The organism is Oceanicola sp. 22II-s10i, from assembly GCF_002210105.1.
Taxonomy (GTDB): Bacteria; Pseudomonadota; Alphaproteobacteria; order Rhodobacterales; family Rhodobacteraceae; genus Pseudooceanicola.
In genome coordinates this window covers 1-55,606 of record NZ_AQQU01000011.1, presented here as the reverse complement: position 1 = coordinate 55,606, position 55,606 = coordinate 1, and the positions used below count along the sequence as shown (strand labels likewise).

General features: G+C 66.2%; 55 protein-coding genes and 1 pseudogene (1 of these 56 cut by a window edge). 27 read left to right on the top strand and 29 right to left on the bottom strand.

Annotated elements, in window-relative coordinates; genetic code table 11:
• Positions 1-484, top strand: the 3' portion of a protein-coding gene (locus tag ATO6_RS20840) for a TRAP transporter small permease subunit (protein WP_088625982.1). 41 nt of this gene lie to the left of the window's left edge; the window shows 484 of its 525 coding nt (coding positions 42-525); its start codon lies off the left edge, out of view; it ends in the stop codon at positions 482-484.
• A gap of 13 nt (positions 485-497) precedes the next feature.
• Positions 498-1,799 carry a TRAP transporter large permease gene (locus tag ATO6_RS20835; protein ID WP_088625981.1) on the top strand — a complete coding sequence of 434 codons (1,302 nt, stop codon included), beginning with the start codon at positions 498-500 and terminating at the stop codon, positions 1,797-1,799.
• Positions 1,800-1,903: 104 nt separating this feature from the next.
• Here ATO6_RS20835 and ATO6_RS20830 read toward each other — a convergent pair whose 3' ends face one another.
• The 6 genes from ATO6_RS20830 to ATO6_RS20805 form a co-directional block, all read right to left on the bottom strand.
• A complete protein-coding gene (locus tag ATO6_RS20830; RefSeq protein WP_088625980.1) occupies positions 1,904-2,905 on the bottom strand; it encodes an alpha-ketoacid dehydrogenase subunit beta in 1,002 nt (333 codons plus the stop codon).
• Between the two features lie 9 nt (positions 2,906-2,914).
• Positions 2,915-3,880 (bottom strand): thiamine pyrophosphate-dependent dehydrogenase E1 component subunit alpha, encoded by a 966-nt coding sequence (locus ATO6_RS20825; RefSeq protein WP_088625979.1) that lies wholly within the window; start codon positions 3,878-3,880, stop codon positions 2,915-2,917.
• 9 nt (positions 3,881-3,889) lie between these two features.
• Positions 3,890-4,990, bottom strand: coding sequence for an acetoin dehydrogenase dihydrolipoyllysine-residue acetyltransferase subunit (locus tag ATO6_RS20820; RefSeq protein WP_217899042.1), 1,101 nt, complete (start codon positions 4,988-4,990; stop codon positions 3,890-3,892).
• Between the two features lie 10 nt (positions 4,991-5,000).
• Entirely contained in the window at positions 5,001-5,525 is a 525-nt protein-coding gene (locus ATO6_RS20815; RefSeq protein WP_176441045.1) for a VOC family protein, read from the bottom strand.
• Between the two features lie 109 nt (positions 5,526-5,634).
• Complete coding sequence (locus tag ATO6_RS20810) at positions 5,635-6,399, bottom strand: SDR family NAD(P)-dependent oxidoreductase (RefSeq protein ID WP_088625976.1); 765 nt, start codon at positions 6,397-6,399, stop codon at positions 5,635-5,637.
• A gap of 26 nt (positions 6,400-6,425) precedes the next feature.
• The gene (locus ATO6_RS20805) at positions 6,426-7,334 is read right to left on the bottom strand and encodes a LysR family transcriptional regulator (protein ID WP_088625975.1); all 909 of its coding nucleotides are present in this window, start codon (positions 7,332-7,334) and stop codon (positions 6,426-6,428) included.
• A gap of 245 nt (positions 7,335-7,579) precedes the next feature.
• Here ATO6_RS20805 and ATO6_RS20800 point away from each other — a divergent pair, with 245 nt between their 5' ends.
• From ATO6_RS20800 to ATO6_RS20790, 3 genes are read left to right on the top strand one after another with little or no spacing between them, the layout of a single operon-like run.
• Positions 7,580-8,185 (top strand): carboxymuconolactone decarboxylase family protein, encoded by a 606-nt coding sequence (locus ATO6_RS20800; protein ID WP_088625974.1) that lies wholly within the window; start codon positions 7,580-7,582, stop codon positions 8,183-8,185.
• Positions 8,186-8,191: 6 nt separating this feature from the next.
• Positions 8,192-9,226 carry a LacI family DNA-binding transcriptional regulator gene (locus ATO6_RS20795; RefSeq protein ID WP_088625973.1) on the top strand — a complete coding sequence of 345 codons (1,035 nt, stop codon included), beginning with the start codon at positions 8,192-8,194 and terminating at the stop codon, positions 9,224-9,226.
• 25 nt (positions 9,227-9,251) lie between these two features.
• The gene (locus ATO6_RS20790; protein ID WP_088625972.1) at positions 9,252-10,034 is read left to right on the top strand and encodes an SDR family NAD(P)-dependent oxidoreductase; all 783 of its coding nucleotides are present in this window, start codon (positions 9,252-9,254) and stop codon (positions 10,032-10,034) included.
• Positions 10,035-10,063: 29 nt separating this feature from the next.
• Here the strand turns inward: ATO6_RS20790 and ATO6_RS20785 are convergent, their stop codons facing one another.
• The 3 genes from ATO6_RS20785 to ATO6_RS20775 are packed head-to-tail and all read right to left on the bottom strand — an operon-like array spanning position 10,064 to position 11,902.
• Complete coding sequence (locus tag ATO6_RS20785; protein ID WP_088625971.1) at positions 10,064-10,657, bottom strand: energy-coupling factor transporter transmembrane protein EcfT; 594 nt, start codon at positions 10,655-10,657, stop codon at positions 10,064-10,066.
• Positions 10,651-11,325, bottom strand: a complete 675-nt coding sequence (locus tag ATO6_RS20780) for an energy-coupling factor ABC transporter ATP-binding protein (protein ID WP_088625970.1) — start codon at positions 11,323-11,325, stop codon at positions 10,651-10,653. Before ATO6_RS20780 ends, ATO6_RS20785 begins: the two co-directional genes overlap by 7 nt.
• Positions 11,326-11,341: 16 nt before the next feature.
• A complete protein-coding gene (locus ATO6_RS20775; protein ID WP_088625969.1) occupies positions 11,342-11,902 on the bottom strand; it encodes a biotin transporter BioY in 561 nt (186 codons plus the stop codon).
• 190 nt (positions 11,903-12,092) lie between these two features.
• Here ATO6_RS20775 and ATO6_RS20770 point away from each other — a divergent pair, with 190 nt between their 5' ends.
• A complete protein-coding gene (locus ATO6_RS20770; protein ID WP_088625968.1) occupies positions 12,093-13,712 on the top strand; it encodes a thiamine pyrophosphate-binding protein in 1,620 nt (539 codons plus the stop codon).
• A 72-nt stretch (positions 13,713-13,784) separates the two neighbouring features.
• Complete coding sequence (locus tag ATO6_RS20765; RefSeq protein ID WP_088625967.1) at positions 13,785-15,134, top strand: MFS transporter; 1,350 nt, start codon at positions 13,785-13,787, stop codon at positions 15,132-15,134.
• Positions 15,135-15,158: 24 nt separating this feature from the next.
• Here ATO6_RS20765 and ATO6_RS20760 read toward each other — a convergent pair whose 3' ends face one another.
• From ATO6_RS20760 to ATO6_RS20750, 3 genes are all read right to left on the bottom strand, one after another.
• Positions 15,159-15,728 (bottom strand): thiamine pyrophosphate-dependent enzyme, encoded by a 570-nt coding sequence (locus ATO6_RS20760; protein WP_088626024.1) that lies wholly within the window; start codon positions 15,726-15,728, stop codon positions 15,159-15,161.
• Between the two features lie 5 nt (positions 15,729-15,733).
• Positions 15,734-16,273 (bottom strand): thiamine pyrophosphate-binding protein, encoded by a 540-nt coding sequence (locus ATO6_RS20755; RefSeq protein ID WP_088625966.1) that lies wholly within the window; start codon positions 16,271-16,273, stop codon positions 15,734-15,736.
• Between the two features lie 111 nt (positions 16,274-16,384).
• Positions 16,385-17,311: a LysR family transcriptional regulator gene (locus ATO6_RS20750; protein ID WP_176441044.1), complete on the bottom strand. Its 927-nt coding sequence runs from the start codon at positions 17,309-17,311 to the stop codon at positions 16,385-16,387.
• 183 nt (positions 17,312-17,494) lie between these two features.
• On the opposite strand from ATO6_RS20750, the gene ATO6_RS25170 reads away from it, so the two are divergent.
• Positions 17,495-17,686: a hypothetical protein gene (locus ATO6_RS25170; protein ID WP_176441043.1), complete on the top strand. Its 192-nt coding sequence runs from the start codon at positions 17,495-17,497 to the stop codon at positions 17,684-17,686.
• Positions 17,687-17,759: 73 nt separating this feature from the next.
• Complete coding sequence (locus ATO6_RS20745) at positions 17,760-19,127, top strand: FAD-binding oxidoreductase (protein ID WP_217899041.1); 1,368 nt, start codon at positions 17,760-17,762, stop codon at positions 19,125-19,127.
• Positions 19,128-19,231: 104 nt separating this feature from the next.
• On the opposite strand, the gene ATO6_RS20740 is transcribed toward ATO6_RS20745, so the two are convergent.
• The 3 genes from ATO6_RS20740 to ATO6_RS20730 form a co-directional block, all read right to left on the bottom strand.
• Positions 19,232-19,735, bottom strand: coding sequence for a MaoC family dehydratase (locus tag ATO6_RS20740; protein ID WP_176441042.1), 504 nt, complete (start codon positions 19,733-19,735; stop codon positions 19,232-19,234).
• A gap of 105 nt (positions 19,736-19,840) precedes the next feature.
• Positions 19,841-20,152, bottom strand: coding sequence for a hypothetical protein (locus tag ATO6_RS20735; RefSeq protein WP_088625963.1), 312 nt, complete (start codon positions 20,150-20,152; stop codon positions 19,841-19,843).
• Complete coding sequence (locus tag ATO6_RS20730) at positions 20,139-21,479, bottom strand: acyclic terpene utilization AtuA family protein (protein ID WP_088625962.1); 1,341 nt, start codon at positions 21,477-21,479, stop codon at positions 20,139-20,141. The genes ATO6_RS20735 and ATO6_RS20730 overlap by 14 nt, the downstream gene beginning before the upstream one ends.
• 901 nt (positions 21,480-22,380) lie before the next feature.
• On the opposite strand from ATO6_RS20730, the gene repA reads away from it, so the two are divergent.
• From repA to ATO6_RS20710, 4 genes are all read left to right on the top strand, one after another.
• On the top strand, positions 22,381-23,583 hold the full coding sequence (gene repA / locus ATO6_RS20725) for a plasmid partitioning protein RepA (protein WP_088625961.1): 1,203 nt from the start codon (positions 22,381-22,383) through the stop codon (positions 23,581-23,583).
• Complete coding sequence (repB, locus tag ATO6_RS20720; RefSeq protein ID WP_088625960.1) at positions 23,573-24,517, top strand: plasmid partitioning protein RepB; 945 nt, start codon at positions 23,573-23,575, stop codon at positions 24,515-24,517. The genes repA and repB overlap by 11 nt, the downstream gene beginning before the upstream one ends.
• Positions 24,518-24,772: 255 nt before the next feature.
• Positions 24,773-25,888: a helix-turn-helix domain-containing protein gene (locus tag ATO6_RS20715; RefSeq protein WP_088625959.1), complete on the top strand. Its 1,116-nt coding sequence runs from the start codon at positions 24,773-24,775 to the stop codon at positions 25,886-25,888.
• 310 nt (positions 25,889-26,198) lie between these two features.
• Positions 26,199-27,371: an ATP-binding protein gene (locus tag ATO6_RS20710; RefSeq protein ID WP_254919227.1), complete on the top strand. Its 1,173-nt coding sequence runs from the start codon at positions 26,199-26,201 to the stop codon at positions 27,369-27,371.
• Positions 27,372-27,412: 41 nt separating this feature from the next.
• On the opposite strand, the gene ATO6_RS20705 is transcribed toward ATO6_RS20710, so the two are convergent.
• The 8 genes from ATO6_RS20705 to ATO6_RS20670 form a co-directional block, all read right to left on the bottom strand.
• Entirely contained in the window at positions 27,413-27,811 is a 399-nt protein-coding gene (locus ATO6_RS20705) for a carboxymuconolactone decarboxylase family protein (protein ID WP_176441041.1), read from the bottom strand.
• Between the two features lie 70 nt (positions 27,812-27,881).
• The gene (locus tag ATO6_RS20700; RefSeq protein ID WP_088625956.1) at positions 27,882-29,402 is read right to left on the bottom strand and encodes a class I adenylate-forming enzyme family protein; all 1,521 of its coding nucleotides are present in this window, start codon (positions 29,400-29,402) and stop codon (positions 27,882-27,884) included.
• Between the two features lie 39 nt (positions 29,403-29,441).
• Positions 29,442-30,473, bottom strand: coding sequence for a LacI family DNA-binding transcriptional regulator (locus ATO6_RS20695; RefSeq protein WP_217899040.1), 1,032 nt, complete (start codon positions 30,471-30,473; stop codon positions 29,442-29,444).
• 69 nt (positions 30,474-30,542) lie between these two features.
• Positions 30,543-31,856 carry a phosphopyruvate hydratase gene (gene eno / locus ATO6_RS20690; RefSeq protein WP_088626021.1) on the bottom strand — a complete coding sequence of 438 codons (1,314 nt, stop codon included), beginning with the start codon at positions 31,854-31,856 and terminating at the stop codon, positions 30,543-30,545.
• Positions 31,849-32,868 (bottom strand): phosphotransferase family protein, encoded by a 1,020-nt coding sequence (locus tag ATO6_RS20685; RefSeq protein ID WP_217899039.1) that lies wholly within the window; start codon positions 32,866-32,868, stop codon positions 31,849-31,851. The genes eno and ATO6_RS20685 overlap by 8 nt, the downstream gene beginning before the upstream one ends.
• The gene (locus ATO6_RS20680) at positions 32,868-34,211 is read right to left on the bottom strand and encodes a TRAP transporter large permease (RefSeq protein ID WP_088625955.1); all 1,344 of its coding nucleotides are present in this window, start codon (positions 34,209-34,211) and stop codon (positions 32,868-32,870) included. The genes ATO6_RS20685 and ATO6_RS20680 overlap by 1 nt, the downstream gene beginning before the upstream one ends.
• 24 nt (positions 34,212-34,235) lie before the next feature.
• Positions 34,236-34,811 (bottom strand): TRAP transporter small permease, encoded by a 576-nt coding sequence (locus tag ATO6_RS20675; protein ID WP_088625954.1) that lies wholly within the window; start codon positions 34,809-34,811, stop codon positions 34,236-34,238.
• 8 nt (positions 34,812-34,819) lie between these two features.
• Complete coding sequence (locus tag ATO6_RS20670) at positions 34,820-35,899, bottom strand: C4-dicarboxylate TRAP transporter substrate-binding protein (protein ID WP_176441040.1); 1,080 nt, start codon at positions 35,897-35,899, stop codon at positions 34,820-34,822.
• Positions 35,900-36,081: 182 nt separating this feature from the next.
• On the opposite strand from ATO6_RS20670, the gene ATO6_RS20665 reads away from it, so the two are divergent.
• Genes ATO6_RS20665 through ATO6_RS20655 form a run of 3 tightly spaced genes read left to right on the top strand, consistent with a single transcriptional unit; the run spans position 36,082 to position 38,821 of the window.
• Positions 36,082-36,993: a fumarylacetoacetate hydrolase family protein gene (locus ATO6_RS20665; protein ID WP_176441039.1), complete on the top strand. Its 912-nt coding sequence runs from the start codon at positions 36,082-36,084 to the stop codon at positions 36,991-36,993.
• A 24-nt stretch (positions 36,994-37,017) separates the two neighbouring features.
• The gene (locus ATO6_RS20660; protein ID WP_088625951.1) at positions 37,018-37,842 is read left to right on the top strand and encodes a polysaccharide deacetylase family protein; all 825 of its coding nucleotides are present in this window, start codon (positions 37,018-37,020) and stop codon (positions 37,840-37,842) included.
• A 31-nt stretch (positions 37,843-37,873) separates the two neighbouring features.
• Positions 37,874-38,821, top strand: a complete 948-nt coding sequence (locus tag ATO6_RS20655) for a C-terminal binding protein (RefSeq protein WP_088625950.1) — start codon at positions 37,874-37,876, stop codon at positions 38,819-38,821.
• Positions 38,822-38,840: 19 nt separating this feature from the next.
• Here the strand turns inward: ATO6_RS20655 and ATO6_RS20650 are convergent, their stop codons facing one another.
• Positions 38,841-39,533: a GntR family transcriptional regulator gene (locus tag ATO6_RS20650; RefSeq protein WP_088625949.1), complete on the bottom strand. Its 693-nt coding sequence runs from the start codon at positions 39,531-39,533 to the stop codon at positions 38,841-38,843.
• Positions 39,534-39,627: 94 nt separating this feature from the next.
• Here ATO6_RS20650 and dctP point away from each other — a divergent pair, with 94 nt between their 5' ends.
• Genes dctP through ATO6_RS20625 form a run of 5 tightly spaced genes read left to right on the top strand, consistent with a single transcriptional unit; the run spans position 39,628 to position 45,245 of the window.
• Complete coding sequence (gene dctP / locus ATO6_RS20645; protein ID WP_088625948.1) at positions 39,628-40,605, top strand: TRAP transporter substrate-binding protein DctP; 978 nt, start codon at positions 39,628-39,630, stop codon at positions 40,603-40,605.
• Positions 40,602-41,174, top strand: a complete 573-nt coding sequence (locus ATO6_RS20640; protein WP_088625947.1) for a TRAP transporter small permease — start codon at positions 40,602-40,604, stop codon at positions 41,172-41,174. The genes dctP and ATO6_RS20640 overlap by 4 nt, the downstream gene beginning before the upstream one ends.
• On the top strand, positions 41,174-42,493 hold the full coding sequence (locus ATO6_RS20635) for a TRAP transporter large permease (RefSeq protein WP_088625946.1): 1,320 nt from the start codon (positions 41,174-41,176) through the stop codon (positions 42,491-42,493). The genes ATO6_RS20640 and ATO6_RS20635 overlap by 1 nt, the downstream gene beginning before the upstream one ends.
• Positions 42,490-43,728, top strand: coding sequence for a malonyl-CoA decarboxylase (locus ATO6_RS20630; protein WP_088625945.1), 1,239 nt, complete (start codon positions 42,490-42,492; stop codon positions 43,726-43,728). The genes ATO6_RS20635 and ATO6_RS20630 overlap by 4 nt, the downstream gene beginning before the upstream one ends.
• Before the next feature lie 11 nt (positions 43,729-43,739).
• On the top strand, positions 43,740-45,245 hold the full coding sequence (locus ATO6_RS20625; RefSeq protein WP_088625944.1) for a malonyl-CoA synthase: 1,506 nt from the start codon (positions 43,740-43,742) through the stop codon (positions 45,243-45,245).
• A gap of 2 nt (positions 45,246-45,247) precedes the next feature.
• Here the strand turns inward: ATO6_RS20625 and ATO6_RS20620 are convergent, their stop codons facing one another.
• Complete coding sequence (locus ATO6_RS20620) at positions 45,248-46,261, bottom strand: LacI family DNA-binding transcriptional regulator (protein WP_088625943.1); 1,014 nt, start codon at positions 46,259-46,261, stop codon at positions 45,248-45,250.
• Between the two features lie 128 nt (positions 46,262-46,389).
• On the opposite strand from ATO6_RS20620, the gene ATO6_RS20615 reads away from it, so the two are divergent.
• From ATO6_RS20615 to ATO6_RS20590, 6 genes are all read left to right on the top strand, one after another.
• A complete protein-coding gene (locus ATO6_RS20615) occupies positions 46,390-47,445 on the top strand; it encodes a sugar phosphate isomerase/epimerase (RefSeq protein WP_088625942.1) in 1,056 nt (351 codons plus the stop codon).
• Positions 47,442-48,599 (top strand): Gfo/Idh/MocA family protein, encoded by a 1,158-nt coding sequence (locus tag ATO6_RS20610; protein ID WP_088625941.1) that lies wholly within the window; start codon positions 47,442-47,444, stop codon positions 48,597-48,599. Before ATO6_RS20615 ends, ATO6_RS20610 begins: the two co-directional genes overlap by 4 nt.
• Positions 48,596-50,095, top strand: a complete 1,500-nt coding sequence (locus ATO6_RS20605; protein ID WP_088625940.1) for a sugar ABC transporter ATP-binding protein — start codon at positions 48,596-48,598, stop codon at positions 50,093-50,095. The genes ATO6_RS20610 and ATO6_RS20605 overlap by 4 nt, the downstream gene beginning before the upstream one ends.
• A gap of 14 nt (positions 50,096-50,109) precedes the next feature.
• Positions 50,110-51,096, top strand: a complete 987-nt coding sequence (locus ATO6_RS20600) for an ABC transporter permease (protein ID WP_088626019.1) — start codon at positions 50,110-50,112, stop codon at positions 51,094-51,096.
• A gap of 28 nt (positions 51,097-51,124) precedes the next feature.
• Complete coding sequence (locus ATO6_RS20595) at positions 51,125-52,075, top strand: ABC transporter substrate-binding protein (RefSeq protein WP_088625939.1); 951 nt, start codon at positions 51,125-51,127, stop codon at positions 52,073-52,075.
• Between the two features lie 86 nt (positions 52,076-52,161).
• Positions 52,162-53,079 (top strand): glucokinase, encoded by a 918-nt coding sequence (locus ATO6_RS20590; RefSeq protein ID WP_088625938.1) that lies wholly within the window; start codon positions 52,162-52,164, stop codon positions 53,077-53,079.
• 100 nt (positions 53,080-53,179) lie between these two features.
• On the opposite strand, the gene ATO6_RS20585 is transcribed toward ATO6_RS20590, so the two are convergent.
• From ATO6_RS20585 to ATO6_RS20570, 4 genes and pseudogenes are all read right to left on the bottom strand, one after another.
• Entirely contained in the window at positions 53,180-53,596 is a 417-nt protein-coding gene (locus ATO6_RS20585) for a RidA family protein (protein ID WP_088625937.1), read from the bottom strand.
• Positions 53,593-54,042 (bottom strand): thioesterase family protein, encoded by a 450-nt coding sequence (locus ATO6_RS20580; RefSeq protein WP_088625936.1) that lies wholly within the window; start codon positions 54,040-54,042, stop codon positions 53,593-53,595. Before ATO6_RS20580 ends, ATO6_RS20585 begins: the two co-directional genes overlap by 4 nt.
• Positions 54,039-54,782 (bottom strand): SDR family NAD(P)-dependent oxidoreductase, encoded by a 744-nt coding sequence (locus ATO6_RS20575; RefSeq protein ID WP_088625935.1) that lies wholly within the window; start codon positions 54,780-54,782, stop codon positions 54,039-54,041. Before ATO6_RS20575 ends, ATO6_RS20580 begins: the two co-directional genes overlap by 4 nt.
• A pseudogene (locus tag ATO6_RS20570) lies at positions 54,779-55,606 on the bottom strand (bifunctional salicylyl-CoA 5-hydroxylase/oxidoreductase); the annotation flags it as partial. The pseudogene ATO6_RS20570 and the gene ATO6_RS20575, both read right to left, overlap by 4 nt.

Here is a 55,606-nt window from a genome sequence, read left to right as displayed (position 1 = left end):
CGGTTCGCTCAGCGGTCTTGCGACCGGGGCGATGATGGTGGTCATCATCACCGACGTGGTCGGCCGCGCCTTCTTTGCCGCGCCGCTGCCGCTGGCGACCGAGATCAGCGTGATGCTGCTGATCATCAAGGTCTTCCTCGGCATGGCCGGTGCGCAGGCGACGGATTCCAACTTCCAGGTGACCGTGCTGGTCGACCTGATGCCCCCGCGTATGAAGCGCGCGCAGCGGGTTCTTTCGCTGCTGATCGCGGTCGTTGGCATCGGCATCATAGCCTGGCTGACGGCAGGCTATGCCGTGACCGCAACCGACCGCGGCGAAATCTCGTTCGGCGTCCACGCCTGGCCGATCTGGCCGGAGCGGATCATCCTCGCCATCGGGCTCGCCCTGCTGACCCTGCAGATCCTGAGCGATCTGATCGGCACCGTGATCTGGGGCCATGACCGGATGAAATCCGGTCTGCCGGATCACAGCGGCTCACTCTGAGACGGACGACACAATGCAATCCATCGACCTCGGACTGGGCTTCGGCCTGCTTGGCGGCATGCTCGTGCTGCTCTTCATCGGCGTGCCGATCGCCTATTCGCTGCTGACCGCCGGCCTGATCGGGCTGATGCTGACGCGGCCCTGGATCGCGACGGAATTCCTCGTCTCGACCTTCCCCTACTCGGCCTCGGCAAACCTCGCCTACGTGGTGCTGCCGCTGTTCCTTTTCATGGGTCACATGAGTTTCTCGGCGGGCATCGCGCACAGGGCCTTCGACAGCGCACGGGTCTGGGTCGGCGCCCTGCCCGGCGGCATGGCCATTTCGACCGTCTTCGCCTGCGCGGGCTTCGCCGCCGTCTCGGGCTCCAGCCTCGCCACCTCGGCGACGGTGGCGCAGGTCGCGGTGCCGCGCATGCTGAAGGAAGGCTATTCGCAGGCGATCAGCGCGGGCAGCGTCGCGGCGGCCGGCACGCTCGGCGTGCTGATCCCGCCGTCGGGCCTGCTCATCGTCTACGCCATCGCGACCGAAACCTCGGTCCCCGACCTGTTCCTCGCCGGCATCGTGCCGGGGCTGCTGACCGCCGCGCTCTACGCGATCCTGCTGTTCGGCTGGGTCAAACTGGTGCCGGGCGCCGGTCCCAACCTGAAGGGGCAGCGCTATTCGGTGGCCGAGAAGGTCCGGGCGACCTTCGACTGCTGGGAAGTGATCTTTCTCTTCCTCGTCGTCATGGGCACGATCTACCTCGGGATCGGAACGGCGACCGAGGCGGCGGCCTTCGGCGCGGCGGGCGCGGTGCTGATCGTCCTGCTCAGGGGCGGCAACCGCCGGGCGATCATCTGGCGCGGGCTGGTGGACACCGGCGTGACCACCTCCAGCGTGTTCCTGCTGATCATCGGCGCGGGGTTCTTCGGGCTGGCCCTGACGACGACGCAGGTGCCGCAGCAACTGACGCTCTGGCTGACGCAGTTCGATCTGCCGGTGTGGCAGCTGACGCTGCTGTTGCTGGTGCCCTACCTGTTCCTCGGCTTCTTCGTCGATGCGATCACGATGATGCTGCTGACCCTGCCGATCATCTTTCCGGTGGTGCTGGATGCGGGGATCGACCCGATCCTGTTCGGCATCCTGGTGACCAAGTGCGCCGAGATCGGGGCGATCACCCCGCCGGTCGGGCTGAACATCTTCGTGGTCAAGAACACGGTGCCCGAGATCGACATCATGCAGGCGTTCCGGGGCGCGATCCCCTTCGTTCTGGTAGAGCTGGTGATCATCGCCCTGCTGGTCGCGTTCAACGACATCGCGCTGGTGCTGATCTAGCGCCGGGCAATTTCCCCCGGCCCGGTCCGCGATGGCCAGATGAAAACCCCGCCGAGGCAGAACCTCGGCGGGGTTTTCCGTCCGCCTGCGGGAGGACAGGCGGATCAGAGCGTGGCCTGCACCGCCGCGACGATCCGTTCGACGCTGGGCATATAGGCGTCCTCGAGGTTCGGCGCGAAGGGCACCGGGGTGTGGGGGCATGTGACCATGCCGACCGGTGCCTTCAGCGCACCGAAGGCCCGGCTGGCGGCCAGCGCGGCCACGTCGGCCGCGAGCGAACAGCGCGGCGGGCTTTCATCGACGACGATCAGGCGGCCGGTGTCCTCGACGCTTTCGAGGATGGCGTCCTCGTCCAACGGCGAGGTCGTGCGCGGGTCGAGCACGGTAACGCGGACCCCGTCCTTTGCCAGCGCATCCGCCGCCTGCATCGCGCGCGGCACCATGGCCCCGAAGGCGACAATGGTCGCGTCCGGCCCTTCGCGCAGCCAGTTCGCCTCGCCGAAGGGGATCTCGTAGGCCTCTTCGGGCACCTCGCCCTTCATGTCGTAGAGCGCCTTTGATTCGAGGAACACGACGGGATCGTCGTCCCGGATCGCCCGGATCAGCAGTCCCTTGGCGTCGTAGGGGCTGGAGGGCATCACGACCTTGAGCCCCGGTATCATCGTCAGGATCGGATGCAGCATTTGGCTGTGCTGCGCCCCCGCCCGCATCCCGGCCCCGCCCATGGTGCGGATCACCAGCGGCGTACGGGCCTTGCCGCCGAACATGTAGCGGAACTTGGCCGCCTGGTTGTAAATCTGGTCGAGGCAGACGCCGAGGAAGTCGACGAACATCAACTCGGCCACCGGGCGCATGCCGGTGACGGCAGCCCCCGCCGCCGCGCCGATGATCGCGCTTTCCGAGATTGGCGTGTCGATCACGCGATCCGGGCCGAACCTGGGATAGAGCCCCTTCGTCACGCCCATCACCCCGCCGACCGAGCCGACATCGCCCGACCCGCCGGAGCCGCCGCCCACGTCGATCCCCATCAGGATCACGTTCGGGTCGCGGGCCATCTCCTGCTCCAGCGCCTGGTTGATCGCCTTGCGGTAGGAAATCCTTGCCATCCCTGCCCCTCAGTATTTCACGTAAACATCAGTTTCGAGCGTGGCGAGCGACGGCATCGGCGCCTCACGTGCGGCTGCGGCGGCGGCGTCCACCCGCGCGCGCACCGCGCTCTCGATCTCGTCCAGTTCGGCCATGTCCAGCAGCGCGGCCTCGCCCACCCTATCGCGGAACCGCGAGATCGGATCGTTCGCCCGCGCCTCGGCCAGTTCCTCGGGGCCGCGATACTTCTGCGGATCGCCGACGAAGTGGCCGAGGAAGCGCGAGCACCGCGTTTCCAGCGTGTAGGGCCCCCGCCCCGACCGCGCATGTTCCAGCGCGTCTCGCATCGCCGCATGGACGGCGAAGAAATCCGCCCCGTCCACGGTCTGCGCGGGCATGCCGAACGCCGCCGCACGGTCGGCCAGCGACGCCGCGCCGACCGAGTAGTCCGAGGCGGTGAATTCGCCATAGCCGTTGTTCTCGAACACGAAGATCATCGGGACCTTCAGGATCACCGCCATGTTCATCGCTTCGAGCGTGGTGCCCTGGTTCGACGCGCCGTCGCCCGAGAAGGCGACCGCGACCCGGTCCGTGCCGCGCAGCTTCTGCGTCAGCGCCGCGCCGACGGCCAGCGGCGGGCTGCCACCGACGATGGCGTTCGCTCCCAGCATTCCCTTGTCCATGTCGGCGATATGCATCGACCCGCCCTTGCCGCCGCAGATGCCGCCCTCGCGCCCCATGATTTCGAGGAACATGCCCTCGATCTCGCAGCCCTTGGCGATGCAGTGACCGTGGCCCCGGTGGGTCGACCCGATCCAGTCATCGTCGGTCAGGTCGAAACAGACCCCCACCCCCGACGCCTCCTGCCCGAGGTAGACATGGGCGAAGCCGGGGATCGTGCCGTCGGCGAATTCCTTTTCGACCCGCTCCTCGAAGGCGCGGATGGTGAACATGGCTGTATAGGCGCGTTTCAGGTCGTCTCGGCTGAGTTGCATGATGTCCTCTCAGAGCAGCTCGCGCAGCAGCGCGTTGACCTCGGCCGCCGCTTCGAGGTGCGGCAGGTGTCCGGCGGCGTCGATGTGGTGGAGCGTCCATCCGGCGGGCAGCGCACCGGCGTCCGGCGTGCCGACGATGGCGTCATGAGGGCTGGCGATGACCACGGCCGGCGGCAGGTCCTTCAGCCGCGCCTGCAGGTCGGCGAAATCGTCGCCCTCCAGCATCCGCGCGCGGATCCGGCCAAGCGCCGCCTGCGCGCCGTCCAGACGGATCGCGCGGGTCACGCCATCGACCATGTCGCGGCTGACCGTGTCGGGATCCCGGACCAGCAGCAGCAGCGCCTTCTTCACGTCGCGGGTCTTTTCCGCCTCGACGATCGCCCTCAGGAAATCGTCGTTCAGCGTCCCGCCGGGCAACCCTGCCGGACAGACCAGCCCGAGCCGCGCCACCAGCGCCGGATGATCCAGCGCCATGCACATTGCCACGGCAGCGCCGAGCGAATGTCCGACGACCACGGCGTCCGCGATGTCCATGTGCCGCAGCATTGCGGCCAGCGCGTCGGACATCTCGCCGAGCGATCCGTCACCCACGTCCTTTTCGGACGCACCGTGACCCGGCAGGTCCGGCGCGACGATCCGCGCCGATCCCTTGAGGTCCTCGATCGTGAAGAGCCAGTTGTTGAAGTCCCCGGAAAACCCGTGGATCAGCACCAACGGCCGGCCCGACCCGGCGGTCGCGACGTTCAGCCTGCGCCCCCCGGCCTCGATCGTCTCCACGGCCAGCGCGTCGCCCTCGCCCGCCTCGTCCTCTTCGACCACGGTCGCGGGGCTGGCTGCGATGAAGGCGTCGATCTCGGCCTCGGGCACCTCGCCCTCGGTCAGTACGCCGATCAGCGCGCCGACCGGCATCACCTCGCCCGCGCCCGCCACGATCCGCGCGAGGCGTCCGGAATTCGTCGCCTCCAGCACATTGGTGATCTTGGTGGTCTCGATGTCCATCAGTTCGTCGCCCTCGGCGATGTCATCGCCTTCCTGCACGATCCACTCGATGATGGTGCCTTCCTCCATGGCGAGGCCCCATTTCGGCATGCGTATGGCCTTGATCGTCATAGCCCCGCCCTCACCCGAACCGGACGACGTGGTCGCCGCCATCCCAGTCACGGGCGGCGTCGCGGACCTTGTCGTTCAGCCGCGTCGGACGCCCGGTGACGTCGTAGAGCTCCATCGTGGTCGAGGGATAGTCGCCCTGCGTCTCGAAATAGGCGAAGCGGTTGTCCCCGATCCGGCCGGATTGCAGGACGGTGTGCCCGGCCTCGAGGATCCGCGCCATGTCGCCGTCGAAATCCGTGGTCCAGGCCGAGGTATGGTGCATGGCTTGGCCATGCGCCGCGATGTGTTCGAGGTAGGCGGAGGGCGCGCTGTTCGTCTGCTGGATCAGTTCGATCTGCATCTCGCCGTCATTGGCCAGCGCGATCCCCAGCTCGATCTGCTGCGGCGTGCCGCGATGCTGGAAGTCGTCCATCACCACGGTGGGGAAGTAGAAGAAGGGGCCAATCCCGAGGGTCCGGCTCCAGTGGTGCATCGCCGCCTCCATGTCGTGGACGACGAATCCGAGTTGTCGGACGGGGCCGAAAATCCGGCTCATGGGCATGTTCCTTCCGCAGTCTGCCTTGCGAAAGGCATGCCCGCCGGGCGGCCTGGCCGCAAATGACGCATTGGCCAACGGCGGCATGAGCCCCGGTCATGCGGTGTCGTCAGCCCCCCGAAATGAACGACCCGCCGTTGACCGGTAGGGTGATGCCGGTGACGTAGGACGACAGGTCCGACGCGAGGTAGAGCGCCGCGTTCGCGATGTCTGCGGGCGATCCCGGCCTTCCGAGCGGATAGTCCTTGGCCGCCTCGATCTTGCCCGCGTCGGCCGAGGGCCCGCGTCGCGAGAAATCGGTCATGATCAGGCCGGGCGTGATGGCATTCGCGCGGATCCCCTCGGGTCCGAATTCCTTGGCCATCGCGCGGGTCAGCCCCAGCACGCCCGCCTTGGCCGCGCAGTAGTGCGGCCCGCCGAAAATGCCCCCGCCCTGCTGCGCCGACAGGGACGAGACGTTGACGATGGAACCGCTGCCGTCCCGCGACAGATGCGGCAGCGCGGCCTGCGTCATCAGCAACGTGCCGCGCAGCACCACGTCGGTCACGAGGTCGTAATCCTCCGCCGTGACCTCGGCCACCGTGCGCCTTTGCGTGACGCCCGCGTTGTTCACCACAACGTCCAGCCGTCCAAACGCCGAGACCGCGGTTTCGACCGCCGCTCGGCAGCTCGCCGCATCCGTCACGTCGCAAACCGCGGCACGTGCCGCCTCGCCCAGTCTGGCCGCCGTCGCCTCGGGCGCCTCCGCCGCAAGGTCGCAGATCACGACCCGTGCGCCATGCGCGATGAAAAGCTGCGCGGTTGCAAAGCCGATGCCGCTGTCGCGTCCCGCGCCCGTGATGATCGCCACGCGGCCTGAAAGCAGTCCGTCCATTTCTGTCCTCCCTCGGGGTTGTCGTGTCAGGCCGCCTCGCGCCAGCGGACGGCCCGCCGGACCATCTGGCGGAACCAGCGGTTGCCGGGCTCCGCGTCGCGCGACGCGTGCCAGTAAAGGTGAAAGTCCATGTGCCCGATCTCGAACGGGACCGGCAGCAGCTCGACCTCTTCGGAGTCGTGGAACATGACGGCCAGCCGCCGGGGCATCGTCGCGATCAGGTCCGAGCCGCGCACGGCGCGATACGCCGCGAGGTAATGCTGGCACCGCAGCCGGATCTGGCGCCGATGCCCGAGGCTGCGCAGCTTGGCGTCCTCGTAGGCGTCGCCCTCCTGCCGTCCGCTGACGAGGACATGCTGGCAGTCGAGATAGGCATCCAGGTTCAGCGCATCGCACGCCAGCGGATGGCCCCGCCGGGCCACGACGCAGAATTCCTCGTCCGAGATCCGTTCGCTCATCACCTCCTCGGGCTGTTCGAGGCAGACATCCACCGCAGCGTCTACGGCGCCCGAGGCCAGCCGGGTGGCCAGCGCAGACCGCCTGACATGCAGCGAAACGAGTGTCGATTGCGGAGCCTCTTCGACCATCATGTCGATCAGTGGCGGCACAAGCGATGCCTCCAGCACGTCCCGCACGCCAAGGCTGAAGGTGCGGATGTTGGCCGCCGGATCGAAACTGCTCTGCCGGTCGAACAGGGCCTCCAGCCGCTCCAGCCCCTCCGCCGCATCTTCGGCCAGGCTGCGGGCCAGCGGGGTGGAGATCAGACGGTTGCCTTTCCGGACGAACAGCGGATCGTCGAAGAGCAGGCGCAGCCGGCCGAGGCCGTGGCTGATGGCGGACTGCGTCAGGTTCAGCCGCTCGGCCGCCCGCGTGACACTGCCTTCGCGGTAGACGGCGCAGAGAATGACGAGGATATTCAGGTCGGGTCGTCTCATTGGTCCGGCATCTGCCCCGTGCGGATGGCGAATCCGCGCAGTGAATGTAAAAACGTTTGCGCATCGTATGACCACGCGAGGCACCGGTCAACCCGATCGCGGCTTTGCCAAGTTTGCTCGTCCAAAACTGCATATAAGGCAAAGTCCACCAAACTAAGTCCCGCCAGCAGACTTGACAGCGCCTCATCCGAAATACAGAAAAGCGCAAACGTTTTACCTTTGTCGCAGAATGTGGAGGAAACCAGATGACAGCCGAGACCGAAGAGTTCCCGCATTCCGACAGGCTGCCCCTGCGCCGCCCGCCCTATGACGAGCTGACCCAGAAATACATCGGCAACACCGCCTTCACCGGCCTGTCACCGCAGAACCTGCGCCGGTCGATGGCGCATCACCCCAAGCTCGGGTCCCGGTTCCAGAACCTCGCCCAGATCGTGCTGTTCGAGGCCGATGTTCCGATCCGCCCCAAGGAGATCGCGATCATGCGCACCACTGCGCTGACCGGCGCGGAATACCCGTGGGGGATGCACGTCTCGATCTTCGGTGAACAATGCGGGCTGGACGAGGCGGCGATCAACGACCTGACCCTTGCCGAAAGCTGGGAGTCCCTCACCGACCCGCGCTGGAGCGACGAGGACCGGCTGGCGATCCGGATGGCGGACGAGCTCTATGCCAACACCAACGTCACCGACGAAACCTGGGCGCTGCTGACCCGGACCTGGCCCGTCGAGCAGGTGATCGAACTGGTATTTGCGTCAGGCGTATACCACCTCGCCTCGTATTTCACTAAAACGACTGCGGTGCCGCTCGAAGACGGGCAGGCGCGTTTTCCGGAAGGGTATCGCAGAAAGTAGGGTCACATGTCCAAGGGCGGGCGGAAGACGATCAAGGATGTCGCGGCGGCGGCGGGGGTTTCGATCGGCACCGCGTCACGGGCGCTGAACCGCCGCGGACGGGTCAGCGAGACGACGGTGGCGCGCGTTACGTCCGCGGCGCAGCGGCTCGGCTATCAGCCAGACGCCATCGCCCAGAGCCTGCGGCTGAAATCCACGATGGTCGTCGGGATGCTGGTGACCGACCTGTCGAACCCGTTCTTCGCCGGGGTCATCCGGGCGGCGGAGCGACGGTTGCAGGAGTCGGGCTATGCCCTTCTGGTCGGGAACACCGACAACGACCTCACCCGCGAGCAGCAGCTGATCGACCTGTTCCGGCGCCGGCGCGTCGATGGCCTGATCCTCGGCCCCTGCGAGGCCGAGAACACCGGCATGATCGGCGACCTCGAAGCCGCGGACATGCCCGTCATCTGCTACGACCGCGACTTCGACGAGGGCCTCAGCGGTCTGCACGTGGCGCATCGCAAGGCCGCCTACGACGCCACCCGCCACCTGCTCAACCTCGGGCACGAACGGATCGCTCTGCTGTCGTCCAGCATCAAGCTGTCGCCCGGCCGCGAACGCATCGCTGGCTACCGGCAGGCGCTGGAAGAGCGCGGGCTGCCGTTCCGCGAGGACCTGATCCGCGCCCACCAGTCGTCGATGGAGTTCGTCAAGAGCGAGGCCTATTCGCTGATGTCGATCCGCCCTGCCCCGACCGCGTTCATCAGCCTCGGCACGCGGATGCTGGCGGGCACGCTCGAAGGGTTGCGCGACAACGGCTGGCGGGTGCCCGAGGATGTCAGCGTGCTGACCGTCGGCGACACCGACCTAGCCCGCCTCTACGTGCCCGCGATCTCGACCGTGACATGGGATCTGAACTCGGTCGGCGAGAACCTGGCGGAACTGATGCTGCGCCGGCTCGCTCCCGAAACCGGGAGCGAGCCGAGGCGGATCATGATCCCGACCAAGCTGATCGACCGGGGGTCCTGCGCACGACCGGGCCGCCTGATCGGCGACTGATAGAACGACTGGGGGAGGAGACCCGATGACCGGACGGATACAGGACAAGGTGGCGCTGGTGATCGGCGCCGGGTCGATCGGCGAGGCCCCCAGCAACGGATCCGCGACCGCGCTTCTGTTCGCGACCGAAGGCGCGACGGTGATGTGCGTCGACATCTCGGAGCCTGCCGCCGCGCGAACCGTCGCCCAGATCGAGGCGGTCGGCGGCACCGCCAGCACCTTCCGCGCCGATGTCGCGGACACCGCGCAGATCGACGCCGCCGTCGCGGCCTGCATGGAGCGATACGGCCGGATCGACATCCTGCACTACAACGTCGGAATCGAGGCGTTCGGCGAACTGATCGACGTGACCGACGAGTCGTGGGACCGGGTGTTCGACATCAACCTCAAGGGCGCCATGGCCGCCGCCCGCGCCGCCGTGCCGCACATGATCGCGCAGGGCGGCGGGTCGATCATCAACGTCTCGTCCATCGCCAGCCTGCGGTGGAGCCCGATGCAGTTCCTGTCCTACAACGTCTCCAAGGCCGCGCTGAACCGGATGACCCGCGTCGTCGCGCGCCAGTATGCCCCGCACAAGGTCCGGTGCAACGTGATCCTGCCGGGCCTCATCGACAGCCCCCACGCCGCCGCCCTGGTGAAGACCGAGGCCGAACGGATCGAGGCGAAAAAGGCGCGTGATGCCCGCTGCCCGATGGGCCACCAGGGCACGCCGCAGGACATCGCGATGGCCGCCCTGTTCCTCGCGTCGGAGGAGTCGCGGTATGTCACCGGGCTCGAAATGGTCGTGGATGGCGGCATAACGCTCTGAGGTGAGTCAGGTGGGCCTAGCGGGTCGGTTCACTCGACCGAACGGGCCTCGATCGCCTCGGCCATCTCGTCGGCGGTCCGCAAAGTCCGCACGATCAGCGGCACCAGCAGGGCCAATGGCCGCCGTTCCAGACCCCTCGACCACTGCGCCCTGCGAATGTCCTCCAGCACGGTGCGCACCAGAGGAATGAAGCGCAGGCAGAGCGAGACCGCCAGCGCGATCCGGTCCGCCGGGATGCGCGGGGACAGGCGTTCGAGGCCGACGCGAAGTGAGTCCGTCAGGTCGACCGCACGCGTGGTGAGTGTCAGGAGCGAGGCCGCGAGGATCAGCACCGCGAACCGGCCTGTGACGAACATTGCGGTGCCCGCATCCGCCAGGACCAGTTGCGCCAGGAACACGATGACCAGCGGCCAGAGCGCCGGGCGCAGCGACGTCCAGGCATGGCGCGGACGCAGTCCCGCCGCGGCATAGCCCAGGGCGACGAGCGCCCCGGACATCGCCGTCACCAGCGGATCGTCCAGAATGAACACCGCCGTGCAGAAGACCGCCAGAAGCGCCAGTTTCACCCCCGGCCGCGCGCGGTGAACCGGGCTGTTGCCCGGCACATGCAGGTCGCTCAGCATTCCGAGCGCGCCACGTAGCCTGCGATCACCCCGGCGGGCGGGCCGTCGTCCGCGACCGTCCCGTCCGCAATGTGAAGCACCCGGTCAAGCCCCTGCATCAGGTCGAGGTGATGCGACACCATCACGATCCTCTGCTCCAGCCCGTCGAGGACGCGCATGAAACGGCGCGTGTTCCACAGGTCCAGCAGGGTCGTCGGCTCATCCAGCACGATCCAGTCCGGCCGCATGACCAGCACGCCGGCGAGGGCAATCAGCTGCTTCTCGCCGCCGCTCAGGGTGTGGGTCAGGCGGTCGCGCAGATGGCTCAGCTGCAAAGTGTCGAGCAGGGTGGCGATGCGGTCGCGGCGTTCCTCGGGGGGCAGTCTCAGGTTCTTCAGCCCGAATTCGAGATCCTCGCCGACGTTCGGATAGACGATCTGGTTGTCCGGGTTCTGGAACACGAACCCGACATGGCGCCGCAGTCCGCGCGGCTCTGGGTCACCGTCCAGCAGGACCTGCCCCGCGCTCGGGCGTTCCAGCCCGTTCAGCAGGCGCGCGAAGGTGCTCTTGCCCGACCCGTTGCGCCCGACAATGCCGATCCGACGTTCGCTCAGGTCGAGGGTGAGGCCCGACAGTATCCGGATCCCGTCCTTCTCCACCTCGACATTGCGCAGCGACAGCGTGGACATGACGGATCCGGCCCGGTCAGCGCGAGGTGGCCGCGGATCTCGGGATAAGCGGATAGGACCGGCGCACGGTCACGATGACCGCCGCCGCGATCAGCGCCTTGACCACGTCGCCCGGCAGGAACGGCGCGGAACCGATCAGCGCGGCGCTCAGCGGAACGTTCGCGACCGCAGCGCTCCACGGCACACCGACGGCATAGAGAAGGCCGATCCCCCCGGCCACGCAGATCGCGCAGGCCGTCAGGTAGTTCAGACGGTGCCAGACCCGTTCGGTCATCCAGCCGATCGCCACGGCCGCCACGATCCAGCCGATCAGGTAGCCGGCCGTCGGGCCGAAGAAGACGCCAAAGCCGCCACGGCCACCGGAGAGCAGCGGTAGCCCGATCGCCACGAGGGCGAGGAACAGGACCATCGCCAGCCCCCCGCGCCGGGCGCCCAGAACGCCCCCGGCCAGCATCGGGCCCATCGACTGGGCGGTGATCGGCACACCGAGCAAGGGCAGCATGACGGGCGGAAAGACAGCGAGCGCTGCCATGATTGCGGCGAAGAGGGCGATGAAGACGATATCTCGGGTGGTCATGGCGCGGAGCAATATCCGGGATGTCAGGGGAATGCGAGATCCGAAGGCCGCGCACAGCCAAATTCAGGGTCACGCGCCGGACAAAGCCGCTACCGACCCCAGCATTCTGTGTGGTCCGCCCGTGCACTTGAAACCCGCGTCAGTCCGGCGGACGATCGCGTCCAATCAATCCGAGGGGGGATCACACGCCATGACAACGGGACGCTCTGCCTTTCTTGCCCTGCTCAGGGACGAGGGAATCACCCATCTGTTCGGCAATCCCGGCACCACCGAGCTGCCGATCATGCACGCGCTGCGGGACTTTCCCGACATCCGGTTCGTGATGGCGATGCAGGAAAGCCTCGTCGTGGCGATGGCCGACGGTTATTCCCGCGCTTCGGGCAAGCTCGTGGCCTGCAACGTCCACGTGGCGCCGGGCCTCGGCAACGCCATGGGATCGCTCTACAACGCGCAGTTCACCGGCACGCCGATGCTGCTGACCGCCGGACAGCAGGAACAGGGCCATGGGCTGATGGAGCCGATGCTGTCGGGCCCGCTGGTGCGCATGGCCGAACCGCTGGTGAAATGGTCGGTCGAGGTGACACGGCTGGAGGACCTGCCGCGCATCGTCCGGCGGGCCGCCAAGGTCGCGATGACCCCGCCGACCGGGCCGGTCTTCCTGTCCCTGCCGGGCGACATCCTTAACGCCGAGGCGGACATCGACCTGATGCGCTCTAGCCGGATCGACACGCGCAGCCGTCCGTCGGATGCCGCGCTCGACGAGACCGCAGCCCTGATCAACGGCGCCGAGCGCCCGGTGATCATCGCCGGGGACGAAATCGTGAAAAGCGATGCGCTCGACGCCGCCGCCGCGCTGGCCAGCCGGATCGGGTGCCCCGCTTGGCAACAGACGGTGGGGTATGGCGCGCATTTCCTGTCTGAGCATCCGAACTTCATGGGCACCCTGCCCCGCAACCAGGGCCAGACCCGCACCATTCTGGACAACCACGACCTGCTGATCGTGCTCGGCGCGGATCCGCTGCGGATGTCTGTCTACAGCCCCGACGATCCGATCGGTCCCGACGCACGGGTGCTGCAGATCGGGCAGCTGGACTGGGACATGGCCAAGAACTTTCCAGTCACGCTCGGCCTCAGGGCCGACGTGCGCGAAACGCTGGAGGTGCTGACGCCCCGGCTTCGGGACCGTTCGCGGTCCGGGGCCCTGCCCGACAACTGGCAGGCACGTCGCGAGGCGCTGACCGGCGATCTGGAGCGCCTGTCCTCCCGCGTCCCGATCGAGGCGGACTGGCTGGCGCTGAAACTGGCCGAAGCGATGCCGCCCGATGCGATCCTCGTGGAGGAGGCGCTGACCTCGTCGCGCCACCTGCCCGCGCTGCACCCGATGCGCGACCGCCACGGCTATCACTCGCTGGCCTCCGGCGGGATCGGCTGGGGCCTGCCGGCGGCGGTCGGCGCCAGCATCGCGAACCCCGACCGTCCGGTCGTCTGCTATTCGGGCGACGGCAGCGCGATGTATTCGATCCAGTCGCTCTGGACCGCAGCCCATCAGAAGCTGAACCTGACAGTAGTGATCGCCAACAACGGCGGTTACCGGATCATCAAGCAGCGGCAAAAGGCGTTCCACGGCAGCAACCATTACATCGGGATGGACTTTGCCGATCCGCCGGTGGACTTCTCCGCGCTGGCGCGGTCGCTCGGGGTCGAGGCGCAACGGGTTTCGTCACCTGACGAATTGTCGGACGCCCTCGCCGCCGCAGTGAACGCGCCCGGCCCCCGTCTGGTCGAAGTCATGATCGACGGCACCGTCTGAGATGATGCACAGGACACTTCGGTGCAGGATGCACCGGACCCCCGACCGGCGTGTCCCAGTCCGGATGCGCGGATGACCGACCGGGTCCTGTCACGTCCCGCGCTGGCCGTCGTCATGGCGGGCGCCTCGCTGGTCACGGTCGATATCTCGATGACCAGTACGGCATTGCCGGAGCTGTCACGCGCGCTCGGGGTGTCGCCCGCGAATGCGATCTGGGTGGTCAACGCCTACTACCTTGCCGTGATCGCCGCCCTGCTGCCGATGGCCGCCCTCGGCGACAACATCGGCCACCGCCGCCTGTGCCTTATCGGTCTGGCCCTGTTCGGCGCGGGATCCGCTGGGGCGGGCCTGTCGGACGGTTTTCTGGCGGTCGTCGGATCCCGCGCGATGATCGGCCTCGGCGCGGCGGCGGTTAACGCGTCCACACCGGCGCTGATCCGGTCACTCTACCCCGCGCACCGGCTGGGGCGCGGGCTCGGGCTCTATGCGATGATCGTCGGGCTGTCGCTGTCGCTGGGGCCGCCGATGACGTCTTTCGTGATCGCCATCGCCGACTGGCAGTGGCTGTTCCGCGTGACAGCCGCGGGCGCCGTTCTGGCCTATCTCGCGGGACGTCGCGCGCTGCCGGTGACAATCCCGAGCGGCAAGCGCGTGGACCGGATCGCGGTCGTGCTCTGCGCCGTCACCTTCGCGCTGCTGCTGTTCGCGCTGTCCGGGATAGGCCGGATCGACATCCGCTGGGTCGCGCTGGCCGGGGCGGGCGCGATGGCGTTCGGGATCGTGCTGTGGCGGCGCGACAGCCGCAATCCGGCGCCGCTGCTGGCGATGGATCTGTTCCGCAGGCCGGTCTTTGCCCTGTCCTCGGCCACGTCGATCTGCGCCTTCGTGGTGCAGGGGCTGGTCTTTGTCGTGCTGCCGTTCCTGTTCAGCGTCGAAATGGGCTACACCCAGATCGAGGCGGGCCTGCTGATCACGCCTTGGCCAGCCGCTCTGGCCCTGATGACCCTGATCGCCGCCCCCCTGTCCGACCGGGTCGCGCCCGGCCTGCTGGCCTTTGCCGGACTGCTGGTGCTGAGCGTCGGAGTCGTCGGTATCGCGACCATGCCGGTCGATGCCTCGATCGTGGGAATTGCCGCCCGACTGGTGATCTGCGCCATCGGCTACGGCCTGTTCCAGTCGCCGAACATGGTCGCGATCATGCAGAGCGCGCCACTGGACCGCAGCGGGGCGGCCAGCGGCGTCCTGGCCCTGTCGCGCCTGCTGGGGCAGGCCATCGGCGCCGTCGTCGTCGCCGTCAGCTTTCTGCTGTGGTCCGAGGCCGGGATGCATACCGCGCTGTGGATCGCGGCCTGCGTTTCGGTGTTGGGCGCGGCGTTCAGCATCCTGCGGCTGTTGCCCCGCCTGCGGCATCCGGAGGGCTAGCTCAGCCCCCCGGTGTCGGCGCGGTCAGACCAGTCCGAGGTGCGCGCGGAAGCGGTTCTTGATATAAACCGCGTCCCGCGAGGGCAGCGACCGGGGCGGCGTGTCCTGCGCGATCTTCAGAACGACCAGCTTGGGACCTGCTTCATTGGTGCCGATCGCCCCTTCCAGCCCGGCCATGTCGCCGACCTGAACGGCAGAGCCGAAACCGCAGCCCCCGGCCACAAGCGCCAGGTCGACCCCCTGCCCCGTGTGGCTGCCCTGCATCCCAGTTTCCGCGTAGTGCTCGTTGTCCAGGACGAAGAGTTCCAGATTGCCGGGTTTCGCGACCCCGATGGTCGCCAGCGCCCCCATGGCCATCAGCTGTTCACCGTCGCCGGTGATGACGACCACCTGCCGGTCAGGCTGCGCCTGCGCCAGCCCGAGCCCGACCAGGGCGGCCCCGCCCATGGCACCCCACAAGTAATAATTGCCATCCCTGTCCCCGGCGGCATGGACGTCATAGGTCGGAGAGCCGAGCCCCGTGACCACCAGCGCGTCCGGGCGCAGGGCGAGAATCCGGCTGACGGCCTCGCGGCGTTGCAATGTCTGAGCCATGTCGTTCACCACTTCTTTTTCCCGAGCAGTCGCTGCCCGATCAGAACCGCGATCTGCTGGTCGGAATCGAAGGCCATCGCGGCGGCCTGCTCCACCGTCTCGACCAGATCCTCGGCGCTGTCGGCGCGCAGGACCGTGACCCCGATCGCCTTCAGTGAGGCTTCGGTCGCCTGTGACATCGGCACCTGCCACGGATTGAACTCGGCCCATTCGCCACGCATCGTGACCAGCATCAGCAGGGGCATCCGCGCCTGCACCGGCAGCGACAGCATGTTGATGCAGTTGCCTACGCCCGAGGACTGCATCAGCACCACGCTGCGCGCCCCGCCCAGCCACGTGCCGGCGGCGATGGCGATGCCTTCCTCTTCGGTCGTCAGGACGTTGACCGTGACCTCAGGGTCGTCCTGCAGACGCCGGATCAGGCGGGTATGACCCGCATCCGGCACGAAGGACATATGGGTCACGCCCGCCGCGCGCAGGGCATCGTAAATGGCGTCCGGCCACGCCTCGGCGACCGGAGCACCGGTCCGGGATTTCTCTGTCACGTCTGATCCTCTGACTGTGTGTCTCGGGGGCCTTATATCGCGGGCAAGCAATTCAATCCGCTTCCATTTATCTCGACCAGATATACCGGATGTGAATACCTCGGCGAGGATCTACCCGGCCAGGAACTCCCCAACCCACTCCTGATTGCGGAACATCTCGCCCACTTCCAGCTTCAGCTCGTCGAGGAAGCTGCGGGTCGCGTTCGACATCGAAACCCCGAGCGGCGTGGCGATCACGAGACGCCGCGACAGGGTCGGCGCGACGACGGGGTGCGTGCGCAGTTCGCCGGCCAGAACGTATTCGTGCACCGAGGCGCGCGGCAGGATCGCGTAGCCGACCCTGTGCCGCACGAGGTCTCGGAGTGTCTGCAGGGCATCCGCCTCGACCTGGATGTTCAGCCGGATCCCCAGCCGGCCTGCCTCCACCTCGATCAGCTGCCGCAGCCCGTGTGACGGGCCCGGCAACACGAGCCGCAGCTTGGCAAGCTCCCGGAACGGTATCTCGCGAAACGACAGCGGATCGTCGGCATGCGCGACCAGGAACAGGTCCTCGCTCAGCAACGGCTCGGTCACGAGGTTCACCGGGCGGCCGGGATCGTACATCACCGCCGCGTCCAGATGCCCGCTGTGCAGCCAGTTCAGCAGATAGCCGCTGAAGGCCGGCACGATCCGCATCGTCACGTCCGGATAGCGCCGCGTGAACCGGCGGACCAGTCGCGCCCCGAGAATGTCCCCGACCGTCGGCGGCACGCCGAATGCGACCCGTCCCGTCACCGCGCCGTCCCGCGATGTGACCTCGGCCCGCGTGATGTCGACCTGATTCAGGATGCCGATCGCGCGTTCATGCAGCAACGCGCCGGCATCGGTCAGGGTCATCCCCCGGCCGTGCCGGGTGAACAGCGCCACCTGCAGTTCCTCTTCGAGCATCCGGATCTGACGGCTCAGCGCGGGCTGCGCGATATGCAGCGTATCCGCCGCCCGGCTGAGCGAACCGTACTCGGCGACCTGCACGAAAGTTCTGAGCTGGCGGAGATCCATAAGAGATACAATTCCGGCATAGCTGCCAGCGTCAAGTTGGATTTTTTCGATTGCCCTCCAATGCATATGATCCCGGTGTCCGGAACAAGCGCGCCGCCCTCGGCAAGAGGCCCATGAGGAGGAAAACATGCCGAAGCAAAGACCACGGACGAAGTCGCGGCTCAAAAGCACGTATCGCCCGATGTGTCCATCGATGTGAAGGAAGTGACCCGCATCGCACGGTTTGATGAGCTCAAGCGTTTCAACGTCGCATTCGCGGACGCGATCCGGCCCGTGTACCGCATAAAGAACCTCAATGTGATCGGGCGCGGCGGGGTCGAAGGCCGCAAACTCGACACCTACAAACGGCCTGACGGCACGCAGGAAGTGGAGTAATACCGCCAGCATGACAAACCATGACCACCGCGCCTTTCTCGACGCACTGCGTCAGGCCCTTCCGGATCGGAGCATGCCCTCCGACCCGGACTGGCTTGCGCCGCGCCTGACCGATTCACTGGGACGCTACACCGGCGCGTGCCTCGCCTTCTGCGAACCCGCGACCACCGAAGAGGTGTCGCAGATCGTGCGTCTGTGTTCCGAGCACGGGATCGCGATTGTCCCGCAGGGCGGCAACACCAACCGCGTCGGTGCGGCGACGCCGGATGCCAGCGGCGACCAGGTCGTGATCTCGCTGCGGCGGATGAACCGGATCCGGTCCGTGGACGCGTCGGATTTCACGATCTCGGTCGACGCCGGCTGCGTCCTCGCCGACATCCAGAACGCGGCGGAAGAAGCGGACCGGCTGTTCCCGCTCAGCCTCGGGGCCGAAGGGTCCTGCATGATCGGCGGCAACATCGCCACCAATGCGGGCGGGCTGAACGTCATCCAGTACGGCAACACCCGCGCGCTGGTGCTGGGGCTGGAGGTCGTGCTGGCAGACGGCACCGTATGGGACGGGATGCGGCGGCTGGTGAAGGACAACCGGGGCTATGACCTCAAGCAGATGTTCATCGGCAGCGAGGGGACGCTTGGCGTGATCACGGGCGCGGTGCTGCGGCTGTTCCCCGCGCCCAAGGTGCACGCGACGGCGCTGTGTTCGCTCGACGATCTGGACGGCGCGCTGAAGCTACTGTCGATCGCCCGCAACCACGCCGCATCCTCGGTCTGCGGCTTCGAGGTGATGTCGGGCATCACGCTCGCCACGGCCGAAGAGCTGATCCCGGACATCCGGCGGCCGTTCGATCCCCTGCCCGACTGGACCGTGCTGCTGGAACTGAGCGATCCGCGCGCCGACCACGATCTGGGCCCCACCATGGAAGCCCTGCTGGCCGAGGCGCTGGAGGACGGCGCGATCACCGACGCGATCCTCGCCACCTCCGAAGCGCAGCGCGCGAACCTGTGGCGCTACCGCGAGGCCATCGTCGCGGCTGGCGTTCAGCGCGGCGCGGTCGTGCGGCATGACGTTTCGGTCCCGGTCTCCGAGATACCGGATTTCGTCCGCGCCTGTGACAGCGAACTGGACGAATTGCTGCCCGGCGTGGTGCCCTATGTCATGGGGCACATGGGCGACGGCAATCTGCACTATCACATGGCCCCGCCGGACGGCATGTCGCAGGAGGAATTCGCCGGGCACGTCCCCGCGCTCGACGCGCGGCTCTACGATATCACCGCCCGGTTCAACGGATCGTTCAGTGCGGAACACGGCGTCGGACAGGCCAAGACAGGGCAACTGGAGACGTATCTGCCGGGGCCGCAATACGCGATGGCGCAGGCGATCAAGAAGGCGCTGGATCCCAAGGGGCTGATGAATCCCGGCAAGGTGTTTCCGGCGACTTGAGCCACACGTTTCGTGAATGCTTGTCTCAGGGACAGGGTATCATGATCTCGCACATCGCGTGGGGCGCCCCGGTTGCCGAACGCGGGCGGCGGACGCGCCGCCCGCTAGACCGCCCGCGTGGCGGACGGTCGCTTGCGGATGAGATACCGATGCGTGCCGTCGAACACCTTGACGGAATCCTGGTTGAAGACCTCGGAACACACGATGACGCCCGTGGTGGTCTGCGGCGTGATCTCGGTGATCCGGAGGCGCGGATAGAGCGTGTCGCCCATGTAAACCGGTTTCAACGGGCGTCCCGTGATCTCGATCAGGGCGACCAGCGAGTCGGCGACCTGATGCGGAAACACACCCGCCCCTGCCGCCGTCTGGATCAGGACCTGCATCCCGTGGGCAAGCAGCGACCTGTGTCCGCGCGCCTTGCAGTATTCAACGTCGTAGTGGATAGGATCATTGTCGCCGGACGCAAGCTGGAACGCCGCGAACAAGGCCGACGTCATGGTGCGGGAGGGGATGTAGAACTCTTCGCCCAGCTCGAAATCTTCGAGGTATCGGCTGGGGCCGAAGCGGTGATCCCTCAACACGTCAAAGGTCTGGTCGGCGTCGGACATGGTGTTTTCCCCCGGCAAAGTCACGGATTGCTCGCGACCCCAGCTTCCGCAGGGACGGGGGAGTTTCAAGTCGCAACCGCATATGAGGACCCGAAGGCGGCGCTCTCAATCCTCCGCAGGCAACTCCATCTCCAGCAGCACCGAGGCCAGGCATTTGCCATGCGCATCGAGGGCCAGCGACCGTGTCACCCCGCCCGCCAGCGCCCCGCGGATGACGAAGTTCAGCGCCTGCAACTGCGGCAGCTCGTAACGGGTCATCGCTTCGGCCGGGAATGTGCCGAAATGCGCCGCCACGCGCTGCGGCGTGATCCGGTCGCGCAGCGCGGGCCAGTCCGCCGGATCATAGGCGATCAGCGAGATGTTCGAGGTGTCGCCCTTGTCCCCGGTCCTCGCGTGGGCAATGTCATGCAACCTCAACTCGCACCTCCTCCATGTGAACGCGCGTTGTAACCTCGGTCGCGGGCACCAGCGTGGATGCGATGGCCAGCACCTCGCGCACCTGTTTCGTGACCCCGCCGCCGCCCGCGGGGCCGGTGAGGTAGAGACCCTCGACCTCCTCCCCGATCAACCGGGCGGTGTCCAGATCGCGGCACCGGGCGGCAAAGCGCATCCGCACCTCCGCGGTCTGCGGCCCCCCTGCCCCGCCGCTCCAGACAGAATTCACGCCGACCAGTTCGCCGCGCGTCTCATCCATGGCCGATGCGCGCGGTTCCAGCCGCGCCCGGACCAGCTCCACCGCCAGCCGGCCCCGCGCGACGCAGTTGGCGCCTGCGTAGGAAATCTGGCCCTCGCCGATCCAGCCATCACGGTAGCCGACCGAGACCTTGAGCATCCCCGTCGACGGCGCGCCACTGGCCCCGGATACGGCCACACGGTCCGGGCCGATCTCGCGGAATTCGACACCCGAGAAATCGGCCACCACATCGGGTTGCAGGTAACGGGCGGGATCGTGGATTTCGTAGAGCAACTGCTCGATGCAGGTCGCCCGCGTGACCTGTCCGCCGGTGCCGGGCAGTTTGGTGATAACGGCGTTCCCATCCTCGGACACCTCGGCGAGCGGATAGCCGATGCCCGCCAGATACGGCACGTCCTTGACGCCGGGATCGGCGAAGTAGCCGCCCGTCACCTGGGCCGCGCATTCCAGAAGGTGCCCGACCAGTGTCCCACGCCCAAGCCGGGTCCAGTCGTCCCGCGCCCAGCCGAACTCATGAACCAGCGGAGCGAGGAACAGTGTCGGATCCGAGGCCCGGCCGCAGATCACCACATCCGCGCCCGCGTCGAGCGCCGCGACGACGCCGGAGATGCCGGTATATGCATTGGCCGAAACCAGCCGCTCGCCCAGGTCACCGGCAGGCGCCCCCGTCTCGTCCAGCACATAGCCGCCGATCCGCCCCAGCACGTCGTCACCAGTGACTGCGGCGACCTTCAGCCCGGCCAGCCCGAGCTCGCGCGCAACGGCGCGGGTGCGGGCGGCAGCCGCCTCCGGGTTCGCCGCGCCCATGTTCGTGACGATCCGCGTTCCGTTCCGCACGCAGGCCCGCAGCACCGCGCGCATCCGACGCTCCAGCATCGGGTCGAATCCGCCCGTAGGGTCGGCCATCCGCGCCTGCTGCGCCAATGCGATGGTCCGTTCGCCAAGACATTCGAAGACGAGGTAATCGAGCGCTCCGCGCTCGGCCAGATCGACCGCCGGTCCGATCCGGTCGCCCTGAAACCCCGCCCCTGCCCCGATGCGCACGATCATGCCATTGCCCTCCTCCGGATGCGGCCCATGATATGCGTTCCGGTCAGGATCGCCAGCGCGAGGAACGGCGTGATCGGCTGCGGATAGATCGCGAGCAGGTAGATGGCCACGTCGGGATGCAGTCGGGCACGACCACGACCGAGACGTCGGGCATGTCGCTACGCAGCCTGTCCACTCCGTGATCAATCCCTTGATGCCGAGGTTGAACCGGACGCCTGCAAGACTGGCCAGATCAGTGAGTCCGGTATCGTCGTGCCGCGAGAGGCTGGCCGTAACCAGACCCAAACAAGGCTGATTTCGGGCCCCCCGCAGGATATTGTACCTCGTGCCACGGGACTCTACGACCTTGGCGCGCAGCCCCTCGGTCTTGTCGATGTTCAGCCATCCGACCGCGACCAAATAAATATATCTGCCGGCCATCCCGTAGCGTCATCGGCGTGGGTATTCCCGTTTGGCGGGCCGGGCTTGGAACGCGAAACCGCGGCGGTAGGCCTATTCGCATCACCCAGTTACCATTCGTTTCGAATCGCGATGAGAGAACGCTAGGGACGCATAGCCTGCCACAAAGTCGCGCCGGGCGTTACTTGCGCAACCTGACGGATCGAGGGAATTCACGGCTGGGGATAAGTCTGAGGATAACTGGAGCTCAGGAAAACTATTTATTATCATACTCTTGAATGGGCTGATAACTCGACAAGGATTGACCCGACTACAGCATATGGAAGACCGATGCGGACCAGACGCAAGAGGGATAGACACGATTTTTCTTGAGCTCTGTTCTTGCAACCGGCATATCTGTAACGACAAAACAACAAACGACGTGCTCAAAGCGTTCCTTACGACCGATGATAACCGGTCCAGCGGGTAACGCAAATCGGGCAGAACAGGACGGGCAGTCCAAATGTATCCAGTGCTGCACGACAAGCTGCAGGCCGACGCGGACAGGCTTTCCGAAGCCCTCGAACACATGTCCAAGCTCTTCCTCGCGCCGAAAGAGGAAAAGACCCTGCGCAGCTTCTCGACCGCCGAGGTCGCTGAACTGTTGCGGGTCAGCGATGGCTACCTGCGCAAGGCGCATTTCGACGGACGTATCCCCGAGGTCGAACAGGGGCCGGGCAACAAGCGTCTCTATTCCGCCCAAAACATCCTGGAAATCCGCCATATCCTCGCACAGAGCGCCAAGAACCCGTTCCAGTTCCTTCCCGGCCGGCGCGAAGGGGACAAGCTTCAGATCTGGTCCACCGTCAACTTCAAGGGCGGCAGCAGCAAGACGACGACGACCGTCACGCTGGCCATGCGGCTGGCGCTGCGCGGCTATCGTGTCTGTGTCATCGACGCGGATCCACAGGCCTCGCTGACCACCTTCTTCGGGTATCAACCCGAAATCGACTTCCGCCATGGCGGCACCCTCTACGACGCGATCCGCTACAACGATGGCGAGGTCACGCGCGCGCCGATCACTGACGTCCTGCGCAAGACGTATTTCCCGAACCTCGATCTCGTGCCGGGTGGCATCATTCTCTCCGAGTTCGAGACTGAAACGCCGACCGCGCTGAGCCGCGGCGAACAGCCCGTGTTCTTTAACCGCATCCGGGATTCCCTGCGACAGGTCGAAGACGATTACGATCTGATCCTGATCGACTGCCCGCCCCAGCTTGGCTATCTGACGATGTCGGCGGTCTGCGCTTCGACCTCGCTGCTGATGACGATCATCCCCGAACGGGTCGACCTCGCTTCGGCCAGCCAGTTCCTGACGATGGCGTCCGGCCTGCTCGAGGTGCTGCATTCCAACGGCGGCATTGGGGCCTATGACAACTTTGCCTACCTGCTGACCCGTTTCGACACGGCGATCAGCACCCAGCAGGACCTGGCAGAATGGATCCGGGAACTTCTGGGTGACAGCGTCATCCGCACGCCGTTCGTGAAATCCTCGGCGGTCAGCGAGGCGGGGTTGTCGCAAAAAACAATCTTCGAGGTCGATCTGGCCAACGCCCGCAACCGCAAGACCTACGAGCGGGCGCTCGAGTCCGTCATCAGCTTTTCAAACGATGTCGAGGAAATGATCCAGGCCGCATGGGGCCGCGGAGGCAGCAATGAAACGTGATCTTCTGGCCAAGAGCCTCGCCCAGATGGGGACGAAATCCGCCGAGCCCGAGGCGGCGAAGTCCGATGCGGTCAAACCCCGATCGCTGCTCAGCATGTCGGATGTCCTGTCGCAGGTGTCCTCCCAGGCGGCGCAGGAGATCGACGTCAGCGAGATTGCCGACTCCGAGATTGCCGACCGGTTCGATGTGAACGAGGGTCTGAGCGACCTCATCGAGTCGATCCGCGTGTCGGGACAGCAGCTTCCTGCCCTGCTGCGTTACCGGCGCGGATCGGGACCGCGGTACGAGGTCGTCTATGGCCGCCGCCGTATCGCCGCCTGCCGTGCGCTCGGCATCAAGGTGAAGGCCTACGTCAAGGAAATGGACCAGCGCGAGGCGCTGGTGTCCCAGGCACTTGAGAACTCGGCCCGGCTGGAGCGCAGCTTTATCGAACAGGCGATCTTTGCGACCCGTCTCGAGGATCAGGGCTTCACCCGCGCCGAGATCGGGGAGGTGCTCGCGGTCGACAAGGGCACGCTGAGCAAGCTGGTCGGCGTGGCGCGGGATGTGCCCGACGCGGTGATCTACCGCATCGGTGCGGCACACGACGCCGGGCGGCGGCCATGGATCGAATTGCGCCGGCTTGTCCGAGAAGAGGGCGCGCCGGACGAAGCCGGGTTGTTGGCCATGGTGCCGGACGGCGCGGATCCCGCGGACCGGTTGAACGGACTGATCCGCGCCCTGCAGGCCGGGGAAAGCGCCCGGACGCTGGCTAAGTCGGCCAAGTCGGCTGCCCCCCTGCCCCGGCTCAAGGGATCGTCGGTATCCTATGCGTCCCGCGACAGACGCCTGACGATCCAGGTGGCCGAGGCGAAGGAAAAGGGGTTTATCGCCTATGTCGAAGATCAGCTGGATCAGCTGTATCGGGACTGGAAGGCGAATGGCGGCAAGTGAATCCGCCGCCGTCGTAAGGCATTGAAACGATTGGGTTGTCCGTGGACAACCTGACAAAAACAGGCAAACCAGAGCAGCAAGGAGGCAGACAGAAGCGCAAAAAGAAACCCCCCGAAGGCGGTGAAGCACTCCAGAGGGTCCCGATTTACTAGCACTTTATTGGTACCCCCAAAATCGAATCACTGCAACACCGATCTCGGTGACCGGTCTATTTTTGCCGTCTGAAATCGGATGATTCACCAACAGGCAACGGCCATGACGGTCGGGGCACAGTCTAGCTGTGTCGAAAGCAGCCCCCTGCCCTTTCAGGGTATGGGCACGGTCGAGCTGCAACCATACTTCACCCCCGTTCTGCGGCGCGACCTGATGGCCGCGGTCAACACCACGGCACGCAGCCTCGGCCTCCGGGCGGCTTCGGTCGTCGTGCTGGACGCCCTGCTAAGTTGTCTGCCGTGCCGGGACAATCGGACCGGCCGTGATGGCCTCATCACGCCTGCAACCCTGCTGACGGTCTACGCCGCGAATGACACGCTTTGCTTTCGCGCGAGGGGCATCACCGACAGACAACTGCGGCGCCACCTCGAACGGCTGGAGGACGCCGGTCTGATCCGGCGCAGGGACAGCGCGAATGGCAAGCGGTTCCCGATCAAGCAGGGCGGCAAGATCATCGGCGCCTTCGGAATCGACCTCTCGCCGCTTCTCGCCCGGTCACGTGAGCTGTTCGATATGGCCGAACATCATCGACAGCAGAAAGCCGAACTGCGGGGTTTGCGCGCCCGGCTACAGAAGCTGTGCGCGGAGTGTCTCGCCCTGACGGATGACGCCGAGACGCTGGCTTTGCTCGACGCCGCGCGCAATTCCATGCGGCGGGTAGGCGCGACGGTCGCCATCGCGCGCGAGATGATCGGCAGGTTGTCCGCGGTATTGTCAGAGCTTCTGGTTCGGGCAGAGGACTGCAACAACCAACCCCGTGGCCCCGAATGCCAACACACGCAAACCGGCCAACGGACCGCCAGCGCCGGACAAAACGTCCGGCACAAAGAACCGGTAAAACCAGATACTAAAGAAACGGGGCAGGGGACCGACAGATGGTTCTCGATGACTCACATCGTACCCTTCTTTCCCGACCCACCCCGCGATCTTCATAGCCTGCAAAGGATACTGTTCGACTTCGGGACCATGCTAGGGATGAGAGCGTCAACGCTGTCACAAGCCGTCGTGTCCTTGGGGCTCATTCCTGCATTGGAAGCATTGAACCGGATTGCTGGTCTTATCGACGACATCATCCATCCCGATGCCTACCTCTTGCAGTTGGTCGCCGCCAATCGAGGCCATACCGCGCCTCACAGAAAGCAGGGAAGCTGGCGTTGACGACGACATCGCGTGCCTTCTTGGGACAAACAGGTGAAGAGTTGGCCATGGCCAACATTCTTGGAATGGGCGGATAAGGAGCGTTCCGTCGACGAGTAGAAGAACTCAAGGCCTCGCATTCAAATCCACAGAACAACAAACATAAAACCCAACCAACGGATACCTGCCTCCCAATCTCCGGGCCGATGCCTTCCAATTGACAGGCCCCTAGTTCCCAACTACCCAAGAAACCAAACCAGTCCAACCCCGTCGCACCATGTATCAAAGACTCCTAGCACCCCGCGTCAGGGAAGCGCTGACAGACACTCCGGTGGTTCTCATCATCGGACCTCGGCGCGCGGGCAAAACGACGCTGGCGAGATCGGTCGGCGAAGAAGGCCGCCCATATATCACTCTGGACGATCCGACCGCACTCGAAGCGGCACGGGCTGACCCTCAGGGCTTTGTCAGGGGGCTCGACAACGCAACGATCGACGAGGTTCAGCGGGCACCGGACGTCCTGCTGGCGATCAAGAAATCCGTCGATGACGACTATCGGCCCGGTCGCTTCCTGCTGACCGGTTCGGCCAATGTCATGACGCTGCCAAAGGTCTCCGACAGTCTGGCCGGCCGCATCGAAACACTGACGATGCTCCCGCTCGCACAGGCGGAACTCCATGACGCTGTGCCGACCTTCCTCGACCGGATGTACACGGGACATGTGCAGGCTCCCAAAGCGCCGGTGGTAGGGGAGGATCTGCTGCAAATCGTGCTGGCGGGCGGTTTCCCCGAGGCGCTTTCGCGCGCCAGCGAACGCAGGCGGCAGGACTGGGCGCGCTCCTACCTGACCTCGGTGCTCACCCGCGATCTGCGGGACATTGCCGAAATCGAAAAGCTGACCGAGCTGCCGAGGTTCGTCCGCTTTCTGGCCGAACACTCCGGCCAGCTGGTCAATTACTCCCAGTTAGGGTCGAGTATCAACGTCAGCCACAAGACCGGCCAGCGCTACGTCGGACTGTTGGAACAGGTCTTTCTGGTGGCGACCCTGCCGCCCTGGCACACGAACGCGATCAAGCGGATCACCAAAACGGCCAAGCTTCACTTTCTGGACACGGCGCTGCTTGCGGCGACACGGGGGCTGACGTTCGATCGGGTGCGCAAGACCCGCGACCTGTTCGGCCCGCTGCTCGAAACGTTCGTTTTCGCCGAGGTCCTCAAACTGATCTCTGGCTCAGAGATGCGGCTGGACGCCTTCCACTTTCGCGATCAGGAGATGCGCGAGGTCGATCTGGTGCTGGAGAGGGACGATGGCATGATCGTCGGGATCGAGGTCAAGGCGTCTGCCACCGTGCGCTCCGCCGATTTCGCGGGTCTGCGCACGCTCGCCGCAGCCTGTGGCGACAGGTTCGCTTTCGGGGCGGTCCTTTACGACAGCGAGGATGTCGTGCCATTCGGCGAGCGGTTGGCCGCGGTCCCGGTGTCCAGCCTTTGGGACCGCGCGTGACAGAGGTCGGCGGGGCAGGGGGGCCGTGAAAACAGTGTCTCTTACGGCTCAGACGATGCCATGTCGTCGCGCGAGGCCAGGACCTTCTTCACTGTCCTGTGCCCGGAAATCCCGGCGGGGAACCCGCAATAGAGGATCACGTGGATCATGGCCTCGTAGAGCTCCTCCTCGGTGCAGCCGTTGGCGAGGGCGGCCCCAAGATGCGCCTCCAGTTCATCCTGACGCCCGATGCCCGCAAGCAGCGCGATCGTCATCAGCGAGCGCTCACGGCGGGTGAAGACCGGATTGGCCCAGACGTCGCCATAGGCGAAATCCATCAGAAGATCGCCCAGCCGGGTGTCTTCGGGACTGGACTTGCCAGCCCGCATTCGCGCGCGTTCCTCGCCGAACATCTCGGCAAAGATCGCAAGGCCCGCCGTAAAGCGTTCGCTCTGTGTCATGCTGTCTCCCATCACTTCACATTTCGACCCGACGCCATCACTTCGGGTCGATCGAAATCGCTGACTCACTTCACGAGGTCGCGCCCTGTTCCATGGCCGCGATTATCGCCTGCTTCGCCTCCCGCCGCAGCAGTTTTCCGACCGGGCTGCGGGGCAGGTCGGCCACGACGTGGATGGCCTTTGGCGCCTTCACCGATCCGACGCGGGTCTTGCAGAAGGCGATGATGTCCGCGCTCGAGGCGTCCTGGCCGGGTCGCAACTCGATCGCGGCCTCCACCCGTTCGCCCCATTGCTCGTCCGGGATGCCGAAGACAACGGACTCCGCCACCGCCGGGTGAAGGTTCAGCGCCGCCTCGACATCCGAAGGGTAGACGTTGAAACCGCCCGAGATCACCACGTCGCGGATGCGGTCCTTGATGTAGAGAAACCCGTCCTCGTCCAGAACGCCGACGTCTCCGGTGTGCAGCCAGCCATCGACGATGGTCTTGGCCGTTTCCTCGGCCATGTCGAGGTAACCGCTCATCACCAGGTCGCTGCGTGCGCAGATCTCGCCTTCCTGCCCTGCGGGCAGATGGGTGCCGTCGGGGCCGATGATGGCGACCTCGGCAAAGGGCGTGACCCGCCCGACCGAGGTGCGGCGGCGGTCGTCCATGAACTCGGGCCCGCGCGCGACGGTCAGGATCATCGGTGCCTCGGTCTGGCCGAAAGATGTCTCTATTACAGGGCCAAACACGCGCTGCGCCTCTTCGATCCGGTGGGGCGAGGCCGTGGCGCCGCCCCAGATCAGGTTGCTCAGGGCAGGCAGGGACCGGGGCCGGGCCTTCTGCTCCTCAATGAGCCGGTAGAAGAGAGTAGGGGGGATCCACGTCGCGGTGATCCGTTCCCGTTCCATGACGTCCAGCAGGTAGCCGGCATCGACATTCGTGGTCAGGAAGGCCGATCCGCCCCTCGCCAGCACCGGCAGCAGGATGGACCCTGCGCCATGGGTCATCGGCGCGGCGCAGAGATAGCGGTCATCCTCGGTGAATTCGAAGGCGAAATGCATGGAGGCGATCAGCGTGGCAATGACCCGGAAGGTCTGGGTCACGCCCTTGGGCTGTCCCGAGGACCCGCCGGTAAACTTAATCCCGTTCCGGTCGTCCAGCGTGGCCGACCACAGGGCCTTTTGCCCGGCAAAACTGTCCAGAACTTCGGCCAGCGTCATTTCGGAGCCATCGCTGTCGCCGACGATGACGATGCGCGGATCGGTCCGGGTGATCTTGTCGCGATACATCGGGTCCACCGCCACGATGTCGGGCCGCGCGCGGTCGATCTGGGCGTCCAGTTCCGGGCCCGCGTTGCGTCCGTTCAGCGGCACCAGCACCGCGCCGCCGGCATGGACTGCCATCAGGCAGACCAGCATGTCGACGCTGTTGGGGCCCAGCAGGGCGACGGTGGGGCGTTCCTTTCCCGACAGGCTCTGAAAACCCGCGGCGACGGCATTGCTGCGGGCCAGAAGTTCGCCGTAAGTGCAGGATTGGGTTTCGTCCCGTGCGGCGATCTTGTCCTCGCGGCCGAGCGCCGCGTGTTCGAGGTAACGGAAGGGGAACATGGGGTCTCCGGTTCTGATGTCGGATCGCCGGTCTGCGGTCTAGGGCGACACGCAGGGCGCGGTGCTGCCCCGGACGATCAGCGTCGCCGGGACGGTGGAGTGATACTTGGGATCGGTGGTGGCCCCGACCTCGAGCTGGTGGAACAGCCACAGGGCGCAGCTGGTCGCCAGTTCCTCGATCGGCATGCGGAGCGTGGTCAGGCCGGGCCCCCACCATTTGAACTCGGGCGAGTCGCCGAAACCTACGACTGACAGGGTCTCGGGCGACGCCATGCCGCGCTCGTGGAGATACTCGAGGATCGCCTGCGTGATCCGCACGGTACTGACCAGAACGGCGGTCGGACGGTCGGGCGAGGCAAGGAGATCGGCGATCGCCTGTGTCCCGAATTCGGGCGACGAGGCGGGGCCGAGGATCTCGATCATCTGGTCGGCACCGATGCCGAATTCCCGCATCGCGCGGCGGTAGCCGGCCACGCGGTCGCGCCCGGTCGACAGTTCCTCGGTGCCGCCGACATAGGCGATGCGGCGGTGGCCGAGTTCCAGCAGGTGGCGGGTGCCCTCGTGGATGCTGGCCTCGTCGTTGATGCCGAACGAAGCCGCGCCAATCGACGCGGCGCGGCGCAGCAGCTGGACGTGCGGCAGGTTCTTGAGCAGAGCCAGCGACTCCCTTGTCGGATGGACCGAGGGGACGATCACCATGCCCGCCGCCCGCGCGCTCACCAGCTCCTTGATGTGCCGCGCCTCGGTCTGCGGATCGTTGGCCAGCGACAGGGCCAGCTGGTGGCCCTTGGCGCTGCAGCAGTCCGACAGCGCCTCGGCGATGGTGGCGTAGAAGGCGTTGCGGATATCGGGCAGCATCAGCCCGATCAGGTTGCTGCGCCCGCCCCGCATCAGCCGCGCCGGCAGGTTCTCGACATAGCCGAGCTGTGTGGCAACCTGCTTGACCCGTGTCTTGGTCTGTTCACTGATGCGCGGGTCGTCGGCCAGCGCGCGGCCCACGGTCGAGACCGAGACCTTGGCCACCTCTGCGACGTCCTTTGTCGTCACCATCTTGTTCTTCTGATCGGGCACGCGGCCGACCTCCTCGTTACAATGGCACCGCAGGGGCTGATAGCGGATCGTGCGATCTTGCCAAAGTCGTCATTCCGCCCGACCGTCCGGCCCCGACGCACCGGAGAAGCTGAGCGACCCCCAGCCCGCATAGGTCGCGTCGGGGCCGAGCGCCTCCTCGATGCGCAGGCATTCGTTCCACTTCGCCATCCGCTCGGAGCGCGAGAACGAGCCGACCTTGAACTGACCCGCGTCCAGTCCGACCGACAGGTGCGAGATCGTCGTATCCTCGGTCTCGCCCGAACGTGCCGACACGATGGCGGCGAAGCCTGCGGCCTTTGCGGCGTCCAGCGCGGCGCGGGTTTCGGTGATCGTGCCGGTCTGGTTCGGCTTGATGAGCACCGCGTTCAGCGCCCTGTCCTCGGCCGCCTGCCGGACGCGCGCGGCATTCGTGACGAGGTAATCGTCGCCGATGATCTGGCAGCGCGTGCCGTAGCGGCGGGTGAATTCGCGGAAGCCTTCGGTGTCGTCCTCGGCCAGCGGATCCTCGATCGACAGGATGGGGTAGGCGTCCAGCCAGCGGCCCAGCATGTCGATCATGTCATCTGTTTCGAGCGAGCTGTCATCGAGCGCGAGGCGATAGATGCCGTCCCGCCCCAGCTCTGACGCGGCCACGTCGAGCGAGATGACGACATCCTTGCCGGGCCTGAACCCGGCGCGTTCGATAGACAGCATCAGCGCGTCCAGCGCCTCTTCGTTCGACCGGAAGGCGGGCCAGTAGCCGCCTTCGTCCGCGACCCCCTGCAGCCGGTCGGTTTCCTGCATCAGCCGGCCCGCATGGCGATAGACCTCGGCCGTCCAGTCCAGCGCCTCGGCAAAGCTGCCGGCGGCGGGGCACATGATCATGAAGTCCTGGATATCCACGCGGCGGGCGGCATGGGCGCCGCCGCCGAAGATCTGGATCTCGGGCATGGGCATCCGGACCCTGGCATCGCCCGCGATGTGCTTCCAGATCGGCAGGCCCCGCGCGGCGGCGGCGGCATGCAGCGCGGCCATCGAGGTGGCGACGATGGCATTCCCGCCCAGGCGTCCACGTTCAGGCGTGCCGTCCAGCGCGATCATCGCCTCGTCCAGCGCGACCTGATCCAGAACGTCCATTCCGGCCAGACATGGCGCGATCTCGGCATTCACGCCATGGATCGCACGGGTCACGTCCATTCCGCCGAAGGAGATGCCGCCGTCGCGCAGGTCGACCGCTTCGCCGCTGCCGGTCGATGCGCCTGCGGGCGCAATCGCACGGCCCGAAGCGCCGGATGCGAGAGTGATCTCGACCTCGACAGTGGGACGCCCACGGGAATCCCAGAGCCTGCGGGCATGAACCGCGCTGATGGTGCTGTCAGACATGGTCGAGACCTTCATGAAAAGCGGTTCTGACCGCCGCCAGCGTCTCGGGCGGGGTCTGGATCAGGGGGCGCGCGATCCGGCGCACGCGGTCGCGTTCAGGCTCTGTGTCGATGTATTCGACGGGCGATTTGCCGTCGATCCGGGCCAGCAGCAGCGCAGGCAGAAGCCGCGCGGTGCGGCGTTCGACCTCGGCTGCCGGTTCCCAGTCCACGCAGGCGAGGTAGGCCGCCGTCATCCGGTCGAAGGCGGTCAGCAGCGCCGCGGTGCCCGAGGGCACGACGAGGCACTTGAGCAGCAGGTGGTTCAGGCAGAACGCAAGGTCGAAGGCCGGTTCGCCATACCACGCGCATTCCGCGTCAAGGATGATCGGCCCCTGTGCGACGAGGATGTTCTTGGGGCTGACGTCGCCATGCACCAGCACCCGGTTGGTCCCCAGCGTCGCGGCGGCCAGCGGCTCCAGCCGGTCCGCCAGATCGGGATGGGCGCGGGCCGTGGCCAGCAGGTAGGGCTCGACCCGCAGCGCGTTGAACGTGTCACCGGTGTCGAACCGTTCCGCGATCTCGGGCTGGCCGGCTGTCCGTGCGTGGATCAGGCCGACGGTATCGCCGACCTTCGCCGCGAAATCCGGGTTGATCGCCCCGGCCTTGAGCAGGGACTTCCACACCGGATGATCGAGGTGCTCCATCGCGAACATCGCGGCCTCCGCATCGCGGTGAACGACGCGTGGCACGGCGGCAGGGGCGATCCCGGCCACGACCTCCAGCCAGTTCGCCTCGTTCACGTTGCGCGACAGCGGCGCCTCCCACACCTGCGCGACGCGCAGGGCGGGCAGGGCGCGCTTGACCACGACAGTCCGGTCGGTCAGCGCCACCTTCCAGATGTCCGAAGACACGCCGCCCGACAGCCGCTCTGCCGAGATGACCCGGACATCGCCAAGGGAGGACCCGGCGAGAAAGGCCTCGATCGCGGCGCGGTCCTTGTCCTGCATCGACATGCTTGTCTGGCCCCCCATCAGTACATCGCCTGTGGCAGCAGTAGCGCGATGATCGGGAAGGCGATCAACAATCCGAGGACGATCAGGTCCGAGATGACGAAGACCGTCGTGCCCTTGAAGATGTCGACCAGCCCGATCTCCTTGCCGACCACCGACTTGATGACGAAGACATTCATCCCGACAGGTGGCGTCATCAGCCCGACCTCGATCAGCTTGACCACGATGATGCCGAACCAGATCAGGTTGAAGCCGAGCGCCTCGATGATCGGGATCGTCAGCGGCAGGGTCAGCAGCAGGATCCCGACCGCGTCAAGGAAGGTGCCGAGGATCAGGTAGAGCAGGCAGACGAGGAACAGGACATACATGGCCGAATAGTCCTGCCCGATGGTCCATTCCACGAGGTTGTTCGCGATCCCGGTCATGCCGACGAAGGTCACCAGCAGCTTGGCTCCGATCGCGATGACGAAGATCACCGAGGTCTGGAAGGCGGTCTCGACGATCGCGTTAATGAACAGGTTCATCGTCAGGCGCTTGGTCATGAAGCCCATGATGACCGCCGCGACGACGGCGATGGCCGCGCTTTCATTGGCGGTCAGAAAGCCGGAGTAGATGCCGCCCACGACGATGATCGAGATGGTGACGATCGGCCATATGCGCATCGCGGCTTCCCACTTCTCCTGCCGGGTGGCGGGCTGGAAGTTGCTGGGGGCCGCGTCGGGATAGCGCCCGACCCAGAACAGGATCGCCAGCACGTAACCCAGCATGCTGATCAGGCCCGGCAGGATGCCCGCGATGAACAGCATGCCGATCGATTGCTCGGTGAAGATGCCATAGATCACCAGCACCAGCGAGGGCGGGATCAGCGAGCCGAGCGTGCCGCCCGCCGCGACGGATGCGGTGGCGAGCGGTTTGGAATAGCCGTATTTCAGCATCTCCGGCACCGCGATCCGGCCCATGGCCGAGGCGCAGGCGACGCTGGAGCCCGAGATGGACGAGAAGCCGCCGCAGCCGATGATCGACGCGATGGCCAGCCCGCCCGGCAGGTTCGGCAGCAGGATGCGGATGGCATAGAACATGTCCGTCGTGAACCGCGCCCGGTGCGCCAGATGGCCGAGCGCGATGAACATCGGGACCATCGTGAACGAGTAGGTCTTGGTGAACGAGAACGGGTCGGTTCCGAGGAACGCGGTCAGCGGCCGCACCGCGCGGTCCGGGTTGAAGGCGCGGCCCTCGGGCCAGGCAAAGATGATGAACATGCCGATGATGGCAACGGTGCTGAGCACGAAGCCGATCGGCACGCGCAGGATCAGCAGGGCGAGGAGAAGCAGCAGGGCGAGCGTGCCGAGCGTGACCGGATCCATGGATTTGACCTGTCTTTGAAGTGTCTAGTCGAGCTGGGGGACGTCGTGCGGCGCCAGTTCCTCGCCGGTCACGGTGCGGCGGATGTCCGACAGCGTGTTGAGCAGGAGCCTGAAGCAGAAGGTGACGACGCCGAGGACGAAGATGACCTTGCCGGGCCAGACCGGGATATGAAGCATGCCTTCGTAGTACTGCCGGGTGTCCAGATCGCGCAGAACGCCGTCCCAGACACACCACGCGATGGCGGTGAAGCACAGGAACCCCAGCAGGTGCCCGAGGGCGCTGAGCGCGTTGTTGGCGCGGACCGGCAGCCAGCCGGTGAAGATCTCGACCTCGAGGTTGCCGCGCCGCGCCGTGACCAGCGCGAAGGGCAGGCAGACGATCAGCGGCATCATGTTCTCGGCGATGATGATGTCGTCGGGGATGGGCGCCGCGAACACGTTGCGCCCGATGACAGAGATCGAGATCACCAGCGTGAGCACGATGATGGTCAGCACCGAGATGCCCAGAAAGGCGCTTTCGAGTGCCGCGAGGACCCGTCCGGCAGGCCCTTGGCCTGCCGGGGGATCGTAATACAGCTGACTGCGGATGCTGTCCCACATGGATCCGGTCACTTCCACGGATAGCCGTTCGCGTCGAAATCGGCCTGATACTTGGCGATCATGGCCTGGTAGTCTTCGAACACAGTCTGCGCCGGCAGGCCCTTTTCCTCGACCGAGGCGATCCAGGTCTTGGCCAGGTCGGCCCCTTCGGTCTTGATCTGCTCGAGCATTTCCGCCGGCGGGTCGGCATAGATCACGCCCTGATCCGCCGCGAGACGCGTCTTGACCTCTTCCACAGCCGCGATGTGCTCACGCACGACGCGCTGGTTGAAGTCCTTGCCGACCTCGGTGATCACCGCGCGCTGTTCGTCGGTCATCTCGTTCCAGAGATCGTTGTTCATGAAGATCGCGTAGGCCATCACCATCCCGAACTCGAGCGTGATGACATGCTTGGCCACCTCGTACTGACGGAAGCTGTCGACGGCGATGTGGTAGATCTGGTTGCAGTCGACGACGCCGGTGTCGAGCGCCTGATAGACCTCGGACTGCGGGATCGCGATGGTGGTCGCGCCCATGCGGCTGAGGACTTCGGTATAGGGGCCGCCGGTGCGGATCTTGAGGCCCTTCAGGTCCTCGACCGAATTGATCGGCTCGCGGCAGATCAGCTGGATCAGACCCGCGTTCAGGTTGGTGACATAGTGCAGGCCACGGTCGGTGAACTGCTTCACCACATCTTCGTTCTCGGTCGCCAGCTCATAGGCGGCCTGTTGCGCGACCCATGGGTTCGACGGGCCGATCAGCAGGTTTCCGACTTCGTAAAGGTCCAGCAGGCCCGGCGTGTAGGACGTCACGACGGTGCCCATGTCGGCCAGCCCGTCACCGACCGCGCGGGCCGTGTCGGCGGGTGCAGCCAGTGCGCCGCCCCAGAAGATCTCGACGTCGAGGTCGCCGTTGGAGCGTTCCTTGATCTGGTCCGCGATCCAGTTCAGGTCCGCGCCCGAGGTGCCCCGGTTCGGCACGATCGTGGAAAAGCGCAGGGTGAGCGGTTCTGCGGTCGCAGCGGCCGCGCCGAACATCAGCGCAGCCCCCGTCAGACCAGCAACGATTCTGCCGCGGACAGACGTCCGCAGGAATGCAGATGACAACATGATTTCCTCCCTCTTGCATTGCCAATGCTGTGCTATCGGTAGCAATGAGTCTGGCATCAGGCAACCATTTTTGACGCTGCGCCTTTTCAGATATGCGAAATGGTCAAGGTTGACAGGGGTATATTCGCGACTTAGCCATGCTAACGAAAGCACGTATCGTGCAGTTTCGAGGGAGGAGACAGATGGCTTCAGTAGTGTATTCGCTTTGCACCGTGCGCAGCGCGGGCGAGGTCGTGGCCGCGATTCGTATTGGTGACCAGCTCTGGCCGTTGACGCAGGTGGCGCCGGACCTTGCCGTCGGAACTCGCGGGCTGATGGCCCTGTTCGACGACTGGGATGCCAGCCATGCGGCGTTGACCGCGGTCGCCGCCCGCCTCTCGGCGAACGGTGGCGACTCGGCGCTCGACATCGGCGAGGTCGAGGTCCTGACCCCGCTTCAATATCCGCTCAAGGTCGTCTGTGCCGGCACCAACTACTTCGACCACATCGAGGCCGCCGGTTATCCCAACTTCAGCAAGGAGGGGAACATCCCCGCCCTGTTCATGAAGCCCCCGACAACCGCGCTGGTCGGTCCCGGCAAGACCGCAAAGTATCCGAACGGCGCCACCCAGTTCGACTGGGAGATCGAGCTGGGCGTCGTCATGGCGAAACGCACCAGCCGTGTCACGCAGGCCGAAGCGCTGTCCTATGTCGCGGGCTACATGGTGACGATCGACTTCTCGGCGCGCGACTTCCAGCGCAACCCCAAGCACTTCAAGCAGGCGGACCTGTTCATGGGCAAGGCGTTCGATTCCGCCTGTCCCGCGGGTCCGATCTTTGTCCCTGCGGAATTCGTCGGCGACCCGCAGAACCTGACAATGAAGCTCTGGCGGAACGGCAAGATCGAGCAGGATTCGAACACCTCCAAGATGATCTGGTCGGTGGCCGAGCTTCTGGAGTTCATCACCTCGCAGGTCACGCTTGAGCCCGGTGATCTGCTGTTGACCGGCACACCGGCAGGGACGGGGATCGAGACCGGAACCTATGCCAGCGTCGGCGACGTGGTGGAGGCCGAGATCGAGCACCTGGGGCGACTCAGGGTCGAAATCTACTGACACCGGACAGGGAGGGAGGAGACCATGTTCATACCAGAAAACGGATGGGGCCCGTCCGGCAAGCGTGCGGCGGTAAGCGTCACGTTCGACAACCTCGGTGACGTGGCGCAGCGGCGGATCGGGCTGAAACCGACCGTCGCGGCGGACGGGACGCACCTGTCGATCGAGGTGCTGCCGCGCCTGCTGAGGATGCTCGAGGGCGCGCCCATCACGTACTTCGTCGAAGGCTACAACACCGTGGCCCATCCCGACGTGATCCGGTCCCTGCGCGACGCAGGGCACGAGATCGCGGCGCATGGATGGGAGCACGAGAACTGGGACCAGACCCCGGTGCCGGACCGACGGCAGGCGCTGACCCGCGCCGTGAACGCCTTTCGCGACATGGGTGTCGACGTGCAGGGTTTCCGCCCGCCCGGCGGCGCGGTGGCGCTGGACGACCTCAGGGACGAGTGTCAGTCCAACGGCCTGTTCTACGCCTCGCCGCTCGGCGCGGTAGGGGATGACGTCGAGATCGACGGCTTTGTCAGCCTGCCCTTCGCGTGGAAACACGTGGACGCCTACGTGGTGCATGAGGAGCTGGGTGCGCTGCGTCAGAAATACGGCGACCCGGCAGCGGCCTATTCCACGGCCGAGTGGCGCGGGTTCGTCGAGGGCGACATCGCCCGCGCGAAAGAGGAAGGTGGCCACGTCACGCTGATCTTCCATCCGTTCCTGCTGGCGCAGGATGAGGCCTATCTGGACCTGCTGGAATCGACGGTCCGGTCGGTGTCGGATGACCCGGAGATCTGGGCCCCGACCTGCGGCGAACTGGCGGAATGGGTCCGCGACACGGCGGGGCAGGGCGGCTGACCTCGCCATTCGCCACGAAAGGAGACGCGGCATGTGTGCGACCGTTCTGATGACCGACCGGGCCTGGCCCGACGATCTGGTCGAACGCGAGGTGATCGAAAGGGCAGGCCACACGCTGGTCTGCGGCCCCGCCGATCCCGCGCCCGAGGCCGAGATCGACGCGCTGGTCCGCACGCACCGCCCCGACGCCATCCTCACCTGCTGGGCGCGGGTATCGGATGCAGCGATATCCGGCGCGGACAACCTGCGCATCGTCGCGCGCATGGGGGTAGGTCTGGACAACATCGCGGTCGACGCGGCCACCCGCTCCGGCGTTCGTGTCACGAATGTGCCGGACTACTGCGTGCCCGAAGTGTCGGACAGTGCCGTTGGTTTCGTACTCGCATGGACCCGCGGGATCGTCCATTTCGACCGCGACGTCCGGCAGGGCAACTGGAATCCGGGCAGCGCCAAGCTGCGGCGCTTGGCGGACCTGACCTGCGGGATCGTGGGCTACGGTCGGATTGGCCGACTGACGGCGGCCAAGCTCCGCGCCTTCGGCTGTACGGTCGTGGCACATGGTCGGAGCTTCAAGGGCGAGGCGGGGGTGGAGGCGGTTTTCCTGAACGAGCTGCTGTCACGCAGCGACGTCGTCATCCTTCACACGCCTCTGACGCCCGAGACGCATCACCTGATCGGGAAGGACCAGCTCGCCCTGATGAAGCCGGGCAGCTTCCTCGTGAACGTCAGTCGCGGTGCCGTGGTCGATCAGGATGCCGCACTGGATGCACTGAACTCCGGGCACCTCGGCGGCGTCGGGTTCGACGTTCTTGAAACCGAGCCGGAGGTGCCGAGCGCCCTCCGTGAACATCCGGCGGCGATCATCACGCCCCATGTCGCGTTTTCGTCGGACGCCTCGTTGATAGAGATGCGGCGGCGTGCCGCCGAAGAGGTCGTCCGCGTTCTCGCGGGACAGGCGCCGGAAAACCCCTGCAACTAGCCTGCCCGAAAGCTCCGCGTCAGGCCTGCGTGACCGGACGCAACTGCGTCAGCAGATGGTGGAACTTCTCGCCCTGCACGGCGACATGGTCGCGCAGCAGGTCAGCGGCCAGAGTGCCTTCACCCGCCGCGATGGCATCCACGATCGCTTCGTGTTCGGCCATCGACTGCGCCAGACGGCCACGCAGATGCAGCTGCATCCGGCGATAGGGCTTCAGACGGCGATGCAGCCGCCGGGCCTCCTGTTCCAGGTACCGGTTGCCGGCCTGCGCGTAGATCAGGTGGTGGAAGGTGCCGTTCTGCTCGTAGTAGCGGTCGGCATCCCCTGCCTCGAAGGCGAGTCGGCAGGCGGCATTGGCACGACGCAGCGCGTCGATCTGCGCCTCGGTGCTCCGCAGGGCGGCCAGACGGCCGCAGACCGCCTCGATCTCGGCCATGACCTCGAACATCTCCATGATCTCGACCGGTGTGGCCTGCCGGACGAAGACTCCGCGGCGTGGCGCGTGCTCGACCAGACCGGACTGCGCAAGCTTCTGGAAAGCCTCGCGGATCGGGGTGCGCGAGACCTCGTGTTCCTCGGCAAGCGAGGCTTCGTCCAGCCGGGTGCCGGGCGCGAAACGGCCCGTCAGGATCTGCTCTTCCAGAAGCGCCGCGATCACGTCGGAGCGGCTGCGGACCTCGGCGGAGTCATGTATTGCAGAATGCGAAGACATGGGTTTCGTATACAAGAAGGTTGACAGAGTACGCAACGCCTTGCTTTCTGATCCCGTCGCCGTTCCGAAACGAACGGCCATGGGAGGAAAATCAATGAAACATCTACTCGCGGCGAGCGCTCTCGCCGCAGTCTTCGCGGGTGCGGCGGGTGCCGAAACCCTGAAGCTGTCGCATCAATGGTCGGAAAGCGATGTCCGCCACCAGGTCGCGCAGATGGTCGCCGATGACGTCAAGGCGGCCGGTGTCGATCTGGAGATCCAGATCTACCCGAACCAGACCCTGTTCAAGGCGCGCGAGCAGTACACGCCGCTGTCGCGCGGCCAGCTCGACATGACGGTCCTGCCGCTGTCCTACGCGGGCGGCCAGCAACCGGCCTACAACCTGACCCTGATGCCGGGCCTCGTGAAAAACCACGACCACGCCGCGCGCCTCTCGGCCTCGCCCTTCATGGGCAAGATCGAAGAGATCATGAACGGCGATGACGTGAAAACCCTCGTGCACGGCTACCTTGCAGGCGGGTTCGGGTCGAACAAGGGCTGCATCACCAAGCCCGAGGACGTGAAGGGCGTGACCATCCGCGCCGCCGGTTCGGCGTTCGAAGAGATGCTGGCCGGGGCAGGGGCCTCGATCAGCTCGATGGCGTCGTCCGAGATCTATCCGGCGCTGCAGACCGGCGTTCTGGACGCGACCAACACCTCGTCCGAAAGCTTCCTCAGCTATCGTCTGTATGAACAGCTGAAGTGCTACACCCCCGCAGGTGAAACCGCGCTGTGGTTCATGTATCAGCCGCTGCTGATCAACAAGACCACCTTCGACGGTCTTTCCGAGGCACAGCAGAAGGCGCTGACCGACGCATCGGCCAAGGCCGAGGCATGGTATCTGGAGAAGGCCAAGGAAGGTGACGCGATCACCACCAAGGCGTTCAGCGACGCAGGCGTCGAAATCGCCGAGATGAGCCAGGCCGACTTCGACGCATGGCGCGAACTGGCCAAGACGACGTCCTATCCGACCTTCGTCAAGGACACGCCGAACGGGCAGGAACTGCTCGACATGGCGCTGAGCGTCGAATGACACATACGCCCGCCGACACATCGCCGGCGGGCGCCGGCTATCGGCCGCCGCTGGTGCTTCGCGTACTGGCGGCGGTCTCGACGGTCTTCGGCGTCGCGGCTGCCTTCATGATCCTCGCGGCGGTGCTGATCACCTGCCACATGATCTTTGTCCGCTCGGTTCTGGGCCAGTCCACCATCTGGCAGACCGAGGCCGTCATCTATCTCGTCATCGGTGCGACCCTGCTGGGCCTGTCCTACGTCCAGAAACTGAGGGGCCATGTCGGTGTCGACCTGCTGCCCGGCCTTCTGCCGGTCGGTGCACGCCGGGTGCTGGCGGTGATCGTCATGGGGCTGACCATCATCATGGCGGCGGCGATGCTCTGGTATGGCTGGCACATGTTCGAACTGGCGTGGTCGCGGAACTGGAAGTCGGAATCCGTCTGGAAATTCCCGCTCTGGATCACCTACCTCAGCGTCCCCCTCGGCTTCGGCCTCTACCTTCTGCAACTGCTCGCGGACCTCTGGATGGCGGCCTTCGCCCCGCCACAGGCCATTCCGCTGCCGCATCCCGAAGAAAGCCTCGACTGATGGATCCCCTTCTGATCGGACTGGCCATCGCCGTCGTCACCGTGGTCGTGCTGTTCTCCGGCGTCTCGGTCGCCATCGGGCTGCTGCTGGTCGCCACGTTCTTCCTGCTGATCTTCGACGGCCCGCGCTCGCTCGAGGCGCTGCCGGAACTCTTCTACGCCGAACTGAACAGCTTCGCGCTGCTGTCGATCCCGATGTTCATCATCATGGGCGCCTCGATCGCGTCGACCCGCGCGGGCCCGGACCTCTACGAGGCGCTGGAGCGCTGGCTGACCCGCGTGCCCGGCGGCCTCGTCGTGTCGAACCTCGGCGCCTGTGGCCTCTTCGCGGCCATGTCGGGCTCGTCCCCCGCCACCTGCGCCGCCATCGGCAAGATGGGCATCCCCGAAATGCGCCGCCGTGGCTATCCGGCCGAGGTCGCCGCGGGCTCCATCGCGGCGGGGGGCACACTGGGGATCCTGATCCCGCCCTCGGTCACGATGATCGTCTACGGCATTGCGACGGAGACCTCGATCGGGCGGCTGTTCCTTGCGGGCGTCATCCCCGGCCTGCTGCTGGTGTCTCTCTTCATCGCTTGGGCGATCTTCGACACCTGGCGTCGCGGCGCCGCGACGACGGCGCTGGCCGGCATCCGCTATTCCTGGCGCGAGAAGTTCGAGATCCTGCCCCGCGTCATCCCGTTCCTGCTGATCATCGTGGGCGTGCTGGTGGCCCTTTACGGCGGCATCGCCACGCCATCGGAAACCGCCGCTGTCGGCGCGATGCTCTGTATCATCGCCGCGATGGTGATCTACCGGATGGTGTCGCACCGCGAACTCTGGGCGGTGCTCAAGGATTCCACGCGCGAGTCGGTGATGATCCTCTTCATCATTGGCGCGGCGGGCGTGTTCAGCTTCATGCTGTCTTCGCTGCTGGTCACCCAGTCCGTCGCGCAGTGGATCGCCGCGCTGGACGTGAACAAGTGGGTGCTGATGGCGATCATCAACCTGTTCCTGCTGGTCGCCGGGTTCTTCCTGCCGCCGGTGGCGGTGATCCTGATGTCCGCGCCGATCCTGCTGCCCATTATCACGGCGGCGGGTTTCGATCCCTACTGGTTCGCGGTCATCCTGACGATCAACATGGAGATCGGGTTGATAACGCCTCCCGTGGGGCTCAACCTCTACGTCATCAACGGAATCGCACCCGACATCACGCTGCGCCAGGTGCTGGTCGGGTCGCTGCCCTTCGTGGGCTGCATGATCCTCGCGATCGTGATCCTCTGCATCTTTCCGGGTCTCGCGACCTGGCTTCCAACCGCCGTCATGGGAGTGGCACTGTGAGCATCCTGTCCGACGTCCTCGCCACCATCTTTGCCCGCCAGACCCGCAAGGCCGTGCCGCCACCTTCGGCCCGGTCGACCGAGGGGCTGATCCACGACCTGCTGTCGACCAGTGGCGAGATCTCGGGGATGACGGCGGCGGCGCATATCCTGGACCGGTTCGGCAAGCTGGACGATGCGGGCAAGATCGCCTTCTTCGACCACCTTGCCGGGGATCTTGGCATCGCACCGGACAAGGTGCGTGCGGCGCTGGATGCGTTCGAAGCAGAGCCGAATCCGGCCAATTACGCCCGTTTCCTCGCCTCCGCCGAACCCGCCCGGCAGGAACTGGCGCGCCGGCTGAACCGGGTGCCGGGGGCGACGACCCAACTGGTCGCCATGCGGTCGGACCTGTTGCGGCTGATCCCGCGTTCGGACCCGCGTGCGCGGATCGACCTCGATTTCCAGCACCTCTTCACCTCGTGGTTCAACCGCGGCTTCCTCGTGCTGCGCCCGATCTCGTGGGAAAGCCCTGCAGCGATCCTCGAAAAGATCATCGCCTACGAGGCGGTCCATGCCATCGACAGCTGGGACGATCTGCGCCGCCGGGTGGAGCCGGAAGACCGCCGTTGCTTTGCCTTCTTCCACCCCGCCATGCCGGACGAGCCACTGATCTTCGTCGAGGTGGCGCTGACGCAGGGCATCCCCGGCTCGGTCCAGAAGCTGCTGGCCGAGGACCGCGCACCGCTTGGGGCCGAGGAGGCGGATACGGCGGTGTTCTATTCCATCTCGAATTGCCAGGCCGGGCTGGCCGGGATCTCCTTCGGAAATTCGCTGATCAAGCAGGTGGCGGAGGACCTGTCGTCGGAGCTGCCGAACATCACGACATTCGTCACTCTTTCGCCCATTCCGACCCTGAAGAAATGGATGGCCGAGCAGGGGATCGACGCCGCACGGCTGGATGACGAGGGGCTCAGGGCCACGGCCGCCCGGTTCCTGCTGACCGCCAAGCGCGGAGACGGCATGCCCTACGATCCCGTATCGCGCTTCCACCTTGGCAACGGGGCCTATGTTCACGCGGTCCATGCACGTGCCGACACCTCGGACAAGGGCATGGCGGAGAGTGCGGGTGCGATGGTGAACTACCGCTACGACGCCGACACCTTTGCCGAGAACCACGAACGTTTTGCCAGCGACAGGGAGGTCGTCGCTTCGAAAGAGGTGCGCGCCCTGCTGCGTACCACAGTTGCCGCCTGAGGACCCGAGACATGGCCAATCCGCTGCATGACCGCCTGATCGCCCCGCTCGCGGCGCGCGACGACACGTTCCTGACCCTGCCCGATGGCGCGACCCTGTCCGGGGCGGTGTTCTACCGTATGGCGGAGCGGCAGGCCGGGGCACTCGTCTCGCTCGGGCTACAGCCCGGCGACCGGCTGGCCGTGCAGGTGGAGAAATCACCGGAGGCACTGGCGCTCTATGCCGCCTGCGTCATGGCGGGGATCGTCTTCCTGCCGCTCAACACGGCCTATACGGCGGACGAGCTGGAGTACTTCATCGGCGACAGCGAGGCCGGCGCGGTCATCTGCGGACCGGCCGCGCAGGCGACGGTCGAACGGATCGCGGGCGGTGCGAAGGTTCTTACGCTGGACCCGGCCGGGCAGGGGACCCTGACGGACCTCGCCGCCAAGGACCACGATTTTATCCCGGCTGAGCGTGGGCCTGACGACCTGGCCGCGCTGCTCTACACCTCCGGCACGACTGGACGGTCGAAGGGCGCGATGCTCAGCCAGTCGAACCTGCTGTCGAACGCGCTGACGTTGGCCGAACTCTGGGGGTTCACCGAAAGCGACGTCCTGCTGCATGCCCTGCCGATCTTCCACACGCACGGGCTGTTCGTTGCGACGAACGTGGTGCTGGCCTCGGGCGGGTCGATGATCTTTCTGCCAAAGTTCGACGCCGACAGCGTGATCCGATGGCTGCCTGACGCGACCTCGATGATGGGTGTGCCGACGTTCTATACGCGGCTTCTGTCAGACGACCGTTTCACATCCGACCTGACCAAGGACATGCGCCTGTTCACCTCCGGCTCCGCCCCGCTGCTGGCCGAAACGCATCGCGAGTTCGAAGCACGCACCGGGCACCGCATCCTCGAGCGCTACGGGATGACCGAGACGAACATGAACACCTCCAACCCCTACGACGGGGAACGGCGGGCCGGGACGGTCGGCTTTCCGCTGCCGGGGGTCGAGCTGAAGATCACCGATCCCGACACCGGCGCGACACTGGATCAGGGCGATACGGGGATCATCGAGGTGCGCGGTCCGAACGTGTTTCAGGGCTATTGGCGGATGCCCGAGAAGACGGCGGCGGAACTGCGTGCGGACGGCTGGTTCATCACCGGGGATATCGGGACGGTCGATCCGGATGGCTATGTCCACATCGTGGGCCGGGCCAAGGACCTGATCATTTCGGGCGGTTACAACATCTATCCCAAGGAGATCGAGCTGATCCTCGACGAACAGGCCGACGTTCTCGAAAGCGCGGTGATCGGCGTGCCGCATCCCGATTTCGGGGAGGGGGTGGTCGCCGTGCTCGTCCCGCGTCCCGGTGCGCAGATCGACCCCGATGCCGTCCGCGCCGGGATCGCGCCACGCCTCGCCAAGTTCAAGCAGCCCAAGGCCATCGAAATCCTGCCCGACCTTCCGCGCAACACGATGGGCAAGGTCCAGAAGAATCTGCTGCGCGACCAGTTCGGTGGGCTGTTCGGGGGCTGAGTTCAGACTTCGTGGGGCGGGCGGGCCGCACTGCCGCGGCGGATGAATTCGACCTCGATCAGTTCCGAAGGCCCCGTCAGAGAGCCTGTTTCGATCATGGCAAGCAGCAGTTCCGCCGCGCGGACCCCGATCTGTGTGCGCGGCTGGCGGATGGTCGTCAGGCCCGGACTGAGGTGCTGCGCGATCTCGATGTTGTCGAAGCCGACGATCGACACATCCTCGGGCACAAGCACGCCGGCGCGCTGCACCTCGCCCAGGAACCCGACCGCCATCTCGTCCGAAGACAGGAAAAGCGCAGTCGGTCGGTCCTGCATGGTCAGCCAGGCCCGCCCCGCGGCGGCCCCGGAGTCCATGCTGAAGTCGCCCTCGACGACCCAGTCCTCGCGCAGCGGCAGGCCGAGATTGCCGAGCGCCGAGCGGAACCCCTCCAGCCGGGTTTCGGTCAGGACGTTGCCGCGCGGGCCGGTGACGTGGCCGATCCTGCGATGCCCGAGCCGCGCGAGGTGACCGACGGCAAGCGCCGCGCCCTTCTCGTTCTCGACCCGGACGGACGGCAGGTCCTGCCCCAGCCATTCGCAGGCCAGCACCACGGGTGGACGACCGGGTATGGCCAGCGCCTCGGGTGACAATGTGCCGTCCAGAAGGATCAGCCCGTCCGCCTGCCCGGATGTCAGGTAATGCCGCAGCCGTTCCTCGGGATCCGGGCCGGACTGGGTGTCGGCGATCAGCATGCCGAACTGGGCGGGGGTCAGGACCGACGCCAGCCCCGCGAGGATTTGCGAGAAGAACGGGTTGGCGAGGTTCGGCAGCAGGACGATGACCGTCCCGGTGCGCTGGCGCCTGAGGTTGGAGGCGGTCGCGTTCACGCGGTAGCCGGTTTCGGCCACGGCATCCAGAACGGCCTCCCGAGTCGATTTCGCCACCACCGACGGTTTCGACAGGGTCCGGCTGACCGTCGCGGTGGACACCCCCGCCACGCGCGCAACGTCCTGAATAGTGGCGGTTTTCCGATCCATTCTCACCTCTGAGTGGCGGCCAGAATGGCCCGGATCTTCGCTCTTGTAAACGATTACATTCTTTGTCAGGCTCCCATGCAAACGATTACATGCGCGGATCGGGAGAATCCGCGCGACGGGAGGCTGCCGTGAAGACGATCAAGGGACCTGCGCTGTTTCTGGCGCAGTTCGCGGGCGACGACGCGCCCTTCGACAGCTGGACGGGGATCACCGGCTGGGCTGCGGACTGCGGCTACGAAGGCGTTCAGGTTCCCAGCTGGGACGCCCGCCTGATCGACCTCGACAAGGCGGCCGAGAGCAGGGGCTATTGCGAGGACTGGGCAGGACAGGCGCGGGCCAACGGCATCACGGTGACGGAACTGTCCTGCCATCTGCAGGGGCAACTCGTCGCCGTGCATCCCGCCTACGATGCGGCGTTTGACGGCTTCGCCGCCGAAGCCGTTCGTGGCAACCCCGCAGCACGGCAGGCATGGGCGGTCGAGCAGGTGCGCAAGGCCGTCCGGGCCTCCGCCAATCTCGGGCTGACCGCGCTGCCGACATTCTCGGGCGCGCTGGCCTGGCCCTATGTCTACCCCTGGCCGCAGCGTCCTACCGGGCTGATCGAAACCGCCTTCGACGAACTGGCTGCGCGCTGGCGTCCGCTGCTCGACTACGCCGACGAACACGGCGTGAACCTCTGCTACGAGATCCATCCGGGCGAGGACCTGCACGACGGTGTCAGCTTCGAGATGTTCCTCGAGCGGGTCGGCAACCACCCCCGCGCGATGATGCTCTACGATCCGAGCCACTATGTCCTGCAATGTCTCGATTACCTCGACAACCTCGACATCTATGCCGAACGGATCGGAGCGTTCCACGTCAAGGATGCGGAGTTCAATCCGACCGGGCGGCAGGGGGTCTATGGCGGCTACCAGTCCTGGGTGGATCGCGCCGGGCGGTTCCGGTCGCTGGGCGACGGGCAGGTCGACTTCAAGGCGATCTTCGCCAAGCTCGCCGCGATGGATTTCGACGGCTGGGCGGTCGTCGAATGGGAATGCGCCCTGAAGCACCCCGAGGACGGGGCGCGCGAGGGGGCGCAGTTCGTTCGCGACCACATCATCCGCGTCACGCCCCATGCCTTCGACGATTTCGCCGCGGGCGGCGCGGATGACGCGGCCAATCGCCGGATGCTGGGGCTGACATGACGCGCTTCGCCGACAGAACGGGGCCGATCCGGCTGGGGATGGTCGGCGGCGGGCAGGGGGCCATGATCGGCGCCGTGCATCGCATGGCCGCGCGTCTGGACGGGCAGTTCCGGCTTGTCGCGGGCGCGCTGTCCTCGACCGAGGAAAAGGCCCGCGCCTCGGCCGAGGCCGTAGGGCTGGCGGCGGACCGGACCTATTCCGACTATGTCGAGATGGCCAGGCGCGAGGCGCGTCTGAAGGACGGGATCGAGGCAGTTGCGGTGGTGGTGCCGAACCACATGCACCTGCCGGTCGCGCGGGAATTCCTGAAGCGCGGCGTCCACGTGATCTGCGACAAGCCGCTGACCGGTACGCTGGCGGATGCGAAGAAGATGCAGCGCGCGGCCGAGGCGTCGGACGCGCTGTTCATCCTGACCCACAACTACACCGGCTATCCGCTGGTGCGCGAGGCGCAGGCGCGGATCGCGCGCGGCGATCTGGGCGAGCTGCGGCTGGTGCAGGTGGAATACGCGCAGGACTGGCTGGCCGAGGAACCCGCCGATGACAACAAGCAGGCCGCATGGCGCACCGACCCCGCGCGCAGCGGGGCAGGGGGTGCGACGGGCGACATCGGCACCCATGCGTGGAACCTGATGCGCTTTGTCACCGGTCTGGTGCCCGAGGCGCTGGCGGCGGATCTGCAGAGCTTCGTTCCCGGCCGCGCACTGGACGACAACGCCCACGTCATGCTGCGGTTTGCCGGCGGCGCACGGGGGATGCTCTGGTGCAGCCAGGTTGCGGCGGGGGAAGAGAACAACCTGTCGCTGCGCGTCTACGGCACGAAGGCCGGGATCGAATGGCGGCAGGAGAACCCGAACCAGCTGTTCGTCACGCCCCTCGGCGGCACGACCGAGATCGTGACCCGCGCCTCTGCGGCAACGACCGAAGGCTCGCGCCGACTGACGCGGATCCCGCCCGGCCACCCGGAGGGGTTCCTCGAAGCCTTCGCCAACATCTATGGCGAGGCCGCGCAGGCGATCACCGCCGCCCGCACCGGCGCACCGCTGCCCGACGGCGTGACGTACCCGTCCATCGCCGACGGGGTCGAAGGCGTGGCCTTCGTCGACGCCTGCGTCCGGTCCTCGAAGCGCAACGCCGCATGGGTGACGCTATGACGCCGATCCTCGAAGCACGCGGCGTGACCCGGTCCTTCGGCCCGATCGAGGTGCTGCACGGCGTCGATTTCTCGCTGGTTCCGGGCGAGGTGCACGCGCTGATCGGGGAAAACGGCGCGGGCAAGTCGACGACGATGAAGATCCTCGGCGGATACCTCGCACCGACTTCCGGCGAGTTGCTGCTGGACGGTGAACCGGTCCGCTTCGCTGACCAGCGCGCGGCCGAGGCGGCGGGGATCCTGATGATCCATCAGGAATTCAACCTCGCCATGCAGCTGACCGCCGAGGAGAACCTGTTTCTCGGGCGCGAGCGGCGGCGCGGCCTGTTCCTGGATCACAAGGCGATGCGGGACGAGGCGCGCGACCTGCTGGCGCGGCTGGATTGCCACGTCGATCCGCGCACCCGCATCCGCGACATGTCCGTGCCGAACCGCCAGATGGTCGAGATCGCCCGCGCCCTTGGCCGCAACGCCCGCGTGCTGATCATGGACGAACCGACCGCCGTGCTGACAGGGCGCGAGACGGATGTCCTGCTGGGCCAGATCGAACGGCTGAAGGCGCAGGGGACGGCGATCCTTTACACTTCGCACAAGCTGGACGAGATCGGCCGCATCGCCGACCGCGTCACCGTCCTGCGCGACGGCGCGCATGTCACGACGCGGCCCGCCGCCGGGTTTACCGAACACGCCATGGCCGAGGCGATGGTGGGGCGCGAGTTGTCGGACCTGTTCCCGGCCAAGCCCGCCGCTGGCGACGACGTGGTGCTGGAGGTCAAGGGCCTGACGGTGCCGGGTAAAGTGCGCGACGCCTCGTTCACGCTGCGGCGGGGCGAGGTGTTGGGCTTTGCGGGCCTCGTCGGCGCGGGGCGGACGGAGCTGATGGAGGGAATCGTCGGTCTGCGGCCCGCCACGGGCGAGGTCCGGGTCAACGGCAAGCCGATCAAGGCCGGATCGGTGCTGGCCGCGCGCGAGGCGGGGCTGGTCTACCTGACCGAGGACCGCAAGGAAAAGGGTCTGTTGCTGGGCAAGTCGCTGACCGAAAACCTGACGCTTCTGGCGCTGGACCGCTTCGGGCGGCTGTCCATCGACAAGCGGAGCGAGGATGCGGCGCTGACGCGCGCGATCTCGGATTTCGACATCCGGGTCAAGGACCGCGTGATGAAGGCGGGCAGCCTGTCGGGCGGCAACCAGCAGAAGCTGCTGCTGGCCAAGACCATGCTGGCCGAGCCGCAGATCGTCATCATCGACGAACCGACGCGCGGCATCGACATCGGCACCAAGCAGCAGATCTACGATTTCATCGCCGCGCTGGCGGCCGAAGGCAAGAGCGTGATCGTCGTGTCCTCGGAACTGCCCGAGGTCATCGGCCTCGCCAGCCGCGTTGTGGTGATGGGCCGGGGCCACATCGCGGGCGAACTGACCGGCGACCAGATCACCGAAGACGCCATCCTGCGCCGCGCCATGGGCGTGGGCGAACTGACCGGAGCCTCCGCATGAGCGACAGCACCGCAATCGAGGGCCGCACCAAGCCCCGCCGCCGCATCCCGCTGCACGCGCTCGGGCCCGTGCTGGCGCTGGTGGCGCTGATCATCCTCGGCGCCTCGCTCAACTCCAACTTCCTGAGCTACGGCAACGTGACCAACGTCCTCGCCCGCTCGGCCTTCATCGGCATCATCGCGGTCGGCATGACCTTCGTCATCACGGCGGGCGGGATCGACCTGTCGGTCGGGTCGATGGCGGCTTTCGTGGCTGGGGTGATGATCCTCGCCATGAACGCGATGATCCCGACGCTGGGGGTCGGCGTGCCGCTGGTCCTGGCGGGCATGGTGGTGGCGCTGCTGGCGGGGTTCGGCGCGGGGCTGATAAACGGCTTCCTCATATCCAAGGTGGGGATCGAGGCGTTCATCGTCACGCTCGGGTCGATGGGGATCTACCGCTCGCTGACCACCTGGCTGGCGGACGGCGGCACGCTGTCGCTGAACTTCGAGGCCCGCAGCTTCTACCGCCCGGTCTATTACGACGGCATCCTCGGCGTCGCCTGGCCGATCATCGTCTTCGCCGTGGTCGCGATCCTCGGCGAGCTGGCGATGCGCAAGACGCCGTTCGGACGGCACTGCGCGGCGCTCGGAGCGAACGAGCAGGTGGCCAAGTATTCCGCCGTCAACGTCGACCGCGTGCGGATGGCGACCTACGTGCTGCTCGGGATGCTCGTCGGCCTCGCCACCATCATGTACGTGCCGCGCCTCGGCTCCGCCTCCGGCTCGACCGGGGTTCTGTGGGAACTGGAGGCCATCGCGGCGGTCATCATCGGCGGCACGGTCCTGAAGGGCGGCTATGGCCGGGTCTGGGGCACCGTCGTCGGCGTCCTGATTCTGAGCCTGATCGACAACATCCTGAACCTCGCCTCGATCGTCAGCCCGTACCTCAACGGCGCGATCCAGGGCGTCATCGTCATTCTCGCTGTGGTTCTGCAGCGTGAAAGCAAACCCGCCGACTGAGCGGTCCATTCCAAGGGAGGAACTACCAATGAAACGCAGAGACATCTTCAAGGGCGCGGCGCTCGGCCTCGCCATCGCGGCCACCCCGGCCCTGGCGCAGGACACCAAGGTCATCGGTGTCGCCATTCCCTCGGCCACCCACGGTTTCATGGGCGGCCTGAACTACCACGCGCAGGCCGCTATCGAGCGGCTCGAAGCGACCTATCCCCAGCTCGACTTCGTGCTGGCGACCGCCGGTGACGCGGGCAAGATGGTCAACGACATCGAGGACATGGTCGCCACACGCAACATCAGCGCGCTGGTCGTCCTGCCCTTCGAATCCGAGCCGCTGACCTCGCCGGTTCAGGCGGTCAAGGAAGCGGGCATCTGGGTGACGGTCGTCGACCGTGGCCTGTCGGTCGAGGGGATCGAGGACCTGTATGTCGCGGGCGACAACACCGGCTTTGGTCGCGTCGCCGGTGAATACTTTGCCGAAACCCTGAAGTCGGGCGACAACATCGTCGTGCTGCGCGGCATCCCCACCACGCTCGACAACGAGCGTGTGGACGCCTTCACCGCCGCCATCGAAGGCACCGGGATCAACGTGCTGGACATGCAGCACGGCAACTGGAACCGCGACGATGCGTTCAACGTGATGCAGGACTTCCTGTCCAAGTATGACGACATCGACGCCGTCTGGGCGGCGGATGACGACATGGCGATCGGCGTGCTCGAGGCCATCGACCAAGCCGGCCGGACCGGCGACATGTGGGTCGTCGGCGGCGCCGGGATGAAAGAGATCATCCAGCGCATGATGGACGGTGATCCGATGCTGCCGGTCAACGTGACCTATCCGCCGGCGCAGATCGCGACCGCGATCGAACTGACCGCGCTCGGCCTCGTGTCGCCGACCCCGGTGTCGGGCCGCTTCATCATCGGCAGCCAGCGCATCACGCCGGAAAACGCCGAGCAGTACTACTTCCCGGACAGCCCGTTCTGATCCGAGGGGCCGCAAGGCTTGCGTGACACCGGCCCGGACCGCATGGTCCGGGCCATCCTCGTTCCAAGGCAAGGGCACAGGGCGGCATGAGACTGGTTGCGGACATCGGCGGCACCAACGCACGGCTGGCGCTGGCGCGTGAAGGGCTTCTCCTGCCCGGCACTGCGCAAAGCTTCCGAAACGCGGATCATCCCGGATTTGCCGCGCTCGCCGTGCGATACCTTGAGGCGAGCGGGGTCGAGAGGCTCGACAGCATGGTCATCGCCGTGGCGGGGCCTGTCGGCGCCGGGGTGGCGCGGTTGACGAACCACGACTGGTCCTTCGATGCGGCGGAACTGGCCGACCGGTTCGACGGCGCCAGGGTGGTCCTGCTCAACGACCTCGCGGCACTCGGGCACGCGCTGCCCGCGCTTTCCGCCGACGGCCTCGCCACGGTCACGCCGGGATCGGACGACGCCCCGAGCGAAGGACAGGCCCTGGTCGCGGGGATCGGCACGGGGTTCAACGTCTGCTCGGTCGTCCTGCGGAGCGGCGAAACGGTGCTGAGCATGCGGGCCGAGTTCGGCCACGTCTCGCTGCCCGGTGCGGTCGGGCGTGCACTGGATGCAAGGATCGGCGCTGCCGCCGCGCGGTTTGCGACGGTCGAGGACTGCTTCTCGGGCGCGGGCGTTTCGGCGATGTTCGGCCTCGTGACCGGTCGATCCGGGGTCACGTCGGCAGAGGCGCTGTCCCGGCAAGACCCGACTTCAGCCGAATTCGCGGATTTCTACGCCGGTCTGGTCGGTCATCTCGCCCGCGATCTGAGGATGGCGTTCATGCCCGAAGCGGGGATTCATTTCGCAGGCAGTGTCGCACGCGCCGTGCTGTCGGGTCCGTCCGCCGCCCGGTTCGCCGAGGTCTACTCCGCGCCGACCGCTGTTCAGCTGCCCGCCATGGCGGGCGTCCGGCTGATCCTCGACGACAGGGCCGCGCTTCGAGGTTGCGCAGCCAGCTCGTCATCGTGAGTTAGCCAGGATTTCCAGTTGCCCGCCCGCGCGTCCTTGATCCACGGCGGCGGCGGCTGGTCGACATGCGGAGAGATCTCCGGCGTTGGTCCCCGCAGGATCACGCCCCTGCGGGAATGACAGCCGTTGCCTCTATCTCGATCTTGGCCGCATCTTCCATCAGCGACACGACCTGAACGACCGCCATGGCGGGGAAGTGGCGGCCGATGATCTCGCGGTATATCTGGCCGAAGGACCGGAGGTTGTCGTTATATTCCGCCTTGTCGGTGATGTACCACGTCAGCCGCACGATGTGCTCGGGTCGGGCCCCGGCCACGGCCAGAACGGCCACGATGTTCTCCAGTGTCTGCCGGAACTGGCCCAGCATGTCCGTATGCTCCCACTCCTGCTGGGCGTTCCAGCCGACGATGCCGCCGGTGACAATCAGCTTGCCCTCGGCCATGACGCCGTTGGCATAGCCCTTTGCGGGCGCCCAGCCTTCGGGCTGCAGGAAGGTGTGGGGGCTTGGGGAAGTCATGCGGTCGTCTTCTCGTCTGTAGGTTCGGAGGTGGTCAGGTAGGCGGCCATGCGCGCGCGCACGGCGTCGGGCCAGGGGACGGAGGATCCGCCGCCCGTCCGGGCGTGGATAATGGTCGCGTCGCAGTCAAAGCGTGTCTGGTTGCTGCAACTGCACCGAATCGCGAAAACGGCCGAGGACCGGCCGAGGCGCGTGAGGGTCAGGTCGAAATCGAGGTCCTCGCCCAGATAGCCTGGATTGGCAAAACGCACCTCGATCCGGCCGAGGGGCGTACCCATCCCGCCGCTGAAGACGCCCATGTCCTGCCAGCTGTAGTCGATGGCATCGGCGAGGAACCGTTCGATCGTGGCCGAGATCATCTCGAAATAGCGGGGGTAGAACACCATCCCGGCCGGGTCGCAGTGGTTGAACTCGACACGTCGGGTCAGGCGGAAACGCTGTGTCATGTCTCCCCTCCCGACACGGAAATCGCCTGTCCCGTTACCATGTCCGATCCCGGTGAACAAAGCCAAAGGACGGCGCGGGCCACGTCATCGGGCGGCACCAGCCGGTGCATCGGGTTCGTCGCCTCGAGCCAGGCGCGGGCCGCTTCGGGGCTGCGTCCGGTTTTCTCGACGATGTTGGCGATCGTCCGTTCGGTCATCTCCGTGTCGAGAAATCCGGGGCAGACCGCATTCGCCGTGACACCCTTGCGTGCGAACTCCAGCGCGACGGATTTCACCATGCCGACCACCCCGTGCTTGGCCGCTGCATAAGGCGCGACGTAGGCATAGCCCTTCAGACCGGCGGTTGAGGCGATGGCGACGAGCCGACCCCAGGGCTTGTCCTTCATGACTCTCGCCCCTTCGCGCAGCGTCAGGAACGTGCCGGTCAGGTTCACGTCGACCATCCTCTGGAACGCGGCGAGTGAGGTCCCGGTGAAGGGTGCGCTTTCAGACACCCCCGCGTTGGCGACCACGATGTCCGGCGCAGCCGCGGCGATGGCGTCGGAAATCGCCGCCTCGTCCGTGATGTCGCAGACCACCGGGTGGATGCCGGACCCCCGGCCCGCGACCGCGTTGAGCGGCCCAGACCGTCGCCCGCAGATCGTCACCCGCGCGCCCTCGGCGGCCAGCGTCAGGGCGATGGCCGCCCCGACGCCCGATCCGCCCCCGGTCACGAAGGCCGATTTGCCGGCGAGGCTCATTCCGACATCGCCCGTGCGCGTTCGGCCAGCGTGTTCGCCTGGCGGCGGCCACCTTCGTAGGGCAGGGGCCAGGCCTGCTGTTCATCCCCCAGCTCGACCGCCGCATGAAGGGTCCAGTAGGGATCGGCCAGATGCGGACGCGCCAGCAGGACCAGATCCGCGCGCCCCGCCATCAGGATCGAATTCACGTGGTCCGGTTCATAGATATTGCCCGCGACAAGCGTCGGCAGGTCGATTTCGTTGCGCACGCGGTCGGCGAAGGGGACCTGGAACATGCGGCCATAGACCGGCTGTTCCGCCTTGTCCGTCTGTCCGGAGGAGACGTTGATCGCATCCGCACCCGCCGCCTTGAACATCGCCGCGATCCGCACCGCTTCGTCCGGGGTCACCGCATCCTCGCCCATCCAGTCATGGGCCGAGATACGGACGGTCATCGGTCTGTCCTCGGGCCACTCCGCGCGCATCGCGGCAAAGACCTCGAGCGGATAGCGCATCCGGTTCTCCAGCGTGCCGCCGTAGTCGTCTGTGCGTTTGTTGGTGACCGGAGAAATGAAGGAAGCCAGCAGATACCCATGGGCCGCATGCATCTCGATCATGTCGAAATTCGCGTCGCGGGCGGCGCGGACGGCGGCGATGAACTGGTCCTTCACCATGTCCATGTCGGCGCGGTCCATTTCCTTTGGCACCACGTTCCCCTCCATCAGCGGGATGGGTGAGGCGGACAGGAGATCCCAGTTCTCGCCCTCGGGCAGCGCCTTGTCGATGCCGTCCCACGCCAGCCGGGTCGAGCCCTTGCGCCCGGAATGGCCGATCTGCGCGCAAAT

Coding starts and splice junctions, on each gene's coding strand:
- eno (WP_088626021.1), bottom strand. CDS start 31,856: ATGTCTGACAGCACCATCAGCGCGGTTCATGCCCGCAGGCTCTGGGAT.
- ATO6_RS20750 (WP_176441044.1), bottom strand. CDS start 17,311: ATGGATCTCCGCCAGCTCAGAACTTTCGTGCAGGTCGCCGAGTACGGT.
- ATO6_RS20715 (WP_088625959.1), top strand. CDS start 24,773: ATGACGGTCGGGGCACAGTCTAGCTGTGTCGAAAGCAGCCCCCTGCCC.
- ATO6_RS20640 (WP_088625947.1), top strand. CDS start 40,602: ATGACACATACGCCCGCCGACACATCGCCGGCGGGCGCCGGCTATCGG.
- ATO6_RS20805 (WP_088625975.1), bottom strand. CDS start 7,334: ATGAGACGACCCGACCTGAATATCCTCGTCATTCTCTGCGCCGTCTAC.
- ATO6_RS20590 (WP_088625938.1), top strand. CDS start 52,162: ATGAGACTGGTTGCGGACATCGGCGGCACCAACGCACGGCTGGCGCTG.
- ATO6_RS20825 (WP_088625979.1), bottom strand. CDS start 3,880: ATGCAACTCAGCCGAGACGACCTGAAACGCGCCTATACAGCCATGTTC.
- ATO6_RS20800 (WP_088625974.1), top strand. CDS start 7,580: ATGACAGCCGAGACCGAAGAGTTCCCGCATTCCGACAGGCTGCCCCTG.
- ATO6_RS20780 (WP_088625970.1), bottom strand. CDS start 11,325: ATGTCCACGCTGTCGCTGCGCAATGTCGAGGTGGAGAAGGACGGGATC.
- ATO6_RS20620 (WP_088625943.1), bottom strand. CDS start 46,261: ATGGATCGGAAAACCGCCACTATTCAGGACGTTGCGCGCGTGGCGGGG.
- ATO6_RS20730 (WP_088625962.1), bottom strand. CDS start 21,479: ATGATCGTGCGCATCGGGGCAGGGGCGGGGTTTCAGGGCGACCGGATC.
- ATO6_RS20810 (WP_088625976.1), bottom strand. CDS start 6,399: ATGGACGGACTGCTTTCAGGCCGCGTGGCGATCATCACGGGCGCGGGA.
- repA (WP_088625961.1), top strand. CDS start 22,381: ATGTATCCAGTGCTGCACGACAAGCTGCAGGCCGACGCGGACAGGCTT.
- ATO6_RS20635 (WP_088625946.1), top strand. CDS start 41,174: ATGGATCCCCTTCTGATCGGACTGGCCATCGCCGTCGTCACCGTGGTC.
- ATO6_RS20770 (WP_088625968.1), top strand. CDS start 12,093: ATGACAACGGGACGCTCTGCCTTTCTTGCCCTGCTCAGGGACGAGGGA.
- ATO6_RS20685 (WP_217899039.1), bottom strand. CDS start 32,868: ATGGGGGGCCAGACAAGCATGTCGATGCAGGACAAGGACCGCGCCGCG.
- ATO6_RS20740 (WP_176441042.1), bottom strand. CDS start 19,735: ATGTCCGACGCCGACCAGACCTTTGACGTGTTGAGGGATCACCGCTTC.
- ATO6_RS20580 (WP_088625936.1), bottom strand. CDS start 54,042: ATGACACAGCGTTTCCGCCTGACCCGACGTGTCGAGTTCAACCACTGC.
- dctP (WP_088625948.1), top strand. CDS start 39,628: ATGAAACATCTACTCGCGGCGAGCGCTCTCGCCGCAGTCTTCGCGGGT.
- ATO6_RS20765 (WP_088625967.1), top strand. CDS start 13,785: ATGACCGACCGGGTCCTGTCACGTCCCGCGCTGGCCGTCGTCATGGCG.
- ATO6_RS20815 (WP_176441045.1), bottom strand. CDS start 5,525: ATGAGCCGGATTTTCGGCCCCGTCCGACAACTCGGATTCGTCGTCCAC.
- repB (WP_088625960.1), top strand. CDS start 23,573: ATGAAACGTGATCTTCTGGCCAAGAGCCTCGCCCAGATGGGGACGAAA.
- ATO6_RS20595 (WP_088625939.1), top strand. CDS start 51,125: ATGAAACGCAGAGACATCTTCAAGGGCGCGGCGCTCGGCCTCGCCATC.
- ATO6_RS20660 (WP_088625951.1), top strand. CDS start 37,018: ATGTTCATACCAGAAAACGGATGGGGCCCGTCCGGCAAGCGTGCGGCG.
- ATO6_RS20790 (WP_088625972.1), top strand. CDS start 9,252: ATGACCGGACGGATACAGGACAAGGTGGCGCTGGTGATCGGCGCCGGG.
- ATO6_RS20575 (WP_088625935.1), bottom strand. CDS start 54,782: ATGAGCCTCGCCGGCAAATCGGCCTTCGTGACCGGGGGCGGATCGGGC.
- ATO6_RS20680 (WP_088625955.1), bottom strand. CDS start 34,211: ATGGATCCGGTCACGCTCGGCACGCTCGCCCTGCTGCTTCTCCTCGCC.
- ATO6_RS20610 (WP_088625941.1), top strand. CDS start 47,442: ATGACGCGCTTCGCCGACAGAACGGGGCCGATCCGGCTGGGGATGGTC.
- ATO6_RS20675 (WP_088625954.1), bottom strand. CDS start 34,811: ATGTGGGACAGCATCCGCAGTCAGCTGTATTACGATCCCCCGGCAGGC.
- ATO6_RS20835 (WP_088625981.1), top strand. CDS start 498: ATGCAATCCATCGACCTCGGACTGGGCTTCGGCCTGCTTGGCGGCATG.
- ATO6_RS20760 (WP_088626024.1), bottom strand. CDS start 15,728: ATGGCTCAGACATTGCAACGCCGCGAGGCCGTCAGCCGGATTCTCGCC.
- ATO6_RS20830 (WP_088625980.1), bottom strand. CDS start 2,905: ATGGCAAGGATTTCCTACCGCAAGGCGATCAACCAGGCGCTGGAGCAG.
- ATO6_RS20605 (WP_088625940.1), top strand. CDS start 48,596: ATGACGCCGATCCTCGAAGCACGCGGCGTGACCCGGTCCTTCGGCCCG.
- ATO6_RS20665 (WP_176441039.1), top strand. CDS start 36,082: ATGGCTTCAGTAGTGTATTCGCTTTGCACCGTGCGCAGCGCGGGCGAG.
- ATO6_RS20650 (WP_088625949.1), bottom strand. CDS start 39,533: ATGTCTTCGCATTCTGCAATACATGACTCCGCCGAGGTCCGCAGCCGC.
- ATO6_RS20795 (WP_088625973.1), top strand. CDS start 8,192: ATGTCCAAGGGCGGGCGGAAGACGATCAAGGATGTCGCGGCGGCGGCG.
- ATO6_RS20745 (WP_217899041.1), top strand. CDS start 17,760: ATGCCCTCCGACCCGGACTGGCTTGCGCCGCGCCTGACCGATTCACTG.
- ATO6_RS20655 (WP_088625950.1), top strand. CDS start 37,874: ATGTGTGCGACCGTTCTGATGACCGACCGGGCCTGGCCCGACGATCTG.
- ATO6_RS20820 (WP_217899042.1), bottom strand. CDS start 4,990: ATGACGATCAAGGCCATACGCATGCCGAAATGGGGCCTCGCCATGGAG.
- ATO6_RS20625 (WP_088625944.1), top strand. CDS start 43,740: ATGGCCAATCCGCTGCATGACCGCCTGATCGCCCCGCTCGCGGCGCGC.
- ATO6_RS20775 (WP_088625969.1), bottom strand. CDS start 11,902: ATGACCACCCGAGATATCGTCTTCATCGCCCTCTTCGCCGCAATCATG.
- ATO6_RS20670 (WP_176441040.1), bottom strand. CDS start 35,899: ATGTTGTCATCTGCATTCCTGCGGACGTCTGTCCGCGGCAGAATCGTT.
- ATO6_RS20705 (WP_176441041.1), bottom strand. CDS start 27,811: ATGACACAGAGCGAACGCTTTACGGCGGGCCTTGCGATCTTTGCCGAG.
- ATO6_RS20785 (WP_088625971.1), bottom strand. CDS start 10,657: ATGCTGAGCGACCTGCATGTGCCGGGCAACAGCCCGGTTCACCGCGCG.
- ATO6_RS20585 (WP_088625937.1), bottom strand. CDS start 53,596: ATGACTTCCCCAAGCCCCCACACCTTCCTGCAGCCCGAAGGCTGGGCG.
- ATO6_RS20700 (WP_088625956.1), bottom strand. CDS start 29,402: ATGTTCCCCTTCCGTTACCTCGAACACGCGGCGCTCGGCCGCGAGGAC.